Here is a 47,984-nt window from a genome sequence, read left to right as displayed (position 1 = left end):
GGTGGTAACGGTTCTGGTGGTAACGGTTCTGGTGGCAGTGGCTCTCACGGCGGTAATGGCTCTCACGGCGGCAATCGTGTTAAAGGTGATAGCAGTTCTCAAGGGGGTAATGGCTCTCAAGGTGGCAATCGTGTGAAAGGCGATAGCAATTCTCAGAAGGGCAACGGTTCTCAAGGGGGTAATGTAAAAGATAATACAAAAAAACAAGGTGATAAATTACCTAATACTGCAACGCATTACCCTATATCTATTTTAATGGGTCTTTCAACATTCCTAATTGGTATGTTACTGTTTATTCGTCGTAAAAACGTAAAATAAGAACAACATCCTTCCATCTAAAGAATACATGAAATACTGTATAAAACCAAAAAGGGCTTTGGATTGCATTTTATTATGCAGCCCAAAGTCCTTTTTATCACCTATCAAAAGAGTATTAATATGCTTTTCCCCAATACACCATTTGTTTAGCTTCTTTACCACAACAAATACATTCTTCAGCTAAATGCTCTTGCTCAAAAGGCATACAACGTGAAGATACTCCCACCTCTTCTTTTAGTTTCTCTTCACAAGCCAATTCCCCGCACCACATTGCTTTAATAAAGCCTTGCTTTTCGTCAGCTACTTTTTTCATCTCTTCGAAATTTGTCACAGCATACGTATTCTCATCGCGAAATGCTTTTGCTTTATTAAATAAAGCAATATGAATTTCTTCAAGTAATGCTGGAATACGTTCTTCTAATTGATCCATTGGTACAAACTCTTTTTCCTTCGTATCTCTTCTTACAAGTACAACTTGATTCTTTTCAATATCTTTAGGGCCAACTTCTAATCGAATTGGAATACCCTTCATTTCATACTCATTAAATTTCCAACCAGGCGTTTTATTACTAGCATCTATTTTTACTCGTGCAACCTTTTGAATATGTCCTTGTAACTCTGTTGCTTTTGCTAAAACTCCTTCTTTATGCTGAGCAATTGGTACAATAACAACTTGCACTGGAGCGACTTTTGGTGGCATCACAAGTCCATTATTATCGCTATGAACCATTATTAGCCCACCTATCATTCTTGTTGATACACCCCAAGATGTTTGGTGCACATATTGCCATTTACCGTTACGATCTAAAAACTTAATATCAAATGCTTCTGAGAAATTCGTCCCAAAGTTATGAGAGGTTCCTGTTTGAAGCGCTTTTCCATCATGCATTAAACTTTCAATTGTATAAGTTGCCTTTGCTCCAGCAAACTTCTCTTTTTCTGTTTTTTGTCCTTTAATAACTGGTATCGCTAAATAATCCTCACAGAAAGAAGCATATAAGTTTAAAATATTTAATGTTTCAGCCTGCGATTCTTCTGCCGTTTCATGGATTGTATGACCCTCTTGCCATAAAAATTCAGTCGTACGAAGGAATGGTCTAGTTGTCTTCTCCCAACGAACTACTGAACACCACTGATTATATAACTTTGGCAAATCATTATAGGATTGCACAATTTTTGAAAAGTGCTCACAGAATAAAGTTTCAGATGTAGGACGTACACAAAGTCTTTCCGCTAACTTTTCATCCCCGCCATGCGTAACCCATGCTACTTCAGGAGCAAATCCTTCAACATGATCCTTCTCTTTTTGCAATAAACTCTCTGGGATAAACATTGGCATATATACATTTTCATGGCCAGTTTCTTTTAACTTCTCATCCATCACCTTCTGCATATTCTCCCATAAGGCATAACCATACGGACGTAAAATCATGCACCCTTTTACACTTGAATAATCAACAAGTTCGGCTTTTTTTACAATATCGGTATACCACTGCGTAAAGTCCTCTTCCATCTTCGTAATGGCTTGCACTTGTTCTTTTGCCATAGTCAGTCTTCCTCCTTCTAGAAAATACAAAAAAGCCCGCGTCCCTAAATAGGGACCGAGCTTTGCCGGCGTTACCACCCTGATTCATGCACAAAAATTGCGCATGCTCTCTTTTTGATAACGGGAAATTCCCGCTGCATATGCAGAACTCAAAGGCAGGTTCCATATTGCCTTTTTAAGAATCTTTCAGCCTGGCGGATTCTCTCTCTGCTAAAAAGGTTGAATATGTACTAGTCCTTTTTCATCGTTATAACGAAATAAATTTGTTGATTATCATAATACAAATTCTTTTTTAAAACAATAGCTAATTTTCTTATTATTATATATTCTTTTCATTTTTTACAGTTTTATACGTAGCTTTTTCGAGAGATTTTTACAAGTTGATGTGCAATCATACCAATAAGTGTACCTAGTAGAACGAAGAAACCAATAAATCCATATCCCATTCCTTCCCACCCACCAATAACCATCATGGTAACAGGAAATGATGCTAAGCAAAGAAGTATTACAATCAGTGCAAATATAATATCAAACTGTTTGTCTGGAAAACGTTTCTTTAGTAAATATGAAATAGCAAATACAAGGAGAATTGTGATGCCACCAATGATGTAAAATATACCGAATCCATCTAACCAGTCCATACTATTCCCTCCGTCCATAGATTCCCTTATACTTATTATATGTTTAATTTTTCTGAAAATAAACAATAAATTTTATTCAGAAACATATTTTTATTACTAGGTATTAATAGTAATATATAAGAATAGGTTTTATATAATTAGGAGGATTACTTTATGGATAAAGCATTAACGAATCGTGTCATTATTTTATCATTCGACTGTTTATCAGCTTTAGATTTTCCTATACTACAAAAACTACCTCATTTCCAATCTCTAATAAAAAAGGGCACGGTTGTCGAAAAAGTAGAACCAATTTATCCTTCTGTAACATATCCAAGCCACTCAACAATCGTAACCGGTAATTACCCTAACAAGCACGGTGTTGTTAGTAATACGTTACTTCAACCAGGACGTGAATCACCTGATTGGCATTGGTACCGAAAATCGATAAAAGGAACAACATTGTATGATGAAGCGCGTAAAGCAAATTTAACGACAGCTGCCCTTCTATGGCCTGTTACTGGGAGAGCAAACATTGATTACAATTTACCAGAAATTTTCCCCAATAGACCGTGGCAAAATCAAGTGTTAGTTTCCTTATTTAGCGGTAGCCCACTATACCAATTAGATTTAAATCGTCGTTTCGGCCATATAAGAAATGGTTTATCACAACCAGAGCTGGATGATTTCGTCCTCGCCTCTGCTGTACACACCATTCAGACGAAAAAGCCTAATGTTATGTTCGTACATTTCACTGATTTAGACACGCAAAGACATTATCATGGCTTTGAATCTAACGAAACAATAGCTGCAATTCATAGACATGATGAGCGGCTCGGGAAAATTATTCAAACTTTAAAAGACAGTGACCTATACGAAGAGAGTACAATTATCGCTCTTGGTGACCATAGCGCTTTAAGTGAAAACAAAGCAATTCAATTAAATGTGCTATTCCAACAAAAAGGCCTCGTATCTATAAATAAAAAAGGGCTATTAGTAGATTGGAAGGCCTATTGTCAAAGTTGCGACGGGTCTGCCTATGTATATGTGAAAGACAAAAATGATACGGATACAATTCGAGAAGTACAACTACTCCTTGAAGAACTGCTGCAAAATAAACAGAATGGAATTGAATTTATACTTCATGATGAAGCTGCGAAAGACTGCGGTGCAGATGGTAATTGTTTATTTATGTTAGAAGCGCAAGAGGGGTATTATTTCACTGAAAACTATACAGGAGATTTTATAAAAGAAATTACTGAAAAAGATGTTACGCCTAGTAAAAAATATACATTTGGTACGCATGGATACTCTCCAACAAAACCTACCTATGAAACAATTTTTATCGCTGCTGGAAAAGGAATAAAAACCGGCGTTACCGTCCCGTATATGAGACTTATTGATGAAGGTCCAACTATCGCTAGACTACTCGGTTTACACTTAGGCGAAACAGACGGATTAATTGTAGAGGATTTACTCCAATTGTAAAGAACTGTGTATATATGTAAAAGTTCTGTAAAAATCATCACTGTTTCTCTTTTTATAATTTTTATTTTTGTACACTGTTAGTAGAACAAATTTAAGGGGGAACACTATATGAAAAAAATGTCCAGACAAGAAAAAAGCTGGATATTATACGATTGGGCGAACTCGGTATATTCGCTCGTCATTACAACTGCATTATTTCCAATTTACTTTAAAGCAGCTGCAAAAGAAGCCGGGCTATCTGGTGCAACTTCAACAGCATATTGGGGATATGCAAACTCGTTCGCTACACTTTTAATTTCTATACTTGCTCCTATTCTCGGCACAGTTGCTGATTATAAAGGATTTAAAAAACGATTTTTCACATTCTTCTTTGGACTTGGTATCGTATTTACAAGTATGTTAGCAGTCGTTCCAACATCTCAGTGGTACTTATTATTAGGATGCTATATGCTCGCCTTAGTTGGTTTTGCTGGAGCCAACATTTTCTATGATGCATTTTTAGTAGATGTCACTTCTGAAGATAGAATGGATCGAATTTCTACAAGAGGTTTCGCTTTAGGCTATATTGGGAGTACTATTCCTTTTATCGGTTGTATCGCTCTTATTATTCTTGCTCAAAAAGGAACTATCCCTTTATCAGTTGGCATTGCTAGTCAAATTTCATTCGCGATAACTGCTCTTTGGTGGGGGTTATTTACAATTCCAATGCTTAAAAACGTAGAGCAAACACACTATATTGAGCGTCATCCAAGGCCTATTAAAATGAGCTTCAAACGTCTTGCTGATACTTTTAAAAATATTAAAGAATATAAAACTGTATTTATGTTTCTAATTGCTTACTTTTTCTATATTGACGGAGTCGATACAATTATTACTATGTCTACAGCTTACGGAACCGACCTCGGTATCAGTGCAACGAATCTATTAATCATATTATTTGTAACACAAATTGTCGCTTGTCCATTTGCGTTACTATACGGAAAACTATCTGAAACATTTACTGGTAAAAAAATGTTATATGTCGGTATCATTATTTATATCATTATTTGCACATATGCTTATTTCTTAAAAACGACACTTGATTTTTGGATTTTAGCAATGTTAGTTGCTACATCTCAAGGTGGTATTCAAGCACTAAGTCGTTCATACTTTGCAAAACTAGTACCAAAAGAATCTGCTAATGAATTCTTCGGATTTTATAATATATTTGGGAAGTTTGCCGCAATTATGGGTCCGGTATTAGTCGGTGTTACAACGCAATTAACAGGAAAAACAAACGCTGGTGTTCTTAGTATTATTGTTCTGTTTATTATCGGAGGATTCTTACTAACTAGAGTTCCAGAAAATAATACATCCGTTACACCACCTAGTCCAAAGACTAAAACGCTCTAAGAAAAGATCCTCTTCTCATAAGAAGAGGATCTTTTTTATTTTTAAAGGTGCACCTTATAATGAACGACTCTACTGCTTGTACAAAAATAATTTATCAACAGTTGTTCCTAATACTTCAGCTAAACGGAATGCTAACGCTAAACTTGGATCATATTTATTATTCTCAATTGCATTTATCGTTTGTCTAGAAACCTTACATTTATCAGCTAATGCGCCTTGTGAAATATTATTTTCAGTGCGTAATTCATAGATTTGATTTTTCACACCATTGCTCCTAACCTGTAAAATCGTTTTTACAACATCAGTATATAATTGGCTCATATAGTTGTCAAAAGTTCCTCAAAGAAAAAGGGAGCAATATTGCTCCCTTACAATAGTTATTTTGAAGCTAATGAATTTGTTAGTGCCTCTTTATTAGCGATATCTTCTTTCTTTATTTGCATACGTAGAACTGGCCCTATCGCTAATAAAATAAGTGCCATTGCTATACAAAACACAGTAACTAGCGAAGTTAGTTCCTTTAATCCTCCAGCTAATGAAGTTCCAATTAGCATTGCCCCCATAAACAGTGGTAAAATCGTCCCATTTACTCTTCCAACCATATTTTCTGGTACAAGTTGAATCATAAGCGTACCGACAACAATATTAACACAAGCTAAACAAATACCTGTTCCAAATCTCATGAAACTAGTAATCCAAAATGATGTAGATAGCCCTTCTACTAAAAATGAAATCGCTAATATACCCATACCGAATACAAACATCTTTTTCGGATTCACTTTTGAAGCGAAAACTGCAGCAACAATACCACCAAGTAACATACCTATTCCATCAGCTGCCGCTAAATATTGAACAGCTTCTTTTTCCATGCCTAAACGTTCAATTACAAGGAATACTTCTAATGGATTCGTTAATCCAACAGCTAAACCCATAATTGTAAAAGTAATCGTAATCATACGTAAATTTTTCGTATGAAGAACATACTTCCAACCTTCTTTTATATCATTTTTTAATGAATCTCTCGCCACTTGCTCTTTTTCAACCCATTTTGGTAAAAATGAAAGGGCGATAGCAGATAACAAAAATAAAATGATTAAGCTATATAGTGACGTAAATAAACCAAGTTGTGTATACACAAGCGATCCTACCACTGGCCCAAAAATTAGAAATAATGACTGTAATGTTTGGTTAAATGCAATCGCATTTGCTACCTGTTCTTCTTTTACATAGCGCTTAAATATACGCGAAGATGAGGGCTGAGAAAACTGACCTACAATCGCGGAAATGAGTGTTGCAAAAAATATAGCCTGCCAATAATCCAGCTTTAACAACAGGACAATTCCTATAATAGACAGTACACTCAACACATCTCCAGCGACCATTGTTCTTTTCGGATTCCAACGATCTGCTAATGCACCACCAATGAACGAGAAAATAAAGATAGGTGCATACTCCATGACAGATAATAGAGACACTGAAACTGGATCATTATTTGTCCGCTCCATTATGAAATATAAAAGAGCCATATTTCTGATCCAAATTGCAAATTGTTGTAAAATATCAGATGCCATAACGAGCATAAATGCTCGGTTTTTAAATAAAGCTTTCACTTTCATTCCCCTTCCATAAACCGACCGTTCGGTCTAATTTGTTTTGTAAGAAAAGCAACTGACTTATTATTCAGCTGCCATTCCTTTTAACAATACATCTATTGCCTTTTTATAAATACGTTTCAGCTCTTTATAATCTAACTCGTAGTAAAGTACTCCAAGCCCTGATAATAATCCGTTCACAATATACATAAGATCACGAGCATTATCTTCACGGAACTCTCCAGACTGTATACCTGCTTCAATTAATTTCTCAAACATAACATATGATTCTCTAGTTAAAGCTAACAGTTCATCCAGAATCTCTTTACTTACAACTTGGCTCATAGAGAATTCCTCTATTGCATTTGAAATTGGTTGCTGTATGTCCTCTACATGATATTCCGCGAGACCATATAGTTTTTCAGTACTAGTACTATACAACTTCTCTTTTTCATTCCATTTTTCAACCCAATCATACGTATGCTGTTTCACTACAAATAAAAATAATTCTTCTTTACTTTTAAAGTGATAATAAATGCTTCCTTTACTTCGCTCTGTAATTTCACAAATCTCTTCCATAGATGTAGCTGCATAGCCCTTCTGTGAAAATAGACTTTCTGCTTTATATGCAATTTCTTTCTTTATCTCTTCTGCGCTTCTTCTCATATTCACACCTCTTTAAACCGACCGTTCAGTCTAATAATAACAAATCAAAAACCTCTATCGCAAGAGGATATATTCCTTATTTAAGAAAACGTACTTTCAAACCAAGTTCGAATCATATGTATCGTTCCAAATTTAAATGCTAATTTAACAAGAAATACGCCTCCCGCAGCTAATAAAAATAACACTACTTTCCCCTTATTTTTCACTTTCGGTTCCCTTTTCATTTCCATTCCCCTTAGTATATTAAAAATATTAATCAAACGTTTGTTTAACTGTGTTTATGCAATATGTAAGCCAACTAATCAAACGTTTGTTTAAAAAGAAATACGCCTATATAAGGCGCATTTTCATCAATCACCACCGCCACCGCAGCTTCCTCCGCTATCTCCCCCAAAAGACCCTCCACAATCATGTGAGCCACCATCATGCGAGCTATCATTATCAGATCCAGCAAAGAAAAATAATGGTGATGAGCTGTTAGATGAATTATGAATGTTATTTTGTTTTGTAAGATTTACCTTCTTTTTGTTCGATCGAACTGCTGTTACGATTATTCCAACTACAACAAATAATAGTATGACAATAATAAATTCCATATAAAAGCCTCCCTTATTCCTCGAATAATTGAATGGTTCTCTCTAGATTTTCAATTGAAATGAAGCGCGATTCCCGAAGGATCTCTTTTCCATTATAAAATAATAAAATTGTCGGTCCTGTAAATACGGCATATCGCCCCGCAATCTCTTGCATGTCTTGTAGTAATATCTCTATTTTCTCTAAGTAATCATAATTCTCTAATACGCAATTTACTTTTCTTAGCATAACATCACAAACACCACAATTTTCCGTTTTAATAAACAGAAGTACCAATTGTTGTTCTTCGATATAGGTCGCTAATTCTTCTATCGTTTTAAATGTAGTCATCTTATCCCTCTTAGCGTAGTTTACGAAATACTTTGTCTTGATACATACGAAAAGCTGAACTATCTTTAATCTTTCTCTTTTCCATTACCTGCTGAAAACGAAGCGTTTTTACTGTTAACTCTTCTCTTAATTTCTTTCTCTCTTCTTCATCATAACAGCAAGCAATTAGATCCTCTATTTTTAATATATCTTTTTGTAGTTCCATCTCTGGTGGAATCATTCCCGCATTTTTTAAAATTTTATAACTCATTCTAAGTTCTGGAGGTACCATTGAAAGATCTTCTAATTGTAGTGGTTTTCCTTTTCCCGGAAGATAATCAAGATCACCATTCCGTATCGCTTGTCGAATTTTTTCTTCAGCAATGTTCAAAAACACATCCACACTGTTCCCTCCTTTACATATTTTTACTATTATTTTACATGATATTTCCTTATCTTTCTACGTCTTTAATAATTGGCTCCATACAATTTTTTCTCAAATTTATTTATAATGAGCTATTTCCTCCCATACCGACCTTTCGTTTTCATATATAGTTTGTATTCAAGCCTTTTTGTATTGAGAAAGTCTTTTACAACTGAATAAAGCGTTTACACTAAATCTTACATTTGTTACGATTTAATCACCCCCAGCTCCCTTGTATAGACTTCGTGATGTCTGATCATTTTATCTAGACGTTTCATACGTCTAGATTCATTTTGATTTATTGGCGTATGCCTTTAAATATATCTTTTATTTTGAAAGGAGAAATGGCTATGAGGTCTCAAAAATTCACACTGCTATTACTATCTTTACTACTTTTCTTACCTCTTTTTCTCACAAATTTTATTACTCCAAATCTCGCATTAGCAGATTCACCAAAGCAAAGTCAAAAAATTGTTGGGTACTTTCCATCGTGGGGCGTTTACGGACGTAATTATCAAGTTGCTGACATTGATGCATCAAAACTTACTCACCTTAACTATGCTTTCGCGGATATTTGTTGGAATGGAAAACATGGAAATCCTTCTACCCATCCTGATAATCCAAATAAACAAACGTGGAACTGTAAAGAATCTGGTGTACCATTGCAAAATAAAGAGGTTCCTAATGGTACTCTCGTACTCGGTGAACCATGGGCTGATGTTACCAAATCGTATCCTGGCTCAGGTACAACTTGGGAAGATTGCGATAAATATGCCCGTTGCGGAAATTTCGGAGAACTAAAACGATTAAAAGCTAAATATCCTCACTTAAAAACAATTATTTCCGTTGGTGGCTGGACTTGGTCTAACCGCTTTTCTGATATGGCCGCTGATGAAAAAACAAGAAAAGTATTTGCTGAATCTACAGTAGCTTTTCTTCGCGCATATGGGTTTGATGGCGTAGATTTAGACTGGGAATATCCGGGCGTTGAAACGATTCCTGGTGGTAGTTATCGTCCTGAAGATAAACAAAATTTCACTCTCCTTCTTCAAGACGTCCGAAATGCTTTGAATAAAGCAGGTGCTGAAGATGGCAAACAATATTTACTAACAATCGCGTCAGGTGCAAGCCAACGCTACGCTGATCATACAGAGCTAAAGAAAATTTCTCAAATACTCGATTGGATTAATATTATGACATATGATTTCCACGGTGGATGGGAAGCTACTTCTAATCATAATGCAGCTCTATACAAGGATCCAAATGACCCAGCAGCAAATACGAATTTTTACGTAGATGGTGCTATAGACGTTTATACCAATGAAGGTGTTCCAGTGGATAAACTAGTATTAGGCGTACCTTTTTACGGACGTGGCTGGAAAAGTTGTGGAAAAGAAAATAACGGACAATATCAACCTTGCAAACCAGGTAGTGATGGGAAACTTGCTTCTAAAGGTACTTGGGATGATTATTCTACCGGTGACACAGGTGTGTATGATTACGGTGATTTAGCAGCCAATTACGTTAATAAAAATGGTTTTGTACGCTACTGGAATGACACAGCTAAAGTACCTTACTTATATAATGCGACTACAGGCACATTTATTAGCTACGATGACAATGAATCTATGAAATATAAAACAGACTATATAAAGACGAAGGGTTTAAGTGGAGCAATGTTTTGGGAACTAAGCGGGGATTGCCGTACAAGTCCAAAATATAGTTGTAGTGGTCCAAAATTACTTGATACGCTAGTAAAAGAATTACTTGGTGGACCTATTAGTCAAAAAGATACTGAGCCACCAACAAATGTTAAAAATATTGTAGTTACGAATAAAAATTCAAGCTCAGTTCAATTAAGTTGGACTGCATCCACTGATAACGTAGGCGTTACTGAATACGAAATTACTGCCGGAGAAGAAAAATGGAGTGCAACAACAAATAGCATTACAATTAAAAACTTAAAACCTAATACGGAATACACATTTTCAGTAATTGCCAAAGATGCTGCTGGAAATAAATCACAACCTACCGCTCTTACTGTCAAAACAGATGAAGCTAATACGACACCTCCTGATGGAAATGGCACTGCTACATTTTCAGTCACTTCGAATTGGGGCAGCGGTTATAACTTCTCAATTATAATCAAAAATAATGGAACGACCCCTATTAAAAATTGGAAATTAGAATTTGATTATAGCGGCAATTTAACACAAGTTTGGGATTCTAAAATTAATAGTAAAACAAATAATCATTATGTAATTACGAACGCAGGATGGAATGGCGAAATTCCTCCTGGCGGATCTATTACAATTGGTGGTGCAGGAACAGGTAATCCTGCCGAACTTTTAAATGCCGTCATTAGCGAAAACTAGACGTAATATCCATTAATTATTTCACTAAAGTTTGAATTTAGGTTCGAGCAATACCTCCTAAATTCAAACTTTTAATTTTACGAAAAATAAAAAACATTACAATAACTTATTATAATTATATTTAGTTTCTAATATGAAGTTTATATGAAGTTCATTTGAATTTTACATGAATTTCCTTTAATTTCTATTGTCTTCCTATAATATCCACATTATCCTTTACATATAGGAATTATTTTCATTCCATTTTGAACTATCTATATATATAAAGAAAGATAGTCACCTGTTAGGGAAAGGCTTTCGTATTATTATAAATATAACAAAAGAAAAAGCACGCTTATAAGCGCACCATAAGAGTGCTTCTTCATACAATTCTCATGTAAGAGTTCTCGAAAATCATGTTAATCACAAAGAAAAGGCATTAGCTCATAAAAGCTAATGCCTTTTCTTTATTCATATTGTTCAGCATTCCAATCTTCTATATTCCATACTTTTGTTATCCACGATTCATAGAAAGAAGGTTCATGTGAGACAATTAAAACTGTTCCCTTGTATTGTTGTAACGCTTCCTGTAAAGCCATCTTAGTTTCTACATCCAAATGATTAGTCGGTTCGTCTAAAATTAAAACATTGCTTTTCGTTACGATAAGTTCACATAAACGCACTTTCGTTTGCTCTCCACCGCTTAATAAACGAATAGGTTTTAATACGTGTTCTTCTTTCAATCCACACTTCGCTAATACTTGGCGCACTTCTTTCTTTGTCATATCTGGTCGTTCTGCCCAAACTTTCTCTAACGGTGTTATTTCTGAAGCAAACTCTTCCTGTGCAAAATAAGCAGGATTTACTCGTTCCCCAACAAAAATTGAACCGCTTAGCGGCTTTATTTGACCTAATAACGTCTTTAACATTGTCGTTTTTCCAATACCGTTATGACCAACAACAGCTATCTTTTCTCCTTTTTTCACTTGTAAATTCAAGTCTGGAAATAACGGCTCACTATAACCCACTCTTAGTTTCTCAGCCTGTAATATACGACTTACTGGTTCATTATAAACAGTAAAAGCAAAACGGGACCGAGGTATATTATTAACCTTTTCAACCCTTTGCATTTTCTCCAATACTTTCTCTCGACTTTTTGCCTGTTTTGCTTTTCGAATTTTATTTTTTTGAATAAATGTTTCTAACTGAGCAATTTCTTTTTGTTGTTTCACATACGCCGATTGTAATTGTTTCCTTTGTACTTGGTAACTTTGTAAAAACTTTTCATAATCCCCTACATATCGCTTAACTTTTCGTTCTTCTAGATGGTAAATGACATTCGTAATATTGTTCAAAAATACTTCATCATGCGAAATGATAATATAAGCTTTTTCGTACAGTTTCAAGTACGATTGCAACCATTCTATATGTGCTGTATCTAAATAGTTCGTTGGTTCATCTAGCAATAAAACATCAGCTTTTTCTAGAAGAAGCTTTCCTAGTAATAACTTTGTCCGCTGTCCTCCACTTAACTTTGAAACATCTTTTTCCAATCCTATTTCAAACAGCCCTAAACCAATTGCCACTTCTTCAATTTCTGTATGAATTTGATAGAAATTAGAGTTTTCCAATATAGTTTGTAACTCTCCATACCTTACTAACAATTTTTCTACTTCTACTGCTTCAGCCATCTCTTCTGCAATTTTTAACATTTCGTATTCAATCGCATACAAGTTAGAAAATGCACTTTGCAAGTATCCTGCAATTGTTATTCCTTCTTGTAAATCTATATGCTGCTGCAAAAATCCAACCTTCACATGTGGAAACCATTCAATGTTCCCATCATCATGTATAAGTTCTCCTGTTAAAATTCTTAGCAGTGTTGATTTTCCAATCCCATTTTTCCCTACTAACCCAACATGCTCCCCCTTTAATAATCGAAAGCATGCATTATATAAGATGGTTTTCTCACCATACGAATGACTTAAATTTTCTACTGTTAATATACTCATTTTTTTCTCTCCTTTACTTATCGTCCATAAGCTAAATAGAGAGACCAACAGTATGAATCCTTATTTAATTATGCATATAAAAATGGGTAAGGTGAATACACCTTACCCATTACATATTATCGTAAAAAAGGATTAAGGTTCTTTACCTGCTGTCTTCAATTTAGCTTAATCTTAAAAAATGGGCAGACTTCTCCCATATCAAGCTAAAACCATTTGAAGAACAGTTGATAAAGTCATTTTATCCTTTCACTCCTTTAACATTTGTTATATTAAGAGTATAAACTACTCTGTTATATTCTATTCTCTATTTTCCCTTTTGTTCCTTCTCCATCTTTTCATATTCTAAAAAAAGCCTCTTAACAGTAATTATACTAACAACTGTTAAAAGGCTTTTTCTATTTTTTCATATAAGGAGCTAACACACTTAAAATCTCTTCTTTATCCTTTTTTAATTCGAGTGATGTTAACATATCCATCGTTCTCGGTCTAGGTAATTTCACTTGTACCTCGCCAACAATTGACGCTGGTCTTTGAGATAAAATAAATACGCGATCTGAAAGCAAGATTGCCTCATCTAAGTCATGTGTAACCATAACGATTGTTTGCTTCTCTTGATGCCAAGAGTTTAAAAGCCAGCTATGTACTTCCATTTTTGTAAATGCATCTAACTTTCCAAAAGGCTCATCAAGCAGCATAATTGGCTTTTCACATAAATATGTGCGCAGAAAACTAATTCTTTGACGCATACCACCAGACAATTCATCTGGATAATGGTCTGCATATTCATCTAGTTCGAACTGCTTTAATGCTTCCATTCCTTCTGTCAGCCTTTGTTTTTTCGGCTTTCCTTCAATTTCTAACGGAAGAACGATATTTTGCAAAGCTGATCGCCACGGTAGTAATAAATCTTGTTGTGGCATATAACTAACAACATCTTGCTCTTGTACTTGCTTATCTTTATACATTACGTTCCCGCTTGTTGGTTTTTCAACATTTGCAATCATGTTTAATAATGTGCTTTTCCCGCAACCACTCGGTCCTACAAAGGAAACAAACTCTCCCTCTTGTATAGAGGCACTAATATTCTCTAATACATTCTTTCCGTCGAAAGATTTCACTATATTTTTTATTTGTAATCCGCTCATTTTTCACTTGGAAGGAATTCATTTGTAAAAGCATCTTTTACATCGATTTTCTTTTTAATAACTTTGTTGTCATATAAGAAATTCATGTAATTCGTCCAAATTTCTTCCTTCTGTACTCCCCATGCTTTCGCATCATCTTGATACTTCGTACTTAACCATTTCTGGCTTTCTTGAACTAAATCTTTATTTACATCTGGAACAGCTTTAATTAGAATATCAGCAGCTTCTTTCGGTTCCTTAATTGCAAAATTATAACCTTCTGTTGTTGCACTCATAAACTTTTTCACAAAGTCTTTATCTTGCTTCGTATGTTTTTCACTCGTAATAATAACAGGACTATAGAAATCAAGCGCTGGATCTAAGTCCTTCACCATAATCGTATTTAACTCTTTTCCTTGGCGCTTCGCTTCAATACCATCCCAACCGTAATAAATCCATTCGAAATCTGCATCACGGCCGATTGATTTAAAGAAATCTGTTTGTCCTAAGATGATTTTTTCAACTTTATTAAAATCAGCTTGATGCTTATCCATAATCGTCTTTAATGTCGCTTCTTCCGCTGGTCCTCCCCAGCCGCCATAACGTTTACCTTCAAAATCTTTCGGTGACGTCATATTATCTTTCTTAAGCGATGCAAACGCTGAAGTGTTATGCTGAATAATCGCTCCTACAGATACAACAGGAATTCCTTCCACACGAGCTAATGTTACATTTTCTTGTGCGCTTATTGCGAAGTCTGCTTTTCCTGATGCTATCATTTGCTCTGCTGTTACATTGTCACCTGGTTGAATAATTTCTACATCTAATCCTTGCTTTTTGTAATAATCTTTCGTTTGCGCTACATACAAGCCAGTATGATTCGTATTTGGAAACCAATCTAATACTACTTTTACTTTTTGATCTTTACTTGCACTTTCTTCTTTCTTCGCCGGATTACATCCAGCCACACCTACCGCTACTAAGGCAGCTAACATAACTTTCAAACCTTTTTTCATTTTCTGCCGTCCTTTCTATATATCCATGGTGCTGTTATTCTTGCCATAAACTCTACGATAAAATACAGGCATAATGTCACTATAACGATGATTGCTGCAACACCAAATACTCGGGCAGTCAAAAAGGATTTTGTAGCCCTCGTAAGCATAACGCCTAATCCTTCACTTGCACCGAGCCATTCTCCGATAATTGCCCCCATTACGCTATATGTAACTGCAATTTTTAAACCGGAGAAAAAGTATGGAAGCACTGCTGGAAATTTTACTTTCTGGTAAACTTGCCATTTTGTCGCCTTCATTGTTTGTAACAGCTTCAACATGTTTTTATCTACTGTTTGAAAACCTTCTAAAATACTAAGCGCAATTGGGAAGAAACAAACGAGTATTACGACCATTACTTTCGGCAACATCCCATATCCAAACCAAATAATAAATAGCGGTGCAAGTACAACAATTGGAATTGTTTGCGAAATAACGAGTAATGGATTTATTAAAATACGAAATAACGGTATAACGTCCATAATAATTGCGATGCTCGTCCCCAATAAAATTGCAAAGAATAGTCCAATTATAACTTCCTGCAGTGTTTGCATCGTATTTGGTAATAGTAAATCTTTCATCCCAATTAATTCTTGAACAATGGCAGAAGGCTTTGGTAAAATCCACGGTTCGATTTTAAATAATGAAACAGATCCTTCCCATATAGCAATGAGAAGGATAAGCCAAATAGTTGTAATAAGTTTAGATTGCTTCTGGTTTTGCATATTCATCACGGTACTTCCAAACCTTTTCATCTATCGTTACACCAGTGCTTGGACGATAATGGATTTTAATAGAAGTAATCACTTCTTCTGCTCCAGCATCGACGCAAGCTTGTTGCGCACGTTTAACGACATCAAGAAGTACATCTAATTCTCCTTCCAAAGTTGTTTCCATTGCCCCTACTTCATAACGAACTCCCGATTGTTGCACAACTTCAATTGCTTTATCGACAACAGAATATACATCTTTCGTTTTCGCTTGTGGTACTACTGAAAATGACATTGTAACTTGTTGTGACATAATAAAATCCCCCTTATAAAATTAGATTTCAAAAATAAGAAAAGGCTTTCCTACTGCGTAGGAAAGCCTTGTATGCAAGTTATTATAGAATAACATATGCTACATCACTTTAAGTAACTCCCTACGCTGGCATTATCCAGATCAGGTTGAGGGTCGATGTTTACTTACATCCTCTCAGCCAATTGGCTCCCCGGTCCTTAATTCGTTTTCATTGTAGCATGATTTATTTTATTGAACAAACAAAAGCATGCATAATCATTTCATTATTTTTGGAAAATATCCAACTTTTTCACCATGAGCTAATAACTGCTGTATAAATTCTTTATTGATTGCTGGTACTATCAATTCTTTTTTCTTAATCCATTCATTCGTTCTACGCGTACCCATTACAATTTCAGATTGCTGCGCTCCATCTCCTGCAACTTGAGAAGCAATTAACTCTGCTATTACTTCATTTTCCTTCGCTAATTCAAGTCCGGTATTTACATATTCTGAAAGTGGAACCATTTCAAGATTGTATCCACACTCTCCAATTAACTGTATAAATTGTTCAAACTCAATTTGATGTGGATGACAAATATGTAACGTCTCTCCTACAATTTGCGAATCTTTTAAATACAATACAATTGATTTACTAGCAAAATCAATTGGTGTGAAATCAACTTTCCACTTCACATTTGGTGCTTTCCCAATTAATAGCATTGTTTTAATAAGACGATAAAATGCGTTTCCTTCAATATTTTGTTGGAACGAACCTGTTTCTGAATGACATGCTAAATTACCTGCACGATAAATATTTCCGCGCAAACCATTTTTCATTGCTTCACGAACAATGTTTTCCGCTTGTAGTTTACTATTTGAATATACATTCTCTAAGTCTACACTGTAATTAAAATCACCAGTTTTCATGTATGTATCCCATTGATCTACCGCTAATTCTAACGGGATACCAATTGTAGAAATAAAATGGAATGTAGCACCTTTCTCCGCTAATGCTAGCATACGGCTAGTTCCTTGGACATTTATATTTTCAAATTGTTTTACATCTCCAAAATGTCTTACATCTGCACCGCAATGAATTATCGTATCCATCTTAGAACTGATGAACATAAATTCTTCTTCGCTCATCCCAAGATACTCTTCCCCCAGATCACCAGCTACGGCCTGTATACGCTGTAACCATTCTTCACATATATCACTAAAGTAGCCTGTTAATGTATCTATAATTCTTTGTTGCACATCTTTGGTTGGTCTTACTAAACAATAAATAGTAGCAGATGTATCTCTCAACAATTCATATAATATGTGTGATCCTAAATAACCAGTAGCTCCTGTTAAAAAGACATTTAAAATCTGGGTTTCTTCCAAAACGTTTGCATACGTAATAGTATCTGGTTCGTGAATCACTTTATATTCACGAAATACTTCTTCTTTCTCTACTTTTACTTCTCGCTCAATTCGAGCTAATCCATATATCGTTCTTTCTTTAAAGAAATCTTGAATTGTTAAATGTGAAAAATCTTCTTTTAACAATGTTAAGACTCGTAATACTTTTAATGAATGTCCACCAATTGTAAAGAAATCATCATGTACTCCAACTTTTGAAATTCCTAATACTTCCGCCCAAGCGCGCGCTATTTGTTTCTCTGCTTTATTAGAAGGTGCAACATATTCTTGTAGACGAACCGGTTCATACTTTTCTTCTAGCTGAGCTAACTTCTTAACATCAATCTTTTTATTAGGTGTAAGTGGCAATTCATTAATATAAATTAGTTTAGATGGCACCATATAATCTGGTAATTGCTCTTGTAACTGATAAACTAATTCTGGTATTTCTTTTTTATTTAAAGTTGTATAGAACGCGATTAAATATTGGCTACCTTCCTTACTCTTCTTAGCAAAAACAGCATTTTCTTTTATATTATGATTTTGAGAAATTTTACTTTGGATTTCTCCTAGTTCAATACGATGTCCTCTAATCTTTACTTGATCATCTTTCCGATGTAAAAATTCTATATTTCCATCCTCTAACAACTTAACAATATCACCTGTTTTATATATATTAACTATAGGATTGAAAGGGTTCTGAATAAAAGCTTCAATTGTTTTATTAGGCTTATTAAAATACCCTTTTGCTAATCCTACTGAATCTATATATAATTCACCAGGTACACCAATTGGACAAAGATTCATATTCTCATCCAAAATCATAACTTGATAATTAGCACATGGTTTACCAATGGGAATACTCGCAACATCCTCATTTAACTGACTAGGTATTTTATAGGTTGTCGTCACTACAGTACATTCTGTCGGTCCGTATACATTATGAATTTCAACATTTGTACCTATTCTTTCTCTCCACAATTTAATAACCTCTACAGGCAACATTTCACCGCCAATCGCAATTCTTTTTAGGGAAGCTAGCTTATATATATCTTCTTCTGCTAAATAAGTTGCTACTTGTCGAACAAAAATTGTTGCTAATGCCAAGATCGAAGTTGCTTTCACTTTATAGATTGCATTTGCAAATGCTTCTACAGACAATCGCTCTTCCTCTAATAATACATACAAATTTCCTCCGCAGAATAAAGAAGCAAATGACTCCCATACAGAAGCATCGAAACTAAAGGAAGGAAATTGGGCAAATACATCCTCTTCTGTCAATTCATATTGCTTTTGCATCCAAGTGTACAGATTAACAACGCCTCTATGTGCTAACATCGTTCCCTTTGGATTCCCTGTTGAACCAGATGTATAAATCATATAAGCTACATCATCACAATGAATAGACAACTTTACATCTATATCTTCACAAGTTTCACTATCATACATTGAAACTGTTTGAACCCCATCACATGTTATAGGCGTCTCTTTCATCAATATAACTTTCGCTTGGCTATCTTGAATAATGTACTGTATTCTACTTTCCGGATAATCTGGATCAATCGGAACATACGCTGCACCAGCTTTTAATATAGCTACCATACTTACTACTGTGTCTATGCTACGTTTCATAAATATTCCAACATAGTCTCCTAATTGGACGCCATTTTTAATTAACATATGAGCTATTTGATTACTTTTTTTATTTAGCTCCTCATAAGTTAAAGTACCTTCCCTTGAAGATAAAGCTATACGATTTGGAAATTGAGTAACAGTATTATAGAACATATCGACGATACTTTTCTCAGGATATACTGCTGTCGTATCATTCACTTGACTATAAAGTGCCATCTCGGCCTCTGTAATAATATTAAAATTTTTTATATAATTATTCTTATTTTGTGATGTACCAATTAAAACACCTTGTATTTGTTGTGCATAACGAGTAATCGTTGTTTCCTTCCAATTAACACTATTAAATATTATTTCTACACTTTGCATATTTTTACTAAATACAAATTGTAATGTATTCGTGTCTTGTAGCTCATAATATGTTTCACCAATAATAATAGGTGACATTTCATATAATGTATTACCGTTTTGAAACTCTTCTATTTCTTCCTCATTCATTTCTTTAATTTGTTCCAGTTGCTCTTCAATCTGTAAATTCAAACTTTCATAGGAGAGAAAATTAGAAACTTCAATAGTAATCGGAAATAAACTTCCTCTTACATGATAAAGCACGACAATATGTTTTTCTTTAGAAATATGATATAACCACGTTGCAGTCGCTCCTATTAAATCTACAATGTGAGTCAAATTTGGAAATAGTTCAGTTTTCCTTTTTATCCTAAGTTCCGTTCCTTGCACATCTTTAGGTATTTTAATACTTCCTTCTACTTTCCCTAAAAATTCTTTTACCATCTCATTATAAGAAATTGCTAATTTCATATTTATGTAAATTCCTCTCTTAAATATAATAAAGGTGTGAAAATTCACACCTTTTTCATCCCTTATTAACGGGCAGATTCGTTCAATTCATAATCAATAGCGGAGATATCCCCTTTGATTAGAATTGAACTTTCTCCTTATTCGCTTTTAAACTCACCAATAAGCTCTTGTAATTCCTGAGAAAGCCAACTTAAAGAAGTCGCTAATTCTGCAATATCTTGTACTGATATTTCTTGCTCTTTCATGCTTTCTTCAACATTACTACTGCTGTTGGCATAAGTATTTGCAATATGTGATAATTCATTTACGACTTGAACGATATTCTGGCTATTTTGTAAAATGTCACTCGAATTACCCGAAACAGCTTTTACTTGATCTGTAACAGATTGCGCTGATTTGGAGATTTTTTCGAAGAAATCTCCACTACTTTGAACAAGTGAAATTCCAGTTTCTACTTCTTTTGAACCTTTTTGCATTGAAACTACAGCATCTTCTGTCTCAGCTTGTGTTTCACCAATTAATTTCGCTATATCTTTAGCAGACGCTTCCGTTTGTTCTGCTAATTTTCGTACTTCATCAGCAACAACTGCAAACCCTCTCCCAGCTGCTCCAGCACGTGAAGCCTCAATAGAAGCATTTAAAGCTAATAAATTTGTTTGATTTGAAATACCTGTAATTACAGTTACGATATCACTAATTTCTTTTGACCTTGTTTCTAACGAATAAATGATGGAAGATAAATCTTGTACTGCATTTTGAATTAAACTCATTTGATTAATAATTTGTCCAATCACTTCATTACCTTCAATTGAATGTTGCTCCATACCTTCAGAAGCAACCGCAACTTGTTTCGCAGCCCCAGTTATCTCTTCTACCTTATCTTCCATTCCATGTACAATCCCTAAACATTGTTGTACTGAAGTTTTTTGAGACTGTGCCCCTACTCTTAAACCTTCAATAGAACTTGCAATCTCTTGAACTGCCATGCTGTTTTCCTCTGTACTCGCCGACAATTCTTGTGAAGAAGAAGAAACTTGCTCAGCAGTTTGCCTTACTTTATCTATAATCCCTTTAAATTTTTCAATCGTGTTATTGAAATAAACATTAATAATTCCAATATCATCTGGTCTTTCTTTTAATTTAATACTCAAGTCACCTTCACCAATTTTACGTAACCCTTCTCGTAAATCTTTTAATGGCGCTAACGAGTGACGCACGATAAAGAATTGAGTAATAGTCGCAATCGCTAATGAAATAATGATAAAGAGTAAGCCCTGTATCATAAACTTCTCTTTTGTAATAGGAACAATGGAAGCATCTAAGTCAGCCGCAATAATTGCAACAATATTGTTTTCTCCATCTGTAATTGGTTCTAATATTGTTACCCACGAACCTATTTCATCTTCATATACTTCTGTCATTTGGGCCTTTTTCGTATCAATGACTTTATCGTATGCCTTCATCCAATGAGCGGGTTGTTCATAATAATCTCCCGGCTTTATAGGGAACGCATTTGTTAACTCTGTAGTCAAACCAACGAGTTGTAATTCTCGCTTTTCATTCGGCTTTGCTCCTGTAACATACGTTTGTCCAACACTTTTCAATTCTTTTGACACTTCATCTAATTTCTCTGTTAACTTTTCTTTTTTCACTTTTTCGGCTGTAGGATCTTTCGCCATGTCTCTAACTAATTCTACATCCAATTTTTTCAATACTATTTCTCCTGTTTCAATAGACTGCCTTTCAAATAAAGACATCATACTATTTTGAAACATGTTGAAACTTAACGCACCCATACTTCCAACAAGTGTCAAAATAACTAATACGGTTAATAAGACGTTCTTTTGAAGGAACGATAACTTATGCCAATATTTTTTCATTAATATCCACCTTCCTTAATTAGCATAACAAAAAAACAAAATATACGAATATTTTGTTTGAAAATGATTCTCAATATATTCGAGAATAAAAAAAAGCCAATGTAAAAGCATTGGCCAAGACCAACCCTATCCGTCCGGTAACTGGCTAGCATAGCCTTTCGACCTTAGCTCCTGTAGTTTTGCGTCCTCATGTTTCCATCAGTTTGCCTTTCTCGCTGAACGAGTTGAACGATATGGGAGTTCTATGAGAATTAATTTATTCTCTTTCAAAGATTACAACATATAAATCAAAATGTCTACTTATTTAGAGATATAAATACAAATTTTCAATGCATTGCTTTTTCAAAATAATTTCAAAAAGTACGTGAATGTTACTTTTTTTGTGTTATATAATAAAAAATGTATAAATAACAAGGATTTCTTCGGGTATTTATTTAATTTTCATTCAAATTAAACTATTCGAATATATCTTAACTAATGAATTTCGGAGGTAGTTTATCATGTTTTGGCTACAATTTCTTACCTTGTTACTCTGTATTTTTATTGGTGCACGCCTAGGCGGAGTTGGTTTAGGAGTAATGGGTGGAGTTGGTATGGCAATACTCGTTTTTGTCTTCCACTTACAACCAACCGCGCCTCCTATCGATGTAATGCTTATGATTTTGGCAGTAATTACAGCCGCTGGTGCTTTGCAAGCTGCTGGAGGAATGGACTATCTTGTTCATCTAGCTGAAAAAGCATTGCGAAAAAATCCAAAGCGTATTACTTTTTTTGCTCCAATTGTTACTTATTTATTCACACTATGTGCAGGTACTGGTCACGTTGCCTATTCTGTACTTCCTGTTATTGCAGAAGTCTCTCGTGAATCAGGGATTAGACCGGAACGCCCAATGTCGATTGCCGTAATCGCTTCTCAGCAAGCAATTACAGCTAGTCCAATTTCAGCTGCCACAGTTGCTCTTTTAGCAATGTTAGCTGACTATAAAATCACTTTATTAGATATTTTAAAAGTGAGTATTCCTTCTACTTTCATTGCTTGTATGTTAGCAGCATTCGTTGCTAGTAAGATGGGAAAAGAATTAAATGAAGACCCTGGATACTTGAAACGATTAAAAGAAGGAATGATTCCTAAGCTTGAAGAGAAAAAAGAATTTGTAGGTATAAAGGGCGCTAAATTATCAGTTATCCTTTTCCTAGTAGGAACCTTCCTTGTTGTACTTCTTGGTTCATTTGAAACACTTCGCCCAGGATGGATAGTTGATGGAAAGTTAGCTCGTCTTTCCATGCCGAACACAATTGAGATGGTTATGTTAACTATCGCGGCTCTTATTATTATTTTCTGTAAACCAAATGTAGAAAGCATTGTGTCTGGTAACGTCTTTAAAGCAGGAGCAACAGCAGTTGTTGCTATTTTCGGTATCGCTTGGATGGGAGATACTTTCTTTAATGGAAACTTAAATATGATTCAAGGATCTATTCAGCATTTAGTAACAAGTGCACCTTGGCTATTTGCCATCGCACTATTCATTCTATCTATTTTACTGTACAGCCAAGCAGCAACAGTACGTGCCTTAATGCCACTTGGACTATCCCTTGGTATTCCACCAGCGCTACTGATTGCGATGTTCCCTGCAGTAAATGGATATTTCTTCATTCCGAACTATGGAACAATCGTTGCTGCCATTAACTTTGACCGTACTGGTACAACAGGTATCGGTAAATACGTATTAAATCATAGCTTTATGATTCCAGGCTTAATTGCAACATTTACTTCTATCGGAATTGGAATGCTTTTAATTTCTATTATGTTTTAAAGAAAAAGCACAAACCCTTATTTAAAAAGGTTTGTGCTTTTTTAATCAAATGTTTGTTTAAATTTTTTGGGCAGTCTACTTCTCGATGTAGCACTTAAAATACTACATGTCCTTTTCTACAAACTTCTCTTTACTTCTTCAGCTAATTTTCTCGTACTTTCATACGCAGATTCAGCTAAACTAATTGCTGAAATAACTGAAACACCGTCCGCACCCGCTTCTATAACTGCCGCTGTATTTTCAATTGTAATCCCACCAATACCAACGATTGGCACTGTAATTCCTTGTTCTCTAAAATAAGCTAATCCTTTCGTTCCTTGAACCGCTTTCGTATCTTTTTTCGTACTCGTTGGAAAAATAGGTCCAACGCCTAAATAATCTGCTCCATTTTCGATTGCAAAGCGTGCTTCTTCAATTGTATGAGCAGATACGCCGATAATTTTATCTCCCATTTTTTCACGAACAGATGTAATCCCTTCATCATCTTGTCCTACATGAACACCATCTGCATCTAATTCAATGGCTAATTCTACATCATCATTTACAATGAAAGGAACACTATATTCCTTACAAAGCGTCTGCAATTCTTTTGCAAAGCGCACTCTATCTCCTCCGATTAAAGAACCTTCCCCCTTCTCGCGAAACTGAAAAAGTGTCACTCCACCATCTAACGCTTCTTTCAATACAGCTAAAGGATCCCTCGTGCAGTTATTACTTCCCATAATAAAATACACTTGCAATAGGTTAGACATTTTCTTTGTTTCAATGCGCATCATGTGTTTCATCCCCCTTACTCTAACTCCTCAATCTTCCCATATTTCTCTATATCAGCTGAAGTTGTATTCGCTAATTGATTTAAAAATTCAATTTGGAAACTACCTGGCCCTTTTTCTACTGTTTTAGCAGCTGCCAGTTCCGAAGCTACACCATAAAACGTTAATGCTGCTACAGTTGCCTTTACATAATCTTTTTCAACTGCTACAAATGCTCCTATTACTGAAGTTAGTAAACACCCTGTTCCCGTAACTTTCGTTAAAATAGGGTGACCGTTTCGAATAAGAACAGTTCGCTCTCCATCTGTAACAACATCTTCTTTTCCAGTAATGACCGCAACTGTATTCAATTCGTCTGCTGCCTGCCTTGCAATGCTTACAACATTGCCCTTTCCAGTACCAGCGTCTACCCCTTTAATTTCCCATTTTTCATTAATAACATTTGCTATTTCAGCTGCATTTCCGCGGATAATCGCTAAATCGATTTCGGCTGGAATATGTCTCGCAACTTCTGTTCGATACGAAGTTGCTCCTGCACCAACTGGGTCAAATAGTACTGGCACATTGTTCGCATTTGCTGATTTACCCGCGAGTAACATCGCTTCTACTTCTTCAGGACGAAGTGTCCCCATATTTAATACTAACGCTCCAGCAATGCTAGCCATTTCTGCTACTTCTTCTTTTGCATACGCCATTACAGGCGATGCTCCAAGTGCCAACAAACCGTTAGCAGTAAAATTTGTTACAACAACATTTGTAATATTATGAACGAGCGGATTAGATTCTCTCACCAAATCCACTACTTTACTAATTTCTTTCATATTCATCCTTTTCATCTCCTAACTATAATGATGGGAGATACACAAAAAGACACTTTGCGCGTACGCAAAGTGCCTGAACATGTGCTTTTACACTCTCCCTACGCTGGCATTATCCAACAGGTTCAAATGGTCAATGACGGACTAGTCATACTCTCAGTTTGCATCCACAAACTCCCATGTGCTTATTATTCATCTACTTCAAAGTCTACTCTTATTCTACTAAAATAACAAGTTCTTTACTTTTCTATTTCATATAGAAGCAACCTATATAACAATAAACATAATCAAGTGAAACTTTAATCAGTGAGTGTTTTGTTCATCCCACTAAAAACCGATCAAATATGGAGCGAAACTGAATCTCAAGAAGATGTATGCTATATTTAACTTATGGAAATTTGAAAGGATGTTTTTAATATGTCAAAAAGCGTTGTAATCGCTGAAAAACCTTCCGTTGCACGAGATATTGCTCGTGTACTGAAGTGTGATAAAAAAGGAAACGGCTATCTTGAGGGTAGTAAATATATTGTAACTTGGGCTTTAGGTCATCTCGTTACATTAGCAGATCCAGAAAGTTATGATGTGAAATATAAAAAGTGGAATTTAGAAGATTTACCGATGCTACCTGAGCGTTTGAAATTAACGGTTATTAAACAAACTGGTAAACAATTTAATGCTGTAAAAAGTCAGCTACTTAGAAAAGATGTAAATGAAATTATTGTAGCAACAGACGCTGGACGTGAAGGGGAATTAGTCGCACGCTGGATTATCGATAAAGTTAAGCTAAATAAACCAATCAAACGTTTATGGATTTCTTCTGTAACCGATAAAGCAATTAAAGATGGTTTTGCAAATTTAAAACCAGGTAAAGCCTATGACAATTTATACGCTTCAGCAGTTGCACGTTCAGAAGCTGACTGGTATATCGGTCTTAATGCAACTCGTGCTTTAACGACTCGCTTTAATGCCCAGTTAAATTGCGGCCGTGTGCAAACCCCTACTGTTGCTATGATTGCTAGTCGTGAGGATGAAATAAAGAACTTCAAAGCTCAAACTTACTACGGCATCGAAGCTCAAACAATGGAGAAGCTCAAACTTACTTGGCAAGATGCAAATGGCAATAGCCGTAGTTTTAATAAAGAAAAAATCGATGGTATTGTAAAAAGTTTAGATAAACAAAATGCTACTGTTGTGGAAATTGATAAGAAACAGAAGAAGTCATTCTCTCCTGGTCTTTACGATTTAACTGAATTGCAACGTGATGCAAATAAAAAGTTCGGTTACTCTGCTAAAGAAACATTAAATATTATGCAAAAATTGTATGAACAGCATAAAGTACTAACGTACCCTCGTACAGATTCACGCTACATTTCATCTGATATCGTTGGAACACTTCCAGAACGTCTAAAAGCATGTGGTGTTGGAGAATACCGTCCCTTCGCACATAAAGTATTACAAAAGCCTATCAAACCTAACAAATCATTTGTTGATGATAGTAAAGTAAGCGATCATCATGCGATTATTCCAACAGAAGGATACGTTAACTTCGCAGCATTCACAGATAAAGAACGCAAAATTTATGATTTAGTTGTAAAACGTTTCTTAGCTGTTTTATTCCCAGCATTCGAATACGAGCAACTAACATTACGTACCAAAGTTGGTAGTGAAACATTCATTGCACGCGGAAAAACGATTTTACATGCTGGTTGGAAGGAAGTATACGAAAATCGATTTGAAGACGATGATGTAACTGATGACGTAAAAGAGCAGATTCTACCTCACATTGAAAAAGGCGATACATTAACTGTAAAGTTAATTATGCAAACATCAGGTCAAACGAAAGCACCTGCACGCTTTAATGAAGCAACCTTACTTTCAGCAATGGAGAATCCTACAAAATATATGGATACGCAAAATAAACAACTTGCTGATACGTTAAAATCGACTGGTGGATTAGGTACTGTAGCGACACGTGCAGACATTATCGACAAGCTATTCAATTCATTCTTAATTGAAAAACGTGGTAAAGATATTCACATTACTTCAAAAGGTCGCCAGTTACTTGATTTAGTACCAGAAGAATTAAAATCTCCTACACTAACTGGTGAATGGGAACAAAAACTTGAGGCTATCGCAAAAGGTAAATTGAAAAAAGAAGTATTCATTTCGGAAATGAAGAACTATACGAAAGAAATTGTTTCTGAAATTAAATCGAGTGATAAAAAATATAAACATGACAACATTTCAACGAAGTCTTGTCCAGATTGCGGTAAACCAATGCTAGAAGTAAACGGCAAAAAAGGAAAAATGCTCGTTTGCCAAGACCGTGAATGTGGTCATCGTAAAAATGTATCTCGTACAACAAATGCTCGCTGTCCGCAATGTAAAAAGAAACTAGAATTACGTGGTGAGGGTGGAGGCCAAATTTTCGCATGTAAATGTGGCTATCGCGAGAAATTATCAACATTCCAAGAGCGACGTAAAAAAGAATCTGGAAACAAAGCCGATAAACGCGACGTTCAAAAATATATGAAACAACAGAAAAAAGAAGAAGAACCATTAAATAACCCATTCGCGGAAGCATTAAAAAAATTAAAATTTGATTAAACAAAAAGGTTCCTACCTCTATCGGTAGGAACCTTTTATTTTAGTGAATGATTTTACTTCCTTTTGCATTCTCAACAAATTTTTCACTTGATTTGTTAATTGGTGTTTTCAGTAATAACGCAGCAACAATCATAACTACTACGAAAGCACTTAACACAAGTAAATCTCGCGTTACGATATCCCAAAGCATTCCACCAACTGTTTCACGAATTGCGCTAATTGCGTATGTGAATGGTAAGAACGGATAAATCGCTTGGAAGAACGCTGGTGTCATTTGGATTGGGAATGTTCCGCCCGATCCTGCTACTTGTAGTACAAGTAAAATAATCGCCATCGATTTCCCAACGTTTCCGAAAATAGAAACGAGTGAGTATACGATACAAACGAAGACTCCACCAATAAATAAACTAAATAACACAAACCAGAACTTATCGACTACGTACGTACCGAGTAAGAATATATCTCCCATCGATACGATAAACGCTTGTGAAAGACCTATCGTTAAGAATGTTAATAAACGTCCGAAGTAAATTTCATGGCTCTTATAATTCGCGCCCTCTTCGTGTACTTCTACCGTTAATAATGAAACCATTAATAATGCGCCTACCCATAATGCAAGCACTGTATAGAATGGTGACATCGCTGAACCGTAGTTCGGCATCGCAAATAATTTATTTTCTTTTAAATTTACTGGATTCGCAAAGTAATCACTTTGCTTTTCAACATCATTTTTCAATAAGCGTATAATGTCTTTTAAATCCTCTTCAGATTCAAAATCACGAATTTTATCTGCTAATTCTTTAATCTTTTTCTCAGTAGCTGGCATTTCAGCTTTAATGTCTGCTAATTTCTTTTTACCATCTACTAAACCTTTTGATGAATCTTCTAGTAATTTTTTAACATCTGGAAGCTTTTTGTCTGCATCATTTAAAATTTGAGTTGTATTTTTCGACATCTCTTTTGTACGAGCAATTGCTGTATTGAAATTAGGTACAATTTCTGAATCATACGTCGATAATACATCTGTTAATTGAGCTGATCCGCCCTTCGCAGCGTTGTTAATACTTTCAATTACATCTTTTGTAGGTTTCTGGCCATTGTTAAGAAGTGTAATTCCCTTATTCGTTGCCTCTACACCTTTTTGTAAGCTGCTTTTCGCTTTGTTTAATTTTGCGATTCCATTATTAAGGTTTTTATCACTATTTACATCCGCTAAAACCTTATTTGTACTTTCTAGAACTGGAATCATATCATCAATTAAACCGATTCCAGATTGGAATTGACCATTTAAGCTATTTAAAGCTACTTTCGTTGAATCTAAACCGTTAATACCTCTATTTTGTACATCTTCTTTTGCTTTCTGTAAATCTGCTTTTGCACCTTCAAGGCTATTTTTTGCTTTATCATAATCTGCTTTTGCATTATCATATATTTGATTTGCATCAGCTTTAGCTTGATCTACCGCGCTAACTGCCTTTTTATAATCAGCTACAAACGTTTCATTGTAATCTTTTTCAGCTCGATCGATTAAAGCATTTGTTTCATTTAATTTCTGATTAATTCCATCACGCACATCTTGTTTAACTTCCTGACCTGTGCTAATTAAATCGTTTAAACGTTTAAAACGATTATTTAAATCTTGTTGTCCATTCTTAATATCCGTTAAATGCTCTTTTCTTGTTTTAAAGAAATTTTGCCCAAACTCAGTTTGAGCCCCTTGCTCTAAACGAGCCATAACATCAATTACATAAGAAAGATTGTCAATATGCGTTTGAAGATTATTAGATATAGTCGAAATATTTTTCTTAGCTATCTCTGGATCAACGCTTCCATTTTGCAATCCATCCATAACACTTTGTGCATAAGCTGTTCCTGCACGTGATGAGCTTAGAACATTATTTACTGTTTGATTAATATTTTGTGCTATCCCTTTATACCCATCACTATTCAACTTAGAAAGATCTGGTCTCGCTGGGAATTCAGGTAATCCATTCATTCCAGACAAATCAGGAATATTTAATTCTACACCTGGATTCATTAAAAAGTCAGTAAATGCAGCTGCACTATCCATAACGCCTTTTGCTGCCACTAAATCATTTCTTATCGTCCCTGGAGCATTTTTTAATGTTTGATCTTGTCTTGCAAAGAACTTATCTAAATTCGCCAACGCTTCCTGCCCATCATTTATTACACTCTCTACAACAGGTAAATCTTTCTGCGCTACTTTCACAACATCTTCTGCTCGAGTTGCATCATCTAACGCCTTATCCATGAGTGTATTCATTTCTGGGAACTGCGCTTCTAGCTTAAAGACAAGATCTTTTACTTTCTCGATACTTGGTAAGTTTGTTTCTAAATCGATTCCAAGGTCATTGAAAATTTTAAAAATCTCACCGTTTGCTGTTTTAACAAAGTTTTTACTAATTTCTTCTGTAATACCTGATGCACCTTTTGCTGTAATCTTCGGTGCAATCGCGTTTACTTTCTCATTTACATAGTAATCCAGTTCTGGTTTTTTCGGATTTTCATCCAGAACAGTTGCGATTTTTTCAGAGAAGTCTTTTGGAATCGTAATACTTGCATAATAATCCCCACGCTCAACTCCGTAAATTGCTTGTTTTTCATCTACAAATTTCCAGCCAAGATTTTTGTTTTTCTTAAGGGAGTCTACAATCTCTTTCCCGATATTAATATCTTTCCCTCTTAAATTAGAACCTGCATCTTGGTTGGAAACTGCAATGGGAACCTCTTTTGTATTTCCATACGGATCCCAAGAAGCTTTAATGTTAAACCATGCATATAACGATGGTAAAATCATTAATCCTAAAACAATAACAATTGCAGCCCAATGTTTGGCTACATTCCGTAAATCTGTCTTATAAATACGCCAAATTTGTTTCATAGAAGTTATCACCTAATTATATATTTTTCCTTCTTTAGAAAATGATACATACATTTTGCAATTATATCACTTTCTACATCGTGTATTAACCAAAAACGTACTATTTTTTCCCATTAACTTTCACTTACTTCATTATATAACGAAGTGAGTCAAAGTATGAATACAAAATGACCAAATCGGTTTTACATTCAATAATAACAAATATATATGAAATGTCATAAAAAATACAAGTATTTTCTCTTGGAAATACTTGTATTCCTAAAAAAAATCCTCACAGCTTTTATTCTCTGTGAGGATTTCTTCTATTATATATCCAATTGAACCTCTACACCGAAATGATCTGAAATTACATTTCTGTTTGTACCATTGAAAATAACTTTTGAAGAATGAACTTTTTTACTTTGGTTACACAATATTAGATCGATTCGCAAATTATGTTTATTTTCATCCCAACCAGCAATCTCACCTTGGACAGTCGTTCCTTCATCCTTCTCTATTGCTAATTCATATGTGTCATACAACCCTTTTTGCATCATATACTCATAACCTTCGCCTTCCAACCGAGCATTGTTATTAAAATCCCCCATTAAGAAGGCGAGCTTATTGCTATCTACACGCTCCATCAAACGATCAACTTGACCTTTGAATGACTCTTCTTCATCATTCCACCAACCGAGATGGCAAGAGTAAAACGTTATATCCTTACCATTATAAGCAATTGTTGTACTTACAATTTTACGTGTTTTCCAATACGTTGTATCCTCGTTTTTTGAAATGAAGAACGTATCTTCTTTTATAATATTATGCTTCGTTATAATCGCTAATCCTTCTTCATACACGTCATAACCAATATGAGAGAGATCCCAAGTAATATTGTAATCTTTTACATGTAGCGCTTTTAACTCTTCTAATAGTAAAAGTCCAAAATTATCTTCTTTCTTGTTACCGCATACATTTTCAGCTTGTATGGACTGACTTACTTCTTGCAATGCGATGACATCGTACTCTTCTTCTTGAATTACTTTAGCAAGGTATTGTATCTTTTCTATTTGATTCTCTTCTTGCCAAGAATGACAGTTTAAAGTTAGCAATTTCATATTATTACGCACCTAACATATCTTGAATGTCTGACTTTAATACGTCAGCTTTCGGACCATATACCGCTTGTACACCTTTATCTTTTACAATAAGCCCTAGAGCACCATTTTGTTTCCACTGTGCTTCTGGTGCAACAACATCTAAATCTTTTACTGTTACACGTAAGCGCGTCATACAAGCATCTACGTCAGCAATATTTTCTTTTCCACCTAATAAATCGATAACTTTTGTTGCTAATGAACCGTCTTGTACATTTCCTGTTCCTTCTGATGCCTCATCTTCATTATCAATATAGTTACCTGCACGCCCTGGTGTTGGTAAGTTGAATTTTTTAATTAAGAAATTAAATAGTGTAAAGTTAAGACCGAAGAACACTAATGAAACAATAACAAAGTTGATTAAGTCTCTTGTTAAACCTGCGTTAACCATCATTGGTGTACGAGTAATTAACTCAATAAATCCAAATGCATGAACACGTAAGTTAATTAAATCAGCTAGCGCGAATGCAAGTCCTGTTGTAATAGCATATACAACATATAATACTGGAGCAATAAACATGAACATGAATTCAATTGGTTCTGTTACACCTGTTAAGAATACTGCTAATGCTGCTGATAAAAACATTGGTTTATATTTTGCACGCTTTTCTTTATCAACGTTACGGAACATCGCAAATGCAATCCCCATTAACGCTGCTGTTGAGCCGATAACTTGTCCAGCTTTGAAACGAGCTGGTACAACGTTATTTAATAAATCGTTATATGCCTTCGTATCTCCATTTGCTAGTAAATTATTTAAATCTGTAATCCATGCAAGCCATAATGGATCTTGTCCTGCTACAACTTGTCCAACTTTTGAACCAGTTAGCATCGTATATGTTCCGCCTAGCTCTGTATAGTTCATCGGAATCGTTAACATATGGTGTAAACCAAATGGTAATAATAAACGCTCTAACGTTCCATATACAAACGGTGCAACAACTGGTGCACTATCTTTTGAAGCTGCAATCCAGCGACCAAATTCATTTAACCCACTTTGGATGAATGGCCATAGAAGTGATAATACAATCGCAGTAACTGTAGACCAAAGAATTACAACGAATGGTACAAATCGTTTTCCATTAAAGAATGCTAATGCCTGTGGCAGTTTATTATAGTTATAATATTTGTTATATAAAGTAGCTCCTAAGAAACCTGTGATAATCCCTACGAAAACTCCCATGTTTAATGCTGGTGCACCAAGTACAGAAGTAAAGTAATCTTTTACAAGTAAATCTCCTGCTATTACTGAAGAAACTGTCGCTTTTGAATCCGCTAACATTTGAGCGTTTACGCCAAATATAGCTCCTGTAATTCGGTTTGTTAAGACGAATGCTAATAGCGCTGCAAATGCACCACCTGCACGATCCTTCGCCCAAGATCCCCCAATTGCTACTGCGAATAAGATGTGTAGATTTGTAATGATTGCCCAACCGATGTCTTCCATTACGCGAGCAATTGTATGAACTGCGTTAACATCCCCAGCAGACATACCAATTAACTTACCGATGGAAATCATTAAACCAGCTGCTGGCATTACGGCTACAACAACTAATAACGCTTTCCCGAACTTTTGCCAAAAATCAAAAGACGTAATTTTCATCTGTTCTTCCTCCCCTTTATTTATAACAACATAATGATTTAAATTATAATTTCTGTTCCCTTTATGAAAACGATTCCTTATATTACTTTATTTTTATCTTTGCGCAACCGTTTTCATAAATCTATTTTAATAAAAGCGTTTTCACTTTGCAATAGAAATTTATTTTTTTCATAAAAAAAGATGCTCAAAGAGCATCCTTTTTTATTATGAAATGCGATAAACCCTTGTTTCATAAGGTTTTAAAGCAATTGTTGTTACTTCTTCATGTTCCGCAACTTCATAGTTATTTAAAAGCAAACGTTTGCGTTTTAGTGCAAATGAACCCTCATTATACACAGCTTCCTCTTTTGAGATATTACTAATTACAATGACTTTTTCATCCTGTAACGTACGTGTATATGCATAAATTTGTGGATCTTCTTCTAAAAGTAAATCGTACGTACCATAGTTCAGTACATCGTGCTCTTTTTTCAGAGCAATCATTTTCTTATAGAAATTGAAAATAGACTTTTCTTCATTTTTTTGCTTCTCAACATTAATTTCTTTGTAATTTGGATTCATGCTAAACCAAGGTGTACTCGTTGTGAAACCAGCATTCATCTCATCATTCCACTGCATAGGTGTACGGGAATTATCGCGGCAAGAAGCCCATATAATCTCCATCATATCTTGATGTGGTACGCCCTCTGCAATTTTCTCGCGATATAAATTTTTAATTGCTACATCATCGTAATCTTCAATATTTGGCAACTGAACATTTGTCATACCAATTTCTTGTCCTTGATAAATAAACGGTGTACCGTGCATAAAGAAATACATCGCTCCTAGAGCTGTTGCACTTTCACGCCAATATTGTTTGTCATCTCCCCATGTTGAAACGATACGTGGTTTATCATGATTCTCAATATATAAAGCGTTCCATCCTTTATTTTCCAATCCTTTTTGCCATTTCGTTAATACTTTTTTCAATCCTACAACATCAAGGTCTTTCTTCTTCTCTGCATCCCATAAACTTAAATGTTCAAACTGGAATACCATATTGAACTTACCTTGCTCTTCTCCAACCCAAAGCTCAGCATCTTCAATCTTAACGCCATTTGCTTCACCAACAGTCATAATATCGTACTTAGAGAATGTATTTTCTTTTAGCTCTTCTAATAAAGGTTGAATACCTTTCACATTCATATGTTTATCAAAAGATGGCACATATTTTAACTCTTTTGGATTTGGCATATCCTTAAAGCCTTCTTCTTTTTTAATATGACTGATCGCATCAACGCGGAAACCATCAATACCTTTATCAAGCCACCAATTAACCGTATCATATAGTACTTCGCGAACTTCTTTATTCTCCCAGTTCAAATCTGGTTGTTTACGTGAGAATAGATGTAAATAATATTGTTCTGTTTCTTCATCATATTCCCATGCCGAACCATTAAAAATACTTTCCCAGTTGTTTGGCTCCGCACCATCTTTACCATCATGCCAAATATACCAATCACGCTTCGGATTATCTTTAGATGAACGTGATTCAATAAACCATGGATGTTCATCACTCGTATGATTAATAACTAAATCAATAATTAGCTTCATATCACGCTTATGAACTTCATCTAGTAAAGCATCAAAGTCTGCCATTGTACCAAACTCATCCATAATATCTTGATAATCACTAATATCATAACCATTATCATCATTAGGCGATTTATACATTGGACAAATCCAAATTACATCTATACCTAAATCTTTTAAATAATCCAGTTTTGCAATAATACCTTGTAAATCTCCAATACCATCACCATTTGAATCCATAAAGCTTCGTGGATAAATTTGATAAGCAACCGCTTCTTTCCACCATGTCTTATTCATAGTCATTCTCTCCTTTTGCATCCCATCGGAATTTTATGCAAACGTTTTCGTAACACTATCATAACAAAATATGAACAGTTTGCAACTGTTTTCATTGAACTCTATGTAGATTCTTTATTCTTATGCTTTATTTATTTCTCACAAAGGTAAATCTCATTCTTCACCTCTTCTTGAAACTGGTAGCCCCTCTCTCTTTATAGAAGAAGTTCCTTATATAAAGGCTGTTGAATTTTTTAATGGCGGTAACATCCCTGAAAATTTCAAGCGCTCTGGTTCCTATATCTATAAACCTATTCCCCTTAAAGGCATTCAAATCATGCAATACTTTCTTTCTCATGCACCAAATAAAGATGCTAGTATTTGGCATCAATCGCTCATAGGTGCTGTTGAAAATATTTCGCCGAATAAAACGGCTTATTTTCATCGTAAAGCAATTATTGCTCAAGAATACATTACCTCTTGGAAATGCGATGATGAAGAAAATCGAAATATACGCTGGGTTAAAGTTTTACGAGAAAGCTTAGATCCTTATACACTAGGTGACTATGTGAACTGGCCCGATATCGACATTAAAAATTGGCAAACTAGTTATTATGGCTCTAACTTTCGCAGATTACGTAAAGTAAAAACCATGTATGATCCTTGTGATGTTTTTCATTTCCAACAAAGTATTCCTCCTTTTCATACATGAAAAAAGGGATAACATAAAAAAATCATCCAATATACCGTTACCTCGCAGTATGTTGGATGATTCAAGTTGATTTTCTATATCGTTTCAAATTCTTGCTCCTACTCATAAACTTTTACTTACAGATTAATTGTATTTCGTATCATTTTCATGCAATGAATGTAATTTAATATTTGGTACTTTATCTTTTTCAATACCTCTATTATAAGAAACAGGAACTTGAAATTCGAATTGCTTTGTCTCATGTTTTTGTAAATAGACTGGTTTTGGTACTGGATAGCTTTTTGAATTCTCGTTTGCATTATCATATAAAACAACTTTTAATGCTTGTGAATGATTACGATAATTTTTTAAAGTAACAATGCACTTCGGTTGGATATTCTCTCCATTTTTCTCCATTCTACACTGGCTATCTTCTTTTTTATATTCTATTGCTTCTACCCCTGTTTTTCCTGCGTAGTACCATGTTTTATTCAATGTCTGGAGGATTGTATTTAAAATAAACGGCATCATTACAATCAAAATACTAATGCCTACTACTTTTATCTTATTCGTTTTTCTAAATGTACTAGACTCCTTTTTTCCTAGCCATTTTAAAAATAATATAAATGCAATTACATGTAGTATGAAAGAAACAATCAATATATTTGAGACTTTATAATCCATATAAACATACGTATGTATCGGAACCTTATAGACATTGAATAGTTTTTCCCCAATTAATTCATTATCATTTGGAATTTTTAATAATAACAAAACCCCTATACTGTAACAAATAGCTACTAATCGATCATACTCAATACGAATCATTCTTTCTCCCCTTCACTTTGTATTTTATTATCGATTTTAGCTATTATTACCATACTATACAATCTTTTTATAGAGGATAACGTAAAAAAGTTCCTTATAAATATATAAAGAACCTTATTAATATACACTATGAATTAAAAAATCAATATACAATTTTCACATAGAGATTTCTTCAAAATATGTTGGATCATGTATTGTAATTTTTTTATCTAAAATTGTAACAATGCTATCATTTTTTAATTGTTTTAATACGCTGCTAACTGTCTCTCGAGATGTTCCAGATATTTTGGATATTTCAATTGTTGTAAGTGGACATGAAATTACAATCTTTTCTCCACTCTGTTCTCCTAAATCCTGCATTAAATAATTTAACGTTTGGATAACACGATCTTGTGCATTAGGAATTGTAATATTTTGCACTCGATTTTCGTTCAATTTTAATATAGATGATAATTGCTGAACAACGTACATTAATTGCGTTCTGCTGGACTTTACCATATCTTCAAAGATTACCGTTGGAATATAATATACCTCCACATCCGTCATTGCTTCTGCTGTATAGTTATATCCTCTGTCTGTAAACATACCACCATAAGGAAAAATAGAATACCGCTTTACATAGTCATCGTATAATAAGTTCCCATTTTGATTAACCCGCTCTAACTTTACAAAACCATCTAACATGAAGTAAATTCTTTCCCTTGAATCCCCTTCTAAAAATAAAAATTGACCTTTTTTATAAGTTCGCCAATAAACAAACTCTGTTAAGCCTTTCAATTTTTTTTCTGTTAAATGAGCAAATAATTCGAACTGCTTTAAGTCTTTCACTACGTTCCGTCTATTCATAAAATTCCCTCTCTTTTGCTGTATGTTGGAGCGAAAAATCAAGAAAGCGTATTCAATTTGAATTTTACCATAATTAACTTGTATATTCAGATTTCATCATGAAAACTTTATGAACAATGAATACAAAAATATTAATAAATAAAAAGAATGAAGTTACTAACTCCATTCTTTTTTTACTAATAAGTAGCGTACATAATAATTTAAACATACATGCATACATTCTGTTTTGAAATAATAGTACCGGCTTTTTCTTCTAGTGCTTCATATACTTTTTCTAAAGACGTAATAATTGTTTTTCTTTTTGGATTTGTATTAACAAAATTAATAGCAGCTTCAATTTTCGGAAGCATGCTTCCCGCAGCAAATTGTTGTTCTTCAATATATTCTTCTAATTGATTCACTGTGACATGCTCTAATTTTTTTTGATTCGGTTGATTATAATTTACATACACATGATCAACTGCAGTTAAAATAACGAGCGTATCGGCATCTACTAATTCTGCTAATTTCTGTGCAGCGAAATCTTTATCGATAACCGCTTCAGTTCCTTTTAGCCCTTCTTCGGAATCAATTACTGGAATTCCACCTCCGCCAACAGCTATCACTATATTTCCATCTTCGACCAAAGAATTAATCACTTTATGTTCATGAATACTTACAGGCTTCGGTGATGGAACAACACGTCTCCATCCTCTACCAGCATCTTCTTTAAACACTGCTTTTGTTTCATCCATTAATCTTCTGGCCTCTTCTTCTGTATAAAAAGGACCGATTGGTTTAGTTGGATTTTTAAATGCCTCATCTTTTTTATCCACAACAACGCGTGTTATAACCGTTGCTACGTCTTTTTTTATATTCCGTTTTTTCAATGCCTTTTCAATCGCATTTTCCATCCAATATCCAATCATTCCTTGGCTCATTGCCCCACAAGTATCTAATGGCATTGCAGGTGTCTTTTCCGTTTCTGCAGCTTTTTGCTGTAATAAAATATTCCCCACTTGTGGGCCATTTCCATGCGCAATTACTATATCCACATCATTTTCCATTATTTTCACAAGTTGTTCTGCCGTTTTTTCCAACGCTTCTTGCTGCGCTCCCGCAGTAGCTTCTCCAGACTGTATCGCATTTCCCCCTAGTGCAACTACAATTTTTCTTCGTGCCATATTCCAGCCCTCCAGTTGATTTCGCTTTCACAGCGCTTTATAAAGTAATACTGCCTGTAATTAATCCATAAATCGCAAAGAATGCTAAAGCACCAATTGCTACGGATGATGCTAATTCCACTCGAGTAAATATTTGCTTCGAACTCTTTTGCTTTTGAACATTGTAAAAAATAAAAATACCTGGCGCATATAAAGTCATTGTTAATAATAAATACTCTAAACCAGCTGCATAAACTAGCCACACGCCATAAATACTGGCTATCAAGCCAATTATTATATTTTTATTTCGATCTGCTTCTTCAGACTTTAAGCTATGCTTCAGTTGATAAAACGCTGAAAAAGCATATGGGATTAAAATAGCTGAAGATGCTAAAGAGAATGCAAAGTTATACGCCTGATCAGAAACGACGAATGTTAACAAGAACATTTGTATTAAACCATTTGTTATCCATAATGAATTTACTGGAGCCTTATTTTTATTTTCTTTTGCAAACCATTTTGGAAATACTCCATCTTTAGCCGCTAAATATGGAATTTCAGAAGCGAGCAAAGTCCAACCTAACCAAGCACCTAATACAGAGATGACCAAACCTAAATTAATAAAGATAGCACCCCATTTTCCAACAACACTTTCAAATAAATAAGCCATAGCCGGATTTTTCAAACCTGCAATATCTGCTTGCTGCATAAGTCCAAGAGACAATAATGTGATTAAAATATAAATGATGAGTGTACCAATTAAGCCAATAACGGTTGCTTTCCCTACATCACTTCTATTTTTTGCTCGACTGGATAAAACAACAGCCCCTTCTACCCCAATAAATACCCATAAAGTTACAAGCATTGTACTTTTAACTTGGCTGCCAACTGCTCCCCATGAAAAAGAACCAGCTTGCCCCCAAAATCCATCTAAGAACGTATCAATATGAAACGCGAAGATTCCTATGACAATAAATACAAATACAGGTACTAATTTTGCGATTGTAGTTACTAAATTCACAAGGGCTGCTGATTGAACTCCACGTAAAATTAACATGTGAACACACCATAATAATACGCTTGCACCAATAATGGACGCTACATTTTGCCCGCCTTCAAAGATCGGGAAGAAATATCCTAATGAAGAAAACAATAATGTACCGTAAGCTACATTCCCAAGCCAAGCAGATAGCCAGTATCCCCACGCACTATTAAATCCCATGAAATTACCAAATCCTGCTTTTGCATAGCTAAAAATACCACCATCTAAATCTGGTCGTTTTACAGTTAGATTTTGAAAAGATAATCCAAGTGCAATCATCCCAATTCCTGTTATAACCCAGCCAATAATAATGGCTCCAGCACCAGCACCTTTTGCCATATCACTCGCTAAATTAAAGGCTCCACCGCCAATCATAGACCCAACTACAAGAGCCGTTAGTGTAAACAACCCTAATTTCTTATCTTCACCCATTCCACTCACCTCTCTTAAATTGCAATAACAATACAAAAGCAATAGTGAATGATAGTGTCTAAAGGAGGAGAAAGAAGAAAGGAAGACTCCCTTTCTTCTTTACTCCATGTTTCCTAAAGTAGCTGCCATAACCGCTTTAATTGTATGCATTCTATTTTCAGCTTGATCAAATACTTTTGAATGTTTACTGCGGAATACTTCGTCAGTTACCTCCATTTCTTTCAACCCATATTTCTCATAAACTTCTTCGCCATACATCGTTTCAACACCATGAAATGCAGGTAAACAATGTAAGAAAATCACGTTTTCATTCCCTGTTTCTTTAATCATTTTCATATTTACTTGATAAGGTTTCAATAGCTCGACACGTTCAGCAAATTTTTCTTCTTCCCCCATAGACACCCATACATCTGTATAAATTACATCTGCATTCGCAACAGCTTCTTCCACATTACTTGTTATCATTACCTGTTCATTATATTTTTTTGCTAAATCAATTACTTCTTGTGCAGGCCATAAAGATTCCGGTGTACAAATACGTACATCCATTCCAACGATTGCTCCACCAACTAGTAAGCTATTAGCAACATTATTTCGTCCATCGCCAACGTAAACGAGCTTCACATTTTTCAATTTCCCTATATGTTCTCTAATTGTTAATAAATCTGCTAGTGTTTGTGTTGGATGCCACATATCTGTTAATCCATTCCAAACCGGCACACCAGAATTTTGTGCTAAAGATTCTACGGTTTCATGATTAAATCCACGAAACTCAATTCCGTCAAACATACGCCCTAACACTTTTGCTGTATCCTCTACAGATTCTTTTTTCCCAAGTTGAATATCACCTTTCCCTAAATATTCAGGATTTGCTCCTAAATCTGTACATGCTACTGTAAATGCACAACGTGTACGAGTAGAAGTTTTTTCAAATAAGAGCGCTACATTTTTACCTTCTAAATAATGATGCGGAATACCATTTTTCTTTTTCTCTTTTAATTCTGCTGCCAAATCTAGAAAATATAATAATTCTTCTTGTGTAAAATCTTTTTCTGCTAGAAAGCTTCTTCCTTTTAAATTTGGTCTAGTCATTAACATAATTCATCCCTACTTTCTCCGTTATTTATACTAAATATCTTTACGAACAATTGGCATACTCATGCAACGTGGACCCCCACGACCACGAGATAATTCCGAACTTAGAACCTCAATCACTTCTATACCGTGTTCCCGTAATAACGTATTAGATACATAGTTGCGATCATATGTAACAACTACACCTGGCGCGATTGCTAATGTGTTCGAGCCATCATTCCATTGTTCACGAGCAGAAGCAATTACATCTCCTCCTCCACATGGAATAAGAACTAATTCACTTAAGCCTAATACCTCTTTTAATGCTTCCATTAAAGAAGTACGATGTGTAATTTTAAGAGTTTCCTCATCTGATCCTTTTTCTAAAATATAAATATTCATATTCCCTTTTGGCCCTTGAATGGCTGGGTGAATTGTAAACTTGTCATAATCAACCATTGTAAATACTGTATCTAAATGCATAAATGCTCGACATTTTGGAATTTCTATTGCTAACACTTTCTTAATTTTATTTTGTCGGCTAAAGAGATTTTTAGCTAAACGTTCAATTGCTTTAGCTGAAGTACGAGCAGATACTCCAATCGCAATTGTTTCTTCATTTAAAATTAGCTCGTCGCCACCTTCAATTGGAAATTTATAATCACGATCTAACCAGATTGGTACATTATGTTTTGCAAATCTTGGATGATATTTAATGATGTACTCCATGAATAATGATTCACGTCTACGCGCTGGTTCTCTCATCTTATTTATCGTTAAGCCATCGCCCACGCTAGCTGCTGGATCACGAGTAAAATATAAATTAGGCATTGGATCTAAGTAAAACGGATAGTGATCTTCCATTAATTCATATAAATGTGTCTTCTTACTTGTTTCAATTTCGTTTTTCCGTACACCGCCCATAATTTTTTGAATTAATTCTTCATTTGAAAAGGAAAGTAAATATTCTTTTAAAGTTTGATGTGCAACATTTACGTCGGCCTGTCCTTCTTTTAAAATACGATCAACAAATTCTTCTCGAAGTTTTTTATCTACTAACGCCTCAGCGGCTAGTTTTTCTAAATAAAGAACTTCAACACCCCGATTGCGTAACGTTTGTGCAAAATAATCATGCTCTTTTTGAATAATTGGTAAGTATGGAATATCGTCAAATAATAATTGCTGCAAATAATCTGGCGTCAAGTTTTCCACTTCTTTACCCGGTCGTTTTAATAAAACCGTTTGTAATTCCCCAATTTCTGAAGTAACATGTATCGGATGTTTCATTTGTTGTACCTCCTTTTAAATATGTTTGATGTCTTACAAGTACATAATAAATGCTCTGCACTTTCATCTTTGTGAAAGTATCCACATTATCATTGTGAAATATTAAACAAGTTATTTTTTTAAAATCATACGAATATGTATTTTTATAACAAACTATCTCGCTTTCTCAATAAAAAATACATATATTACGCATATATGTTGAATATTTAACTTCCGTATTTAAACAAAAATCCTGTTTTTAATTTTATTAAAAACAGGATTTTTGCATCTAAATAATTAAATTTAATCTTTCTTCTATAATCTCCCTATCTGATTTCGACTGTGAAATTATAAGGCATGTATCATTTCCGCATATACATCCTATTTTTTCTTTCCAATCTAACTCATCAAATAAAACACCAATAACATGTGCATTACCAGGTAATGTTTTAATAACCATTAATTGATCTACACAATCAATTTTCACAACCACTTCTCGTAATTTTTTCTTTAACTTTATATCAGTTTGTACATGCTCTTCTGAGAAAACTTTATATATCATTAATCCTTCTTGAGAAGGTACCTTCGTTAAGTTTAACTCACGAATATCGCGAGAAACCGTAGCTTGTGTTACTAATACATCTTTTTTTGCTAACAATTCTACTAATCTTTCTTGCTTATCTATTTCATACTCCTTTACAAATTGTTTAATTAACCGTTGTCTTTTTTCTTTTTTCATAAAAGACACCCCTTTTAATATTATAGCTCGCTATAATTTTCATCCGAAAGGGACAGAAAAGAATGTTGCGGAAACGTTCATAGTTTAACTGTAAATATTAAATCAAGCTAAATAAAAAAGAGAAGAACAGCATTCTGTTCTTCCTTTCACATTGAAAATCGTTCAATTGTTTGTTTCAAATCAGTTGCTTGCTTCTCTAAATCTTTTAATAATTGATCGATTACTATCATATTTTTAGACTGTTGTAGCGTCACACGCGCCACTTCTTGCGAACCAGCTGACGTTTCTTCAGCAATTGCTGCTACAGCTTTTGTTTGTGCTCCTGTTTGATGAATGTGGCTCACTTGTTCATTCATATAACTACTAATTTGCTGAGTTGCATCGGCTACTTCCATAACACTTGATGACATTTCTTTTAAAATTAATTCCGTAGCTTCCCCACGTTTCGCCTCTTCTTTAGCTATTTTCACTTGTTCTGTCATTTTCATTGCAACTTGTTGTACTTCATCTTGCATATTCCGTAATAACTGCGATATGTTTCTTGCAGAATGATCACTTTCATCAGCAAGTTTACGTACTTCTTCCGCAACAACCGCAAAGCCTCTTCCATGCTCTCCTGCGCGAGCTGCCTCAATAGAAGCATTTAGTGCTAATAAATTCGTTTGGCTAGCAATCGCACTCACAACAGACACAATATGTTCTACTTGTTTCATTCGTTCTTCTAACTTCTGTACATTTTGCATTGAATCTTCATTTTCTTTTGCCAATGTTTGAATACCTTGAATTAAAGACGTAAAGACACGAGTACTATGCCCTAAAGCTTCAACCATTTCTGAAGACAATGTATCAGACTGCTTCGCTTTTTCTTCTACTTCACTTGCAATAGAAGTCGTTGTATCAACAGCAGAAACAATTGCTTGAATTGATGCCGCTGATTGCTCAGCACCTGAAGAAATCTCTGCAAGTGTCTCAGATACACCTTGCGCTTGTCTCGTTGCTTCGCCTGTTTGTTTTCTAATCTGCTGTACTTGATTATTTGTATACGAAAATGTTGTATCAATATTTTTTACCATGCCCCTTAAGTTTCCTAACATCATATTAAATGCAACACTTAAAGATTTAATTTCATCATCTGTCTTCGGTAATGGAACATCTTCACGAATATCACCCTCAGCTGCTTTTCTTGCCGCCTCTTCTAACTTGCGAAGCGGTTTAATTAAAAATACGGCTGCTCCATATGCTAAAATTCCAGACCATACTACCCCTAATAACATAACGATAATATTATATACAGTTTGACTTACATAACTTTGAAAATAATCGTATATCACGTAAATAAAAAAGATACTTGTTGAATATGTAATGAAAGCTAAAACTGTAGTGAATAGCATAAGTTGTGTACGTAATCCAAAAGAAAATGTTTTCCTTTCTTTTTCCATCTTCCTTTTCCCCCTTTTTATAAGCAATATAAATACTACCTATATATTATTATCCATATTTTCATTATAGAAGGATATAGAGATTTTAAAAATATTATTTCTTTGAATATCAAATTGCACGAAAAAAATAAAGGATTCTGACAATTTATGACTAATAACAGAAATAAGGGGCAACATTTGTAAAATATATTTTTAACTGGGGGTTTTGTATGATTCAAGTTCGAAATCTAGTAAAATCATTCGGTTCACTTGATGTGTTAAAAGGAATTGATTTAGAAGTAAAAGAAAAAGAAGTTGTTGTTTTAATTGGTGCCAGTGGTTCTGGTAAAAGTACATTACTTCGCTGTCTTAACTTTTTAGAAATGTACGATGAAGGCGAAATTCACTTACAAGGTGAGCGAATTGATCCAAAGCATTCAAATTTAAATAAAGTCCGTGAAAATGTCGGTATGGTTTTTCAACACTTTAACCTCTTTCCTCATATGACCTCACTAGAAAACATCATAGAAGCACCTATTCACGTAAAAAAATTAGAGAAAGCAAATGCAAAGGATATTGGAACTCAACTTCTCCAAAAAGTCGGCCTTCAAGATAAAGCGGATGTAACTCCTCATCTTCTTTCAGGTGGTCAAAAACAGCGCATTGCCATTGCACGAGCTCTTGCAATGAGCCCTAAGATTATGCTATTTGATGAGCCTACCTCAGCTTTAGACCCTGAACTTGTTGGAGAAGTATTGCAAGTTATGAAAGAACTTGCTGAAGAAGGGATGACAATGGTTATTGTTACTCATGAAATGAATTTTGCAAGAGATGTAGCTGATCGCGTCATCTTTATGGATGATGGAAAGATTGTAGAAGATGCTCCGCCAGCACAATTCTTTTCAGCTCCATCACATGAACGGGCAAAACAATTTTTACGCAACGTTTTATAATGTAACTTTTGTTTCGAACGAAAAACAATACATTCATACGGTGCACAACTAATCATCCAAATAAAATATTTCAATAACATACTAAAAAACCATCCGTATGATCAATATATAGGAGGGGTTTTATGAAAAGAAAACTATTAACCATTGTTGCGAGCATTACACTATGTACATCTTTCATACTAGGAGCTTGTAGCAAAGAAAGCTCTACTACTTCAACAAATGGTGAAAAAGAATTTCGCTATGCGATGAGTGGATTATACAAACCTTTTAACTATAAAGAAAATGACGGCAAACTTGTCGGTTTTGATGTAGAAATCGGTGAAGCTCTTGCTAAAAAGATGAACATGAAGGCTACGCCAGTTACAAACCCATGGGAAACGCTGATTCAAGGTCTTCAAGCGAAGAAATATGATGTAATACTGGGTAGTATGGCAATTACAGAGGAGCGCTTAAAAGCTGTTAGTTTCTCAAATCCGTACTATCGCTCTGGCGCCCAAATTTTTGTAGCTAAAAAGAATAACGCTATCTCTTCTCCAGAAGATTTAAAAGGTAAGAAAATTGGTGTTGTAAAAGCTAGTACCTTTAAAAATCTTGTTGCAAAATATACAGATCAAATCACAGAATATGACAGCGATATTACTGCTCTTATGGATTTAGAGCCTGGGCGTGTTGATGCAGTAATTACGGATCAAATGGTTGGTCTACGTATGATAAAAGAAGGAAAATCGAATATAAAAGAAGCCGGAAAACCATTAAATCTTGATGAAATGGGAATTGCTATTCGCAAAGATGATAAAGAAATGGTTGAGAAAGTAAATAAAGCGTTAGATGAAATCATTAAAGATGGTACGTATGAAAAAATCAGTAAAAAATGGTTCGGGCGTAATATTCTCGGTGAAGAGGAAAAAACGAAGTAAGTTAGCCATTCAAAAGTTTCATAAACAGTGCCCCACTGATTAAATTTTCATTTTATGTGGGGCATTTCATTCTCTACTAAAATCTATACAATATGAGGTGAAACGCATGTTTGAAATTTTTATCTCTACCTATCCCACACTCTTAAAGGCTACTATTGTCACATTACAATTAACATTAACCTCCCTAGTACTCGGTTCATTAATTGGATTATTATTTGCTTTCTTTCGAATCTCGAATAACAAAGTTTTAAATAGCATTGCTCATATCTATATTGCTATTATTCGTGGTACACCTTTAATTGTTCAAATCGCTATTCTCTATTTTGGGATTACATCCGTTGTTGTTTTTACCCCTTTTTGGGCAGGAGCAATCGCTTTAGCAATTCATAACGGTGCATATGTTACGGAAATTTTCCGTGGATCTATTCAATCCGTTGACCGGGGACAATTAGAAGCAGCTCGCTCTTTAGGCATGCCTTATCCTTTAGCTATGCGACGAATTATATTACCACAAGCCTTTCGTCTGTCTCTTCCTCCTCTAGGAAACCAATTTATTATCGGATTAAAAGACTCTTCACTTGTTGCTTACGTAGGACTGTCCGAATTATGGGGATCAGGTTTATCAATTGCAGCAGGTAACTTCCAACAATTAGATACTTACATGATTGTTGGTGTATACTACCTCGTAATTGTTCTTCTATTTACTTATTTTGTTAATCTTTTAGAAAAACGATTACAGCGAAAAGAAACAAACTCTGTCCAAGTGAGCAGAAAAAACAAGAAAGAAGTTTCTTTATAGCAAAAAAGCAAGCTCACTAAGAGCTTGCTTTTTTGCTATAAAATACATCTATTTTTACTGATTTACTTTTTTAATACTCTCTTTTTCTTCTATATGTTCCTC

The 47,984-nt window shown here is 34.7% G+C and carries 38 protein-coding genes, 3 pseudogenes, 3 riboswitches and 1 other annotated feature; of the genes and pseudogenes, 10 read left to right on the top strand and 31 right to left on the bottom strand.

Features of this window, described 5'->3' with window-relative positions; all coding sequences use genetic code 11:
• The coding region (locus DN400_RS00845; protein ID WP_141550618.1) for an LPXTG cell wall anchor domain-containing protein at window positions 1–318 on the top strand (318 nt) is incomplete at its 5' end.
• A 115-nt stretch (window positions 319–433) separates the two neighbouring features.
• On the opposite strand, the gene proS is transcribed toward DN400_RS00845, so the two are convergent.
• The gene (gene proS, locus DN400_RS00840; RefSeq protein WP_098211367.1) at window positions 434–1,864 is read right to left on the bottom strand and encodes a proline--tRNA ligase; all 1,431 of its coding nucleotides are present in this window, start codon (window positions 1,862–1,864) and stop codon (window positions 434–436) included.
• Window positions 1,865–1,911: 47 nt separating this feature from the next.
• Window positions 1,912–2,118 (bottom strand) — a binding site (T-box leader).
• A gap of 93 nt (window positions 2,119–2,211) precedes the next feature.
• Entirely contained in the window at window positions 2,212–2,505 is a 294-nt protein-coding gene (locus tag DN400_RS00835; protein ID WP_000383860.1) for a YesK-like family protein, read from the bottom strand.
• Window positions 2,506–2,658: 153 nt separating this feature from the next.
• Here DN400_RS00835 and DN400_RS00830 point away from each other — a divergent pair, with 153 nt between their 5' ends.
• Window positions 2,659–3,972 carry an alkaline phosphatase family protein gene (locus DN400_RS00830; RefSeq protein ID WP_147801478.1) on the top strand — a complete coding sequence of 438 codons (1,314 nt, stop codon included), beginning with the start codon at window positions 2,659–2,661 and terminating at the stop codon, window positions 3,970–3,972.
• A 108-nt stretch (window positions 3,973–4,080) separates the two neighbouring features.
• Window positions 4,081–5,364: an MFS transporter gene (locus tag DN400_RS00825; protein WP_000738820.1), complete on the top strand. Its 1,284-nt coding sequence runs from the start codon at window positions 4,081–4,083 to the stop codon at window positions 5,362–5,364.
• 69 nt (window positions 5,365–5,433) lie between these two features.
• Here the strand turns inward: DN400_RS00825 and DN400_RS00820 are convergent, their stop codons facing one another.
• The 7 genes from DN400_RS00820 to DN400_RS00790 form a co-directional block, all read right to left on the bottom strand.
• A complete protein-coding gene (locus tag DN400_RS00820; protein ID WP_002023181.1) occupies window positions 5,434–5,685 on the bottom strand; it encodes a helix-turn-helix transcriptional regulator in 252 nt (83 codons plus the stop codon).
• 56 nt (window positions 5,686–5,741) lie between these two features.
• On the bottom strand, window positions 5,742–6,974 hold the full coding sequence (locus tag DN400_RS00815) for an MFS transporter (protein WP_000645358.1): 1,233 nt from the start codon (window positions 6,972–6,974) through the stop codon (window positions 5,742–5,744).
• A 66-nt stretch (window positions 6,975–7,040) separates the two neighbouring features.
• Entirely contained in the window at window positions 7,041–7,622 is a 582-nt protein-coding gene (locus tag DN400_RS00810) for a TetR/AcrR family transcriptional regulator (protein WP_001254447.1), read from the bottom strand.
• 80 nt (window positions 7,623–7,702) lie between these two features.
• Window positions 7,703–7,846, bottom strand: a complete 144-nt coding sequence (locus DN400_RS00805; protein WP_000817981.1) for a hypothetical protein — start codon at window positions 7,844–7,846, stop codon at window positions 7,703–7,705.
• Window positions 7,847–7,972: 126 nt separating this feature from the next.
• Window positions 7,973–8,218: a hypothetical protein gene (locus tag DN400_RS00800; protein ID WP_000394364.1), complete on the bottom strand. Its 246-nt coding sequence runs from the start codon at window positions 8,216–8,218 to the stop codon at window positions 7,973–7,975.
• Window positions 8,219–8,231: 13 nt separating this feature from the next.
• The gene (locus DN400_RS00795) at window positions 8,232–8,546 is read right to left on the bottom strand and encodes a thioredoxin family protein (protein WP_071714727.1); all 315 of its coding nucleotides are present in this window, start codon (window positions 8,544–8,546) and stop codon (window positions 8,232–8,234) included.
• A gap of 10 nt (window positions 8,547–8,556) precedes the next feature.
• On the bottom strand, window positions 8,557–8,928 hold the full coding sequence (locus DN400_RS00790) for a DnaJ family domain-containing protein (RefSeq protein WP_000382378.1): 372 nt from the start codon (window positions 8,926–8,928) through the stop codon (window positions 8,557–8,559).
• 371 nt (window positions 8,929–9,299) lie between these two features.
• On the opposite strand from DN400_RS00790, the gene DN400_RS00780 reads away from it, so the two are divergent.
• The gene (locus DN400_RS00780) at window positions 9,300–11,324 is read left to right on the top strand and encodes a glycosyl hydrolase family 18 protein (RefSeq protein ID WP_072941102.1); all 2,025 of its coding nucleotides are present in this window, start codon (window positions 9,300–9,302) and stop codon (window positions 11,322–11,324) included.
• A gap of 446 nt (window positions 11,325–11,770) precedes the next feature.
• Here the strand turns inward: DN400_RS00780 and DN400_RS00775 are convergent, their stop codons facing one another.
• The 7 genes from DN400_RS00775 to DN400_RS00745 all read right to left on the bottom strand — a co-directional run bounded on the left by DN400_RS00775 (window position 11,771) and on the right by DN400_RS00745 (window position 22,234).
• The gene (locus DN400_RS00775; RefSeq protein WP_097913230.1) at window positions 11,771–13,315 is read right to left on the bottom strand and encodes an ABC-F family ATP-binding cassette domain-containing protein; all 1,545 of its coding nucleotides are present in this window, start codon (window positions 13,313–13,315) and stop codon (window positions 11,771–11,773) included.
• Window positions 13,316–13,710: 395 nt separating this feature from the next.
• The gene (locus DN400_RS00770; protein WP_000016079.1) at window positions 13,711–14,460 is read right to left on the bottom strand and encodes an ABC transporter ATP-binding protein; all 750 of its coding nucleotides are present in this window, start codon (window positions 14,458–14,460) and stop codon (window positions 13,711–13,713) included.
• A complete protein-coding gene (locus DN400_RS00765; RefSeq protein ID WP_000715573.1) occupies window positions 14,457–15,455 on the bottom strand; it encodes an ABC transporter substrate-binding protein in 999 nt (332 codons plus the stop codon). Before DN400_RS00765 ends, DN400_RS00770 begins: the two co-directional genes overlap by 4 nt.
• A complete protein-coding gene (locus DN400_RS00760; protein ID WP_001057164.1) occupies window positions 15,452–16,225 on the bottom strand; it encodes an ABC transporter permease in 774 nt (257 codons plus the stop codon). The genes DN400_RS00765 and DN400_RS00760 overlap by 4 nt, the downstream gene beginning before the upstream one ends.
• Entirely contained in the window at window positions 16,197–16,517 is a 321-nt protein-coding gene (locus DN400_RS00755; RefSeq protein WP_000082906.1) for an MTH1187 family thiamine-binding protein, read from the bottom strand. Before DN400_RS00755 ends, DN400_RS00760 begins: the two co-directional genes overlap by 29 nt.
• A 101-nt stretch (window positions 16,518–16,618) precedes the next feature.
• A riboswitch (TPP riboswitch) is annotated at window positions 16,619–16,720 on the bottom strand.
• 52 nt (window positions 16,721–16,772) lie between these two features.
• On the bottom strand, window positions 16,773–20,354 hold the full coding sequence (locus DN400_RS00750) for a non-ribosomal peptide synthetase family protein (protein WP_147801477.1): 3,582 nt from the start codon (window positions 20,352–20,354) through the stop codon (window positions 16,773–16,775).
• A 137-nt stretch (window positions 20,355–20,491) separates the two neighbouring features.
• A complete protein-coding gene (locus DN400_RS00745) occupies window positions 20,492–22,234 on the bottom strand; it encodes a methyl-accepting chemotaxis protein (protein ID WP_000761081.1) in 1,743 nt (580 codons plus the stop codon).
• 133 nt (window positions 22,235–22,367) lie between these two features.
• Window positions 22,368–22,452, bottom strand: a riboswitch (cyclic di-GMP riboswitch).
• Between the two features lie 282 nt (window positions 22,453–22,734).
• On the opposite strand from DN400_RS00745, the gene DN400_RS00740 reads away from it, so the two are divergent.
• Complete coding sequence (locus tag DN400_RS00740) at window positions 22,735–24,048, top strand: anaerobic C4-dicarboxylate transporter family protein (RefSeq protein WP_065229690.1); 1,314 nt, start codon at window positions 22,735–22,737, stop codon at window positions 24,046–24,048.
• A 116-nt stretch (window positions 24,049–24,164) separates the two neighbouring features.
• Here DN400_RS00740 and thiE read toward each other — a convergent pair whose 3' ends face one another.
• Window positions 24,165–24,824, bottom strand: a complete 660-nt coding sequence (gene thiE / locus DN400_RS00735) for a thiamine phosphate synthase (protein WP_000984531.1) — start codon at window positions 24,822–24,824, stop codon at window positions 24,165–24,167.
• Window positions 24,825–24,838: 14 nt separating this feature from the next.
• Window positions 24,839–25,648, bottom strand: a complete 810-nt coding sequence (gene thiM / locus DN400_RS00730; protein ID WP_147801476.1) for a hydroxyethylthiazole kinase — start codon at window positions 25,646–25,648, stop codon at window positions 24,839–24,841.
• Window positions 25,649–25,720: 72 nt separating this feature from the next.
• Window positions 25,721–25,830, bottom strand: a riboswitch (TPP riboswitch).
• 226 nt (window positions 25,831–26,056) lie between these two features.
• Here thiM and topB point away from each other — a divergent pair.
• The gene (gene topB, locus DN400_RS00725; protein WP_097821964.1) at window positions 26,057–28,246 is read left to right on the top strand and encodes a DNA topoisomerase III; all 2,190 of its coding nucleotides are present in this window, start codon (window positions 26,057–26,059) and stop codon (window positions 28,244–28,246) included.
• A gap of 40 nt (window positions 28,247–28,286) precedes the next feature.
• On the opposite strand, the gene DN400_RS00720 is transcribed toward topB, so the two are convergent.
• From DN400_RS00720 to DN400_RS00705, 4 genes are all read right to left on the bottom strand, one after another.
• Window positions 28,287–31,148: a YhgE/Pip domain-containing protein gene (locus DN400_RS00720; RefSeq protein ID WP_097821965.1), complete on the bottom strand. Its 2,862-nt coding sequence runs from the start codon at window positions 31,146–31,148 to the stop codon at window positions 28,287–28,289.
• A gap of 305 nt (window positions 31,149–31,453) precedes the next feature.
• Window positions 31,454–32,245, bottom strand: coding sequence for an endonuclease/exonuclease/phosphatase family protein (locus DN400_RS00715; protein WP_065229689.1), 792 nt, complete (start codon window positions 32,243–32,245; stop codon window positions 31,454–31,456).
• Window positions 32,246–32,249: 4 nt separating this feature from the next.
• Window positions 32,250–33,887 carry a PTS transporter subunit IIBC gene (locus DN400_RS00710; protein ID WP_088349477.1) on the bottom strand — a complete coding sequence of 546 codons (1,638 nt, stop codon included), beginning with the start codon at window positions 33,885–33,887 and terminating at the stop codon, window positions 32,250–32,252.
• A 204-nt stretch (window positions 33,888–34,091) separates the two neighbouring features.
• The gene (locus DN400_RS00705; RefSeq protein ID WP_053513314.1) at window positions 34,092–35,756 is read right to left on the bottom strand and encodes a glycoside hydrolase family 13 protein; all 1,665 of its coding nucleotides are present in this window, start codon (window positions 35,754–35,756) and stop codon (window positions 34,092–34,094) included.
• A 154-nt stretch (window positions 35,757–35,910) separates the two neighbouring features.
• Between DN400_RS00705 and DN400_RS00700 the strand changes: the two are divergent.
• Window positions 35,911–36,447 (top strand): annotated as a pseudogene (locus tag DN400_RS00700) (BBE domain-containing protein); the annotation flags it as partial.
• Window positions 36,448–36,570: 123 nt separating this feature from the next.
• Here DN400_RS00700 and DN400_RS00695 read toward each other — a convergent pair.
• The 9 genes and pseudogenes from DN400_RS00695 to DN400_RS30220 form a co-directional block, all read right to left on the bottom strand.
• Window positions 36,571–37,254, bottom strand: coding sequence for a hypothetical protein (locus DN400_RS00695; RefSeq protein ID WP_000619194.1), 684 nt, complete (start codon window positions 37,252–37,254; stop codon window positions 36,571–36,573).
• A gap of 156 nt (window positions 37,255–37,410) precedes the next feature.
• Entirely contained in the window at window positions 37,411–38,100 is a 690-nt protein-coding gene (locus DN400_RS00690; RefSeq protein ID WP_001081905.1) for a Crp/Fnr family transcriptional regulator, read from the bottom strand.
• A 200-nt stretch (window positions 38,101–38,300) separates the two neighbouring features.
• Window positions 38,301–39,263, bottom strand: a complete 963-nt coding sequence (gene arcC, locus DN400_RS00685; RefSeq protein ID WP_000113948.1) for a carbamate kinase — start codon at window positions 39,261–39,263, stop codon at window positions 38,301–38,303.
• Window positions 39,264–39,300: 37 nt separating this feature from the next.
• Entirely contained in the window at window positions 39,301–40,716 is a 1,416-nt protein-coding gene (arcD, locus tag DN400_RS00680; RefSeq protein ID WP_065229688.1) for an arginine-ornithine antiporter, read from the bottom strand.
• A 99-nt stretch (window positions 40,717–40,815) separates the two neighbouring features.
• Window positions 40,816–41,814 carry an ornithine carbamoyltransferase gene (gene argF / locus DN400_RS00675; protein WP_147801475.1) on the bottom strand — a complete coding sequence of 333 codons (999 nt, stop codon included), beginning with the start codon at window positions 41,812–41,814 and terminating at the stop codon, window positions 40,816–40,818.
• Between the two features lie 30 nt (window positions 41,815–41,844).
• Window positions 41,845–43,077 carry an arginine deiminase gene (gene arcA / locus DN400_RS00670; protein ID WP_000682331.1) on the bottom strand — a complete coding sequence of 411 codons (1,233 nt, stop codon included), beginning with the start codon at window positions 43,075–43,077 and terminating at the stop codon, window positions 41,845–41,847.
• A gap of 268 nt (window positions 43,078–43,345) precedes the next feature.
• On the bottom strand, window positions 43,346–43,795 hold the full coding sequence (argR, locus tag DN400_RS00665; RefSeq protein WP_000711827.1) for an arginine repressor: 450 nt from the start codon (window positions 43,793–43,795) through the stop codon (window positions 43,346–43,348).
• A 146-nt stretch (window positions 43,796–43,941) separates the two neighbouring features.
• Window positions 43,942–44,514, bottom strand: a pseudogene (locus DN400_RS30225) (methyl-accepting chemotaxis protein); the annotation flags it as partial.
• Window positions 44,515–44,883: 369 nt separating this feature from the next.
• A pseudogene (locus tag DN400_RS30220) lies at window positions 44,884–45,069 on the bottom strand (HAMP domain-containing protein); the annotation flags it as partial.
• 374 nt (window positions 45,070–45,443) lie between these two features.
• Here DN400_RS30220 and DN400_RS00655 point away from each other — a divergent pair.
• From DN400_RS00655 to DN400_RS00645, 3 genes are all read left to right on the top strand, one after another.
• The gene (locus tag DN400_RS00655; RefSeq protein WP_000616925.1) at window positions 45,444–46,166 is read left to right on the top strand and encodes an amino acid ABC transporter ATP-binding protein; all 723 of its coding nucleotides are present in this window, start codon (window positions 45,444–45,446) and stop codon (window positions 46,164–46,166) included.
• A gap of 122 nt (window positions 46,167–46,288) precedes the next feature.
• Entirely contained in the window at window positions 46,289–47,083 is a 795-nt protein-coding gene (locus tag DN400_RS00650) for an ABC transporter substrate-binding protein (protein WP_000823768.1), read from the top strand.
• Between the two features lie 43 nt (window positions 47,084–47,126).
• Window positions 47,127–47,882, top strand: a complete 756-nt coding sequence (locus tag DN400_RS00645; protein ID WP_139062908.1) for an amino acid ABC transporter permease — start codon at window positions 47,127–47,129, stop codon at window positions 47,880–47,882.
• Window positions 47,883–47,984: the final 102 nt, after the last annotated feature.

This window comes from Bacillus sp. AR8-1, assembly GCF_008042345.1.
GTDB lineage: Bacteria > Bacillota > Bacilli > Bacillales > Bacillaceae_G > Bacillus_A > Bacillus_A cereus.
The sequence above is the reverse complement of the archived record's forward strand: the minus strand, read 5'-3'. Positions and strand labels throughout refer to the sequence as shown.

Coding starts and splice junctions, on each gene's coding strand:
- proS (WP_098211367.1), bottom strand. CDS start 1,864: ATGGCAAAAGAACAAGTGCAAGCCATTACGAAGATGGAAGAGGACTTT.
- DN400_RS00835 (WP_000383860.1), bottom strand. CDS start 2,505: ATGGACTGGTTAGATGGATTCGGTATATTTTACATCATTGGTGGCATC.
- DN400_RS00830 (WP_147801478.1), top strand. CDS start 2,659: ATGGATAAAGCATTAACGAATCGTGTCATTATTTTATCATTCGACTGT.
- DN400_RS00825 (WP_000738820.1), top strand. CDS start 4,081: ATGAAAAAAATGTCCAGACAAGAAAAAAGCTGGATATTATACGATTGG.
- DN400_RS00820 (WP_002023181.1), bottom strand. CDS start 5,685: ATGAGCCAATTATATACTGATGTTGTAAAAACGATTTTACAGGTTAGG.
- DN400_RS00810 (WP_001254447.1), bottom strand. CDS start 7,622: ATGAGAAGAAGCGCAGAAGAGATAAAGAAAGAAATTGCATATAAAGCA.
- DN400_RS00805 (WP_000817981.1), bottom strand. CDS start 7,846: ATGAAAAGGGAACCGAAAGTGAAAAATAAGGGGAAAGTAGTGTTATTT.
- DN400_RS00800 (WP_000394364.1), bottom strand. CDS start 8,218: ATGGAATTTATTATTGTCATACTATTATTTGTTGTAGTTGGAATAATC.
- DN400_RS00795 (WP_071714727.1), bottom strand. CDS start 8,546: ATGACTACATTTAAAACGATAGAAGAATTAGCGACCTATATCGAAGAA.
- DN400_RS00780 (WP_072941102.1), top strand. CDS start 9,300: ATGAGGTCTCAAAAATTCACACTGCTATTACTATCTTTACTACTTTTC.
- DN400_RS00775 (WP_097913230.1), bottom strand. CDS start 13,315: ATGAGTATATTAACAGTAGAAAATTTAAGTCATTCGTATGGTGAGAAA.
- DN400_RS00770 (WP_000016079.1), bottom strand. CDS start 14,460: ATGAGCGGATTACAAATAAAAAATATAGTGAAATCTTTCGACGGAAAG.
- DN400_RS00765 (WP_000715573.1), bottom strand. CDS start 15,455: ATGAAAAAAGGTTTGAAAGTTATGTTAGCTGCCTTAGTAGCGGTAGGT.
- DN400_RS00760 (WP_001057164.1), bottom strand. CDS start 16,225: ATGAATATGCAAAACCAGAAGCAATCTAAACTTATTACAACTATTTGG.
- DN400_RS00755 (WP_000082906.1), bottom strand. CDS start 16,517: ATGTCACAACAAGTTACAATGTCATTTTCAGTAGTACCACAAGCGAAA.
- DN400_RS00750 (WP_147801477.1), bottom strand. CDS start 20,354: ATGAAATTAGCAATTTCTTATAATGAGATGGTAAAAGAATTTTTAGGG.
- DN400_RS00745 (WP_000761081.1), bottom strand. CDS start 22,234: ATGAAAAAATATTGGCATAAGTTATCGTTCCTTCAAAAGAACGTCTTA.
- DN400_RS00740 (WP_065229690.1), top strand. CDS start 22,735: ATGTTTTGGCTACAATTTCTTACCTTGTTACTCTGTATTTTTATTGGT.
- thiE (WP_000984531.1), bottom strand. CDS start 24,824: ATGATGCGCATTGAAACAAAGAAAATGTCTAACCTATTGCAAGTGTAT.
- thiM (WP_147801476.1), bottom strand. CDS start 25,648: ATGAATATGAAAGAAATTAGTAAAGTAGTGGATTTGGTGAGAGAATCT.
- topB (WP_097821964.1), top strand. CDS start 26,057: ATGTCAAAAAGCGTTGTAATCGCTGAAAAACCTTCCGTTGCACGAGAT.
- DN400_RS00720 (WP_097821965.1), bottom strand. CDS start 31,148: ATGAAACAAATTTGGCGTATTTATAAGACAGATTTACGGAATGTAGCC.
- DN400_RS00715 (WP_065229689.1), bottom strand. CDS start 32,245: ATGAAATTGCTAACTTTAAACTGTCATTCTTGGCAAGAAGAGAATCAA.
- DN400_RS00710 (WP_088349477.1), bottom strand. CDS start 33,887: ATGAAAATTACGTCTTTTGATTTTTGGCAAAAGTTCGGGAAAGCGTTA.
- DN400_RS00705 (WP_053513314.1), bottom strand. CDS start 35,756: ATGAATAAGACATGGTGGAAAGAAGCGGTTGCTTATCAAATTTATCCA.
- DN400_RS00695 (WP_000619194.1), bottom strand. CDS start 37,254: ATGATTCGTATTGAGTATGATCGATTAGTAGCTATTTGTTACAGTATA.
- DN400_RS00690 (WP_001081905.1), bottom strand. CDS start 38,100: ATGAATAGACGGAACGTAGTGAAAGACTTAAAGCAGTTCGAATTATTT.
- arcC (WP_000113948.1), bottom strand. CDS start 39,263: ATGGCACGAAGAAAAATTGTAGTTGCACTAGGGGGAAATGCGATACAG.
- arcD (WP_065229688.1), bottom strand. CDS start 40,716: ATGGGTGAAGATAAGAAATTAGGGTTGTTTACACTAACGGCTCTTGTA.
- argF (WP_147801475.1), bottom strand. CDS start 41,814: ATGTTAATGACTAGACCAAATTTAAAAGGAAGAAGCTTTCTAGCAGAA.
- arcA (WP_000682331.1), bottom strand. CDS start 43,077: ATGAAACATCCGATACATGTTACTTCAGAAATTGGGGAATTACAAACG.
- argR (WP_000711827.1), bottom strand. CDS start 43,795: ATGAAAAAAGAAAAAAGACAACGGTTAATTAAACAATTTGTAAAGGAG.
- DN400_RS00655 (WP_000616925.1), top strand. CDS start 45,444: ATGATTCAAGTTCGAAATCTAGTAAAATCATTCGGTTCACTTGATGTG.
- DN400_RS00650 (WP_000823768.1), top strand. CDS start 46,289: ATGAAAAGAAAACTATTAACCATTGTTGCGAGCATTACACTATGTACA.